Origin of the sequence: Burkholderia sp. Ac-20345, from assembly GCF_017104825.1 — a bacterium.
Taxonomy (GTDB): domain Bacteria; phylum Pseudomonadota; class Gammaproteobacteria; order Burkholderiales; family Burkholderiaceae; genus Burkholderia; species Burkholderia lata_B.
In genome coordinates, this window is sequence record NZ_JAAGPO010000004.1 from 1 (window position 1) to 55,686 (window position 55,686).

The window sequence follows — 55,686 nt, forward strand, 5'->3', positions numbered from 1 at the left end:
TCTGGATCTCGCCGAGCTGGCCGACCAGTACCTCGAATTCGGCCGCGACGCGCGCAAGGCGGCCGCCACCCGCACTTGGCTGGTCACGGCCTTCGTCGCCGCGGCCCGCAAACGGCAGGACTTCGCGACCGCGCGCCTCCTCGCGATTCGGCCCGCCGCGCTCGCGGCGACGCCGGCGGCCGACGCCCCGGCGCAGACCACGCCCTCGCTCGAGGACTTCGCCGCCGAGCACGATCCGGATGGCTTCTATACCGAGAAAGAGCTGCTCGATCTGTTCGCCGCCCGGCATGCCGGCACGGACGCCGACGCCGGCGCGACCTTGCGTCGACAGCAGCGCAACGCCCGCCTACGCGCGCGGCAGATGGCGGCGCTCGACGCGCTCGCGCGCCTAGTGGTCGAGGATCCGCGCCCCGAGCACCACGTGCTCGGCTGGTTCGATACCGCCGTCGCGCTACGTCTGGCCGACGTCGGCCTCGCCACCATCAGCCAGTTGGTCGAGACGATCAACGCGGTCGGCTACCGCTGGTACCGACGCGTGCCGCGCCTGGGCGAGATCGGCGCCCGTCGCATTACCTCGTGGCTGGCGCACTACGGGGACGTCGCCGGCCTGCAGCTGGGCGCAGGCGTGCAAACCCACCCGTCCGAATACACCCTGCCGGCGCCACGGCTCGCCGCAGCCGGCCCCGTCACCGCGATTGTGCCGCTCGAGCGCTTCTTGCTGCCGCCCGAGCTGGACGGCTCGCATGGCACGCACCGCAATCTCGTCAGCAACAACAGCCGCGCCAACAACGACCGCGAGGCGATTGATTTCTGGCTCGCCGACTACGAGAACCCGCATACGCGGCAGCGCTACCGCACCGAAGCCGAGCGGCTGCTGCTCTGGGCGATCTTCGTGAAGCGCAAGGCGCTGTCGAGCCTCGACACCGATGATGCGCGCGACTATATCAACGGCTTCCTGATCGATCCGCAGCCGGCCAGCCAATGGGTCATGACGGGCACCGCGCATCGCGGCGATCTGGACTGGCGGCCATTCCGCGGCCCCCTGTCGGTCAAGAGCCGGCAGGACGCGCTGTCCGCGCTGAAGAAATTCTTCAGCGAGCTGGTCGACGCGCAGTATCTGGATCACAACGCCTTCGCAAAAATCCGGGTGTTCACCGGTTCCACGCACGACGCCGCCGGCAACGAGCGGCGCGTGGCCGCGAAGTCTCGCCTGCAGATCGAGCATGGCTTGACCTCCGATGCCTGGCGCTTCGCGATGCGGGTGCTGGACACGATGCCGGACACGGCTGCCGCGACACGCACGCGCTTTGTGCTGGGGTTTGCGTACAGCACGGGGCTGCGGCGCGCCGAGCTTTGCGGCGCCTTCACGGACGACGTGCAGGAGCGCTACGCCGGGCCGGAACTGGGAACCATCCGCTTGCTGCGTGTGGTCGGCAAGCGCGCGAAGGAACGCTTCGTGCCACTGGTGCCGGCGGTGCTGGCGCTGATGGGCGACTATCTCGAATCGCGCGGCCTGCCGCGCGATCCCCTCGCCTGCCCGGCCGCAACCCCGCTGATCCCAGCGCTGCTGTCGAACGCCGAGATCGGTCAGATCCGGCGCGCGGCAAGGGCGAGCAAAACCGATCCGGCGTCCGAACTCGCGGCCCGCGCGCAGCAGACCGGGCCGATCCATTCGGTGCAGCTCTACAAGGCGATCAAGCAGTTTTTCGCGATGGCGACTTCAGCGGCGCTGCGCGAGGACTCACCGCACGCACGGGCCTTCAGCCTGGCCAGTCCGCACTGGCTGCGACACACATTTGTGTCGCACGCACTGGCCAATGGGATGAGTCTCGAGAGTGCGCGAAATTTTGCCGGTCACGATTCGCTCGACACCACATCGATCTACGCGACTGCGGAGCTTGGCCGCCAATACCGAGAGGCCGAGACCTTCCTTAGATTAGCTACAGCTTAGCGCGGCGCGGGTCCATCAAAGTCGATTGATGGCGAATCGCCCCAGAATCGGAAGTATCTGCGACGCCAATATTGCTGTTATGACCGCCAGTCTGAAGGTGTCCGACGAAACACCATCAACGATGGCGATGACGACCCACCTTCGACTTCTCCGAGATTAAGTCTGAGTTAACTCCGTGGGAGTTATCGAACTACCAGATGATCTACGACTTCCGTCCTTACAGGCCAACGATCTCCCAGATAATCTGGGACATTGCGACCGAGAGTGCACTGCGGCCATCTGCGGGTGCGTAGCGGAAAGTCAGTATATAAGGCAAAAAATCGAGACTTTGGATTCTCGCAATCCGCAAAACGACGAGGTATCAGTCGGCGCTCCACAATCCTTTCCGCTGGCGAGACGGTTCGTGATTGCCTCGGTCGCGCAAGCAGGTCGCAGTTTCAACGTAGAAACTGGATCTGCCAGCATTCGGCGTCACGCTCAGCATGCGAGCTTTGTCGGTTGACCCGGGGGCTGTAACTGTTTGGCCCGTTCAGTTTCCACGTAGAAACTGACCGCCCCCGAGAATCGGATAAGAATTCTCCGTGGAGCCTCACCGACGACATCGACCGCAGTTTCAACGTAGAAACTCGATCTGCGAGCATTCGGCGTCACGCTCAACATGCGAGCGTTGAAGATTGATCCGACGTCTGTAGTTGCTTGGCCCACTCAGTTTCAACATAGAAACTGAACGTCTCCCGAGCAACCGAAAAGGGCTCTCCGGTGCGCCTCGCCGAGGACACCGACCGCAAAAAGTTGCCTTCGAGCCCGCAGTACGCGGCCGCAGTTTCTACGTCGAAACTGCCCGCCGCGGCGCCAGGACGGAGGGCGAAAAACTACGCACGATTCAAGCGGTCGCACAAAAGACTGGCAAATGCCAGTTTTCGTTCGATTCACACCCCCTCCGCTGCACCGTTAAGCCGCCAAAGATGGTGCTGGCCGTGCCCCAAGTTTCTACGTAGAAACTGCTCCTGGGAAGCACGCGACGCTACAAGTTCTGGTTGAGTTGTCGCTCCCGCTCCCTTGAATTTCTCAAAAGTGTGTCGTTTTTCTTGATGTTTTTCGGGTGGCATCCTAATATTCCCGGCAGCCGCTTGGCGCGCAGTTTCTATGTAGAAACTGCTCCTGCCCGAGCATCAAGTGCATAAGGAGAACGCATGGCAGCGAAAATTATTGCCGTCTTCAACCAGAAAGGAGGGTCGGGGAAAACAACGACCTCGACGAATATCGCAGGCGCCTTCGGCATGCGAGGCTACCGGACCATGCTCGTCGACTTGGACGAGCAGGGCACCGCGACACTCTCAGTCGGCGCAGCCCCAGATGATCGACCGTACCCGGCGGCTATTTCGAACCTGGCGCTAAGTCCTCGGCCAGATCGGGAGATCGCAAAGTACGTGAACGATTATGATTTTATTGTCATTGACTGTCCGCCCGCCATTAAATCGGCTGCGCCCTCTGTTGCCCTCCTTATTTCCGATCTGGGACTGATTCCCATCGCAGCGTCGGGCGGCAATCTCTGGGCGGTTCAAGAGGCAAAAAAACTCGGTATGGAGGCCCAGATCCGCAACCCGGATCTCAAGCTTCGTTCATTCGCGAACATGAACCAGAACGTCACGATCGTGAAGCAGATCTTTGAAGCTGCAGCTGGAGACGATGAGCTTCCCATGCTGAAAACGAAGCTCGGCTTCCGCACCGCGTACAAGGAAGCAGAGGTATCCGGCGCTACCGTCCTTCAACTCCGCTCGGCCAAGGCCGCCCACAAAGAATTGAATGATCTTGTCGACGAAATTCTCGAAGTTCTCGAGGTGCGAGCATGAGTAAGAAAGACTTCTCTGCGGCGCTTAATGCCGGCGTAAAGCGCGACCAGACAATGCGAGAGACGGCGACACCGTCGAGGTTCGACCGCGTAGATGAAGCATTGAGCGGCCGAAGCAGCCTGTTGGATCAGCCCAAGGAGAATGTCGCTGCCCCGACAAGCTCGGCTGCAGAAGCGTATTTGGCAAGCCTGGAACAAGCAGGGAAGGTGCAGGCGCGGTACATAACGATGCCAATAAGCCATATCGACGACAACCCTCTCAACAGTCGCACGATCTACAAAGAAGAGCTCATCGCCGCGCGCGCAGCCTCAATGGCGCGAGATGGCCAACTTGTCCCCGTACTCGCCGGCCGCCATCCCGACTTCCCAGATCGCGCGATCTTGATCGACGGACAGTTCCGGAAACTCGGAGCACTCCGCAATCGTACCGAGACGCTGGATGTCAAACTGCTCGAAGGCCTAGATCCGATCGACTTCTATCGCCTTGCTCGAGCGGCAAACAACGAGCGCGAACAAGAAACCGTTCTGGACGTTGCACTCGGGTACAAGAAGCTTCTCGATCAAGGCCATGCAAAGTCCAACGACGAGCTGGCGGTCTTGGTGGAGGAGGGTAAGTCCAAGGTCAGCAAGATTCTCGCGCTGCTGGAGTTGCCGCAGTCCGTCTTGGACGTGATCGCTTCGCAGCCCAAACAATTCGGCCTTTCGACTAGTTATGAACTCACACTGTACCTAAAGGCCGCAGACGAGAAGCGCACCTTGGCATTTGCGGAGCGCATTCGTGATGAGGAGCTTCCCTTTCAAAAGGTGAAGGCTATCCGCGAGAGCCTCGAGAATGGCCGCGCACCCCGGAAGTCACTTTCGCGACAGTACAAGGTGTCAACTGACGACGGGGCTGAGATTGGTGCAATCAAGGAGTGGGGTGATGGGAAAGTCCGCGTCGACCTCGTCCTTGGATCGGCAGAAAAAGCTGAGGCTTACGTCGCTGCCTTCAAGAGACTCCTTGCAGACGATGGACACCAACTGAAGTAAGAGCCCAATACACCGGCGCCGGCCGCCCAGGAAATGGCACTTGGTGTCAACGCCGATTAGAAACTGACCCACCTTTCGGCGATTCGCCGAAGTAAATCTGACCCACCCGGGTCCTGTGTCACGCGGCTGCTTTCGCGCTTGCCCGCGTTCCTGTTTGTCCCGCTTTTCGCTTGTCCTTGAGCCGGTAGCTCTCGCCACTGATTTGCACGATATGGGCGTGATGCAAGAGCCGGTCGAGCATGGCGGCCGTGAGCGTCTGGTCGTCTGCAAACGCCGTGGCCCACTGTGTGAACGGGAGGTTGCTCGTCAACACGATGGAGCCGCGCTCGTAGCGTTTGGCGACGACATTGAAGAACAGGTTCGCCTCCTCGCGCCCGAACGGCAGATAGCCGATTTCGTCGATGACGAGAAGCCTTGGCCCGATGACCGCACGATTGAAGAACTCTCGCAATCGATTCTGCTGGCGCGCCGTCGCCAGTTGCATCATCAGGTCCGCTGCCGTGATGAATCGCGTCTTGATACCGGCCTGTGTTGCCCGATAGGCCAGTGCGCTCGCGAGGTGTGTCTTGCCAACCCCCGATGGGCCGAGCAACACAACGTTCTCGGCCCGCTCGATGAACGCCAGACTTCCCAGCTCCTGTATTTGCGCCCGTGGCACACCGCTGGCGAAGCCGAAGTCGTATTGCTCCAGTGTCTTGATTGCGGGCAGCGCGGCGAGCTTCGTGAGTGTTTGGCGCTTACGCTCCTCGCGCGCCCCGAGTTCTGCGTGTAGCAGTTGCTCCAGGAAGTCGGCCAGGCTCGCATCGGTCGTTGCAGTGTGCTGTGCGAGCGCTCCCCAGTCACTTGAGATGCGGTCGAGCTTGAGCTGTTTGCACAGGCTGGCAATTCGTTCGTGCTGGAGATTCATGCGGCGACCTCCAGCAGGGCGTCATACACCGCCAGAGGATGCTGGAGACTCTCGCGCGGCAGCACCCGGCGCAGCTTCGAGGGCGCAGGTCTTGGCATCGATGTCGGCGCGGGCAACGGCAGCAGTGCTGCCTGCTCGAGTGCCAGCCTCGCGGCGGGTCGCTCACGCGTGGTGGCGTGCACGCGCACGTTGGCGACTTCCGCAAGCCACCGGCCGATACGCGCATTGGCGGCTTCGACGTCCAGCTTCAGCCCCGACTGCTTGAGCGTGGCCGCGAGCGGTACCACGAAGCTCTCCTTCAGATAGCGGTTGAAGCGTTCGACCTTCCCCTTGGTCTTCGCCCGATAGGGCTGGCAGACCTTCGGCGTGAAGCCATAGGCTTCGGCCACAGCAAGCAACTGCGTGTTCCACCGATGCTCGCCTTCACCGAACGCATCGCGTTCGATAACTACGGACTTCGCGTTATCGAACAGCACCTGCTCGGGCGTGCCGCCGAAGTAGACAAACGCTTCACGCAGGCACTCGCACAACGTCGCGGCGTCCTCGCCGGCGGTGAAGCGCACGAAACTTGCCCGGCTGTATCCGAGCGTCGCGACCAGTGCCAGAAGCGGCGCGCGGCCACGGCGGATGACCGTGAAGTCGGCCTGCATCTGCTTGCCCGGCGGCGTCTCGAATCGCACCACCGGCTCGGGCTCAGCACGCTTGTACGGTGCCAGGAATGCCTTGAGCTGGCTGATACCGCCTTCGTAGCCGGCTTCCTGCAGTTCACGAAGCAGCACTGTCGCCGGAATCCAGTGCGGTCGTGCAGCGACGACACGCTCGAGCAGATAGTCCTTGAACGGGTCGAGCTTCGTCGGACGTGGCTCGCGTTGCTTGTAACGGGCCGCCTGCTCATCGCGCAGATAGCGACGCACCGTGTTGCGCGACAAGCCCGTTTGCCGCGCTATCTCACGCACCGCCGTTCCCCGTCTTGCCAATACCTTGATTTCCACTGCTTGCTCCTGAGTCAGCATCGGCGGCAAAAAGCCGCCATCCTCTCCCAGGTGGGTCAGGTTTACCTCGGCGGGTGGGTCAGTTTTACATCGGCGCTAACAACTTGGGCGGCGTTCACTCCACGATGGACTGTCATCCACGTCGCGCGAGGGATGTGCAGCGGAGCCTTTGCAATTCAGCCTCCGGCAGTCTCCGCAACACTTGTTTCCTCAAAGGGTACATCGCCGTCCAACGCCAGCCGGCTCTGCGGATTCTGGATAAACTGGAAATCGAGCGAATTCACAGCGCGACCGAGCTTCACCGGCGTCCACGAAATGACGAGATCTGCCTTTGCGTTCAGTTCGTTCACTGCGGTCTCAATTACGCGACGCTTGATGTCAGCAAAACGATATGTCGCAGGAATCTCGAGCACGTGCCGGAAGTCTTCCAACGTGATCAGGAGGCGCCCACGATCTCGCTCTCGCATCAGCAACTCTAGTAGCCGCCACGAATAGAGCGACTGCAGGCCCCGAGCGAACTCAAGTTGGTACGAGACAAAGCGGCGCTGCAACATGAAGATGTGCGGCGTCAGATCCGGGGAAAAGGAAACCTCTGCCCATCCTTCACGTTCGTGATAGACAGCTTTCCACACCCAGTTCAGGACGACTTTCTTCGGGCCATCCATATACGTCAACTGGCGCTTCTGAAGACTTGCGCAGCCTTCCTTCAACCCTTCATACGCTGCCGTCGCCTGCTTCTCGCCAGACCGTGGAGCAAGTGCCGCAAGGGCAGCAAACTCGTCTGCCCGCACACGAACGCTCACATAGCCGTTACCCTTGCCATGCAAATATGGCGACTTCTTGCTGTCTATGCATCGGAGCGCGGCCATCATTACCCGCTTCTCGTTAAGAGTCAGCCCTTGTTGAGCATTTACGAGAGCACGGCTCATGGCTACGGTACCCTTTACTCGGCCATCCCCGTCCAGAGGCGGCTCGTCCGACGGCTCGATCTGGAAAGGTTCAAGCGCAACAATCTCGACCTGGGCCGGCTCGAGCTGATTTTTTGCCTTTTTGTTCACAAAGGTGACCTTCAGCGGGAAGTGTCACAATTATAAGGTGACATCGCCAAGGTGCAAGTCACCGTTGTGGATAACGGTCGAATTTTGTCACTCCCAGCCCGGTCTGTGTCCACTTAGGGTCGGATTACGTCACACCGAGGTCGGTATACGTCACAGTTGTTTGACTGTGACCGCCCGCAAATCCTTGCCAGGTAAGCGTCTGCGGGCAGCGGCACAGCGTTTACAAAAGGTTTTACAAACGGTTTTATAAACTGTCTTACAAAGAGGCCTCATAGAAAGTTGCTCCCAAACAACAAAACCACCCCAAAACCCACCCGAGGTGCTCATCGCACCCTCTGAAATGTGACTTTTTCCGACCCAGATCGTCCGATTCGCCATGCGTAACGTCTTGTTGGATAGCAAAAGCATCGCCGGGACTCTCGAAAGGTGACGCTTTCCGACCTCGATGACCAAAAGAGGCTAAGTACTCACTCACTTTTCGCCGGAACAGCCATGAGGGCATGATCGTCAGCGCCGCTGGGTCGGAAAACGTCACCTTTAAGGCCAGCTTGAGCGACAGGCCGTGTGAGAGCTGGATCTGCTGTGCTTGAGGTGGGTGCGTCGGGTCGGAAAATGTCACCGATCCAGAATTCTGACGCGCCAAGAGCGATGTCGTCGCGAAAGTAAATTTCCCCAGGTCGGAATCTGTCACCCTTACGCTCGCGTCGTTGGGTCGGAATACGTCACCCTTTGCTCGTTAATGCAGGTCGAAAAATGTCACTTTTCTCGAGGCGTCCCGGGTCGGCAAATGTCACTTTTCACGCGATGAAGACACGGGTCGGAATTTGTCACGGTTTCTGGTACTGCAATGGGTCGGAATACGTCACCACAGGACAGCCGGATGTAGGTCGGAATTTGTCATAGATAGCCATCCTGCTTGGGTCGGAAAACGTCACCGTCAGAAAAACCCGGCGACGCATTCCGTTCTGGCGTCTTGGGTGTCTACATGCAGGTCGGATAATGTCACCGATCTGGCAACAGCACTCCAGGGTCGGAATTTGTCACCTGATTGGCTCGCATACCAATGAGCCTCGCGGAATGGTGCACCGCCGTCAGCATCTACGTGCTTAGCCGGATCGTCCAAGCAATGATGGAAGGAGAACGTTCACTAGGTCTTCCAATACGGAAAGATGAGGGATCACACGCTGAATATGAGGGGAGTCGATTCTGATGTGTCGGCCGCTTGCTCCTGGAGACAACCTCAGCGCAAGACGATCTTCGGCTCGGGAAACGCCGGTACACAGGATCGATCTCACGTTCGCTGAAGCGGTCGCGGTTGGCACCGACAACGCCCTTCGAACGACTACCTCGGCGCCAAGCTCGCGAATCAACTTCGTGACGATTTCCACTGTGCGAAAAGAGACACCGTCCGGGCCGCCAAACGCTGCGATCACTTCGACCGGGAGCAGAGATGCTTGGATTGAGCGTGTGACGATGGCCTTCGACACATCGAGGTCTGCGGCCAGCCTTGCTTGACTGGGCCACAGCTCGAGATCTAACTGTTGACGATAAAACTGCCCCAAAACTACAGGCGGAGAATCAACCCTGCGCAGATCGTCATGTCGCGTAATTGCAGTCAAACGGTCTTGAAGTGCGTGGGTGTTCTCAGCGGAAGGACTCTTGCATGAATCGGAAAATGTCATAGAAGGGGACGGTCATTGGCCATTGATTGTTGTCATTTCTGAAAAAAGCCACGCAACCGGTTGTGGGGGGGCGCCGGTATGCCGCGAACAACGATCGCACGCAAGCCATTGTTTTTGCGAAGCACTTGAGGTGATCCTCCTCGCGTGGCGGACATCGTGCTGCGTGCAACGCGTGCAACGATCAGCGTCCCGATTCTATCGTTGTGGGCGCAAATGCAAGACTGGAAAGCTCACCCATTCTGGGTAGCTTTCTCCTTACTCCCCTGCAACCGGTTGAGTGCTTGTGGTCGCCGCTTATGCTCTTCAGCCCATCGCGAAAAGGTCCCTGAAATGACGGCTCTTTTCCCAAGTGCCGTTGTGGCCTCGGCTGTTCCAATTGATCCGACTCAATTGGAACTCCGTGATGCGATTCCCCAGACTCTTTCCCCGTAGCAAGAAGCAGGTCGCGCTGTCGCCAGCGCCAGGCCACTACTCGAACGACGATCCGGAAACGATGATCTTCGATCAGGGGACGCGTCTGCGTGTCGAAGCCAATCATTGGAAGACTTTCTGCTTCATCCTCGCGTTCATCACGGGCGGTGCCGTCTATACGCGTAACCCGCCGCCGTCCGTCGTGAAGTCGTATGGCGTTTCATCTGACGCTGGCGGTAATCCGTTGGTCAAGCAACTGGCCGCGTACAACCCGGACGACCAAGCGAAGCGCGCCGCGATCAAACAGGACGTGGAGCACTGGTTCACGATCGAGCCGGTTCTCACCGACGACATTCGCACATCCCGACTCGCCAAGAACATCAACGCGGTGAAGGCCAAGATGGTCGGCAACGCGAAGAACCAGTTCGCGACGTGGATCAGCGACGACAAGCCATTTGACCTGATCACGTCCAATCCGAAGTTGGTCCGTGAGCCCAAGGTCACGAACGTGTCGCTGCTCGAGGATTCGACTGTCGTCGTTGAGTTCACGACGTCGACGCGGCAATCCCCCGCCGACAAACCGGTCGAGATCCGCTACGCACTCACGATGCGCTACCAGATCATTCCGCCGACGGCCGAAGACGTGCTCGGCACGAATCCGTACGGTCTCTACTACCCGTACTTCACTCTCCAGAAGACCGGCGCATGAAACGACCACGTTCCCTCCTGACCTGGAGTGCGCTCGCGTTGATCGCGGCGTCGGCCCACGCATTCGCGGCGAGGAGCGCGACCAGTCCTATCACGCCGGTCCCGAACTTTGATGTCGGGAGCATCATCGGCGACGCGATGAGCCCGGTGAACCCGTATAACTCGGGCGCTGACCCGATCACCATGCCCGGCGACGCGCGCATGGCCGTGTTTTCGTACAGCCGAGACCAGATTTTCCGCGTGATGACGGCGCCGCTGAAGCTCACGACGATTGAGCTCGAGCGCGGCGAGAGTCTGATCAGCGAACCCGCGATGGGTGACTCCGTGCAGTGGGTCATCGACACCGACGGGGCAAACCATGTCTACGTGAAGCCCACCAAGCCGGGGCTCGTCAACACGATGCACTTGAGCACGAACAAGCGTGAGTACGAGCTCACGCTCGTCTCGTCGCCCCTGGGCGGCTTGTTCTATCAGAACGTGCGCTTCAACTATCCGAATTCGCTGATGGCGAAGGTCCGCACGCGCGGAAACGCGGCGACCGACGACCACGATGGGGACCATGCCGGCCAATCGGACTCTGGGCCGATCGGCGTGCCGCCCGACAAGCTGAACTTCGAGTATTCCGTGTCCGGCACGAGTTCGCTCAAGCCTGAGACGGTCTTCGACGACGGTACGTTCATCTGGATCCGGATGCCGCCGCGCACGCCGTTTGCCGTGCCGACGATCAAGGACGGCGGTGACATCGTTAGCCCGAACTTTATTCGCCGCGGCCCGTACATCGTCATCCAGCGACTGGCGGACGAAGTGAAGCTCACGCGGCCGGGCGAGGAAGTGACGATTACCCGCGGCCGGCGCGGCCTGTTCGGATTCTGAGGACGGTATGGCAATGCAGACCGACCCGTCCAGCGCGCAAGAAAAGACCTTGCTTAAGGGCAAGGTGCCGCGCAACGTCATGATCGCGATCGGAGCGATTGGCGCGATCGCAATTGGCTCCCTCGGCTATTACACGCAGACCGTCGAATCCAACAAGGCAGAAGCGGAGGCGCTGAACGCAAAACGCCAACGTGCGGCCGATGCGATCGACAAGAGCAATGCCGACAAGGCAGATGTCGACAAAATCATCGAGCAGCAACAGGCCGAGGCCCGTCGCCGCGCGGCGGAAGCGGCTGCGGCTGCAAGCGCCGCGGCGGCAACCAATGTGAAAAAGCCGACGCTGTCGGCTGATGCCGTGATGCCGAGTGCCGGCACGGCGCAGCTCAAAGCTTCAAACGACGAAGACACCATCTATGTCTCGCCGATTTTCCGTCCGGGCGTGAAGGTCAAAGACGCCCAGCCGCAGCAGGGCGAATTGCCGCCCGGTGTGATCACGCCGCAGCAGATGCTGCTTCAACAGGCGGCCGCTCGAGACGCTGCGATGAAAGAAGCGGCGGCGCAGGCAGCATTGGCCACGCGAGGCGGCCAGGCCACGGGTGCTACGACTACTCAACAACGCGACAACGCGTTCATGCGAGACGTCGCGCAGCTGAACGACGGCGACAAGGATTTTGCGCGGGCCGGCTTTGTCGGCCAGTCGCACGGCTGCACGCTGTCGCCGCCCGCGAAGATCCCCGTTCTCTCGAACGAGGCACTCAACTCGGATCGTCCCGGCACCGCGTCGCTGACCGTCGAGACCGACGTGTATGCGAACAACGGCGATGGCCGCTGCCTGGTGATTCCGTGGGGTACCACGATCGTTGCGCCCTATAGCTCGGACATTCAGCCAGGCCAGGAGTCGATTCTCGTGGCCGGCGCGGAAATGCGCTTGCCGAACGGCAAGCACGTCCCGCTGTATGGCGCGCAGGGCGCGGACGGCGATGGGGCGGCCGGCTTCAGTGGTCACGTGAACAACCACTTCTGGAAGATCTATTCGACCTCGTTCATGACGGCCATTCTGGTCCGTGCATTCAGCAGTAGCGATCAAACCACCACGTCCGGCCCGCTTGGCGTCACCCAAGCAGGGAGCACGGCAGGGCAGATCGCGGCGCAAACCGCGCAGTCGGTGCTCGAGCGCTACAAGAACATCCCGCCGACCATCACGTCGTCGCCGGGCGAGCGCCACTTCATGCTCAAAATTAATCGGGACATGGTGCTCGAACAGTATCGGGGGCCGCGATGATGGTGCGTATGGCTTTCGTCGCCGCGATCGCATTGGCGAGCGCATACGCGCAGTCGGCCGTGATCTCGCAGGTGATCAGCCCGGTGAGCGTCGTTATTCAAGACGGATCGACGCGCCAGGTCGCTTCGCTGCCCGGCAAGCCAGTCTATTACTGCGGTCTTGATGCGTTCATCGAATGGGCGTCGCCGCTGATCGGTCAGACGGTGCGCAGCTCGCCGGATACGGGCATCACCGTATCGATCGACGGACGCGATGTCGCGCTGGACGATCTGTTCATCGATCGCGGCTGGCTGCAGCCGCTCGTGCTGGATGACGGCGCGCAGGCGGCGCTTGCAGAGCGCCGGGGCGGATGGGCTTGTTCGCGTGCGGTCGTGCCGTTCGAGCTGCTGCACACCAACGTCGATCCGAAGATCCTCGCTGGCATCGCGCTGAACGAATCGAACTACCGTGGTCGCGCGTGGCCGTGGACGCTGAACGTTGCGGGTCAGGGTTACTTCTTCAAGTCGCGCGAGGAAGCGTACAAGGCGATCGAGTTATTGCTCGCGCACGATCGCTGCAATTTCGACGTCGGCCTCATGCAGGTGAACTGGTGCTACCACGGCAAGCGCTTCGCGTCGGCGTGGGATGCGCTCGCACCCGCTGCGAACGTCGCGGTCGCGGAGGCGATCCTCACCGAGAACTTCGCTCGGACCGACTCGGTCGCGAAGGCTATCGCCTATTACCACAGTGCCAATCCCAATCCCGGTCGCTCGTACCTCGCACGGTTCGTTCGGCACCTTTCCATGATCGAGGCAGGCCTGTGAAGCACACGACCAAGTTACTCGCGTGCGCCGCGTCGGCGATCGTGTGTGTTGCCGCGTCGGCGGCGAACACGGATCCGTTCGATTTTGACTACGACATTCTCGGCGGTATCTCCGAACGGCCGGCGCTGATCTTCAACGACGGCGCAAAGACCTATATCCAGCCGCGTGCGGGTCAGGTCATCGTCGCCGAGGGCGGCCACACCGAAGGTCCGTATGTTGTCGTCGAAGGCACGCCGGCGTCGATCGCGTACAAAGTTGGTACCCATTCGGCAACGGCACGCTGGAAGAAGGCGAATACGTTCATCGGTGGCACGGGCGCACTGGCTGCGATGAAGGACGATCAACCGGCAGGGTTCGATGGCTTCACGAACCGGTTGGTGCTGATCGGCACGCGCTCGGCGCTCGCGCCCGTTCGTGCGTTGCACGCTTCGATGCCGGTCGGCAACGTCGTTAAGGCCCTCGTTCCGCAGGGCTGGACGGGTTCGGCGCAAAAGGACGTCGACCTGTCGACGTCGGAGCTATTCGGGACGCGCGATGGCGAGAACTGGATGCAGGCGCTCGATCGCTTGATGACGCAAGCCGGGCTGTACGCGGACGTCGATTTCGGCGCGCAGCACGTGCGCCTGCATCGCGACGCACCGAAATCGGCGGCATTGAACTACGCGTCGTCGAACCGAGATGCCGATGAGGCCGGGTTGAACAGCGTCGTCGCGCGTGTCACGGCTGAACCGCCACCGGTTTCGCGGTTGGCTGAACGCTTCGGTGCGCAGGCGATCCGGGACGGCGACGACACGCACATGCAGATCCGCTTCACGTCGAAGCCGGCCAAGACCGTCACATTCGCGACGCCGGACGGGAAGGTCTTGCGAACGAGCTGGGATGAGGTCAAGGGTGTCCTGACGATCGATCGGGCGGAGCGCTTCGTGGTCGCTGACGCGACTAACCGGGTCGAGGTCACGCGTGATCCGAAGACCGTGTACGACTTCGACCAGCCGAACCCGGCGAAGCTCGAAGCCGTATTCGATCGGGAGGGCCGCACGTACTTCAAGTTCGCGGAATCGGTCGTCCGGGTCGGCGTGACGGATGCGCGCAACCTGGGCATCGGCGAACAGAAGGGCCGGTACTTCATGTTCGAGGGCACGTCCGATCAGTTCGCGGTCACCGCAGACGGCAACACGATTCACGTCAAGCGTCGCAAGGAGGTCGTCTACCGGGAAATGCCGGACGCCGCCCTGCAGGCGAGCGGAGGGCCGACTTCATGACGCGCTTCGTAGCGATCGTCGTCGCCTTGTTGGCATTCACTGCACTGCCGAGTCGGGCGGATTGTCTCGACGACGCGGCGGCATTCCACCGTGTGAATCCGCAGCTGCTGCGTGTGATCGCGCAGCACGAGTCTGGGATGCGCCCGAACGCCGTGAACAGGAACACGAATGGCAGCGAGGACATCGGCCTCATGCAGATCAACACCTCGTGGCTGCCCACGCTGGCGCGCTACGGCATCCGCCGCGAGCACCTCTTCAACGGCTGCGTGAGCGCCTACGTCGGCGCGTGGATTCTCGCGTCGAACGTGCGCCGCTTCGGGCCGAACTGGAAGGCGGTCGGCGCCTACAACGCGGTGACGCCATCCAAGCAGCTCGTCTACGCCAGCGCGATCTATCGCCGCTTTATGCAACAGGGCCGGTAACCATGCAGAAGACACATTCGAATCAGGCGCGAGTTCGCGCGATCGTTGCTGCGGCGCTGGCCGTGTTGAACCTCGCGGCGCACGCTGCAACCGACCCCGCCACGAAATCCATCGACGCCGACGGGTGGCAGGTGCTTGCGTCGGCGCCGAAAGCGCCGCCGATGGCCGCCGAAAACCAGAAGCAGGTGCAGTCCCTGCCGGCTCCCGCGAGCTCGAGCGCGGCCGCGTCGTCGATCGACGTCGCCGCTGTCGTGCTGCCGGGCGCTGGTGCACCGGCCGCGAGCGGCTCGCTGACATTTTCGGTGACGCCGGCGGACGTGAATCTGCGCGACGCGCTCGACCGCTGGCTGCAGCAGCAGGGCTGGCAACTGGCGTGGAAGATCGACGACGACCTCCCGCTGGAATTCAACGCCTCCTTTTCCGGCGACTTCACCTCGGTGCTGCAGCAGGTGATGAAGGCGACGAACCACATGCGCACGCCGACGCGCGCGTGCCGCCACTCGAACAACGTCATCCGCGTGATCGCACGCGCGGGCAATTGCCAGGATTGAGAACCATGCGTGTTCACCTTTTGAAATCCGCCGTCGCGATCGCGGCCGCGCTGATGGCCGCCGGCTGCGCCGTGACGCAGCAGGACGTCAACGACAGCTACGACGCCGCCAACCGCACGATTTCCGACGCACTTGGCAAGGGGCCGGCACCGATGGCGCTCGTGGAGGACGTGCCGACCGCATTCCTCGGTGACCGATTGGTTCCGCTCGCCTATGAGGCAACGCTGCCTGCCGTGTTCCGCGATAAGTCTGTCACGCTTCCCGCAAACCTTGGCATCAAGCAGATCGCCACGCTGATTTCGACAGCGACGGGCTACCCCGTGCACCTGAGCCCGGACGTGTTCGTGCCGCGCGACTCGCTGGTGCCCGGCCAAGCCGAGTCGAAGGGGCAGAACAGTGCCGCGCGAACCGAAGAGCCGATTTATCGGCAGGCGTTCTCGGGGAAGGTCGGGATGTACATGAAGAACATGACGACCGACCTGGGCCTCGACTGGTCGTTTGACGGCAGCTCGATCAACGTGAACCGGTTTGTCACGCGCATGTACCAGATTGCGGCGATCCCCGGCAAGGTGTCGATCAAGTCGACGATGAGCAAGGGCATGGACACGTCGACCGGCAATCAGTCGGGCAGCGGCGGCGGCGGCGGCTCCGGCGGCAATACTGGTTCGTTTTCGGCGCAGACGTCGACTGGCCGTGAAGGCGACTTCGATCAGATCGCCGCGATCACTGCGGAAATCGACAAGCTCAAATCGCCAATGGGCCGTGTGAGCGTGAATCCGCAGAGCCGCCTCGTGATGGTGTACGACACCAAGGAAGCGGCGGACAACATCGGCAAGCTGCTCAAGCACGAGAACGCGATCTCGACGCGTCAGGTGGCCATCACGGTCCGTACCATCCAGATCGCGCTGAATAGGGGTAGCCAGGCGGGCGCGAACGCCGACGTCGTGTTCAACGCGATGCACGCCGGTCTTGCGCGCTACGCGATCAGTTTCACGTCGCCGACTTCGCTCGCCTCGGGCGGGGGCGCGGTAGGTGTGTCGGTGCTGCGCCCCGATGCACCGTTCTCGGGCACCAATGCTGTCGTGAACGCGCTGAACCAGTACGGTCGCACGGTGCAGGACAACACGATGACCAAAATGACGCTCAACGGGCTTCCGGTATCCGTGGCGTCGTTCAAGAGCGACGACTACCTGCGATCGACCACGCCGTCGTCCGGCTCGTTGACCGCGACCTCTGGCGGTGTACCGGGCTTGACGCCGGGCACGATCACAACGGGCGATTTCGTGAACGTCCTTCCGGCCGTCAACGACCACAACCAGATCGTCCTTGCGTACTGGGCGGACAGCTCGAAGCTGAATGGCCCGTTCACCAGTGCGGGTGCTGGGTCGGGCCAAACTCAGCAGCAAATCCAGCTCGCACACACGGTCGGCACGAAGGACGACCAAACCATTGCGCTGTCTGATGGGCAGACGATCGTGCTGTATGGCGCGATCACCGATCAGGCAGACAGCACGACGAATGCAGGTATCGCTGGAATCACGGGTAGCTGGAACAAGGCAAAGTCATTCCAGGTCATCATGCTGAAGGCGACGGTCGTCCCGTCGATGTGATGACGATGATGCACATCACGGAACCATTACCGACTGACAAGCGCTCGCGCCTCGTCTTCGGAATCGACTGGCGGGCCTACCCGGTGAAGGGTGGGAAGTCCGAGCGCCGACGCTATGCCGATGCGTTCGGTGCAACGCACTACGTCGAGTTCAAGGTTGGCACCGAACAGATCGGCGGCTTCGCGATGCCGGACCTGTCGGAGATGAAGGGCGCACACCTGTACTCGGGCGCGGCGCGTATCGCGCTGCACGACCGCATCAAGAGCCGAACGGCGGCGTTGGTACTCCTGCAGGACGGTCTGCGCGTCTACACGGTGCTCGTCGTGCGTGGTGCGGTGCGCAGCGACGAAGTGCTGACGCCTGAAGCGGCACAGTCGCGTCGCCTTGAGATCGAGCAGGAATGCCTCAAAGGCAACCTGTCGCTTGTGACGCTTGGCACGGGCGATCGGATCGGCGACGTCGACGAGCCGTTCCAGGCGAGCGAGCTGCTGGTAAACCGCAAGGTGGGGCGCCTTGCGAAGCTGCCGGTATCCGTGCCGACCATCATCCCGGTCGCAGCAATCATCGTAGGTGCGGTTGTTGGCGTCCCGAAATTGATGGACCTGCTTTCGCCTCCAGCGCCACCACCTCGCGCACCAACGTTCGCCGAACAGTATGCGACGGCCGTGCAGGAAACTTTCGCAAAGCCGCAACCGCGCGCATCGGCGCTTGCGCCGGCGTTGCTGGCGGCCGTGGGTGCATCGGAGACGGTCATCAAGGGATGGCTGTTCCAGGAAGCGAACTGTCCATCCTCGGGTTATTGCACGATCGCGTTCCGCCGCAATGGCGGGACCTTTTCAGACTTCGAGCAGGCGGCTACCGCGGGCATGCGTCCGGTGGCATTCGCACGTGACGGTCTGACGCTCACATCGCGCGGCGCGGCGGTGCCTACCGTGGCGTCATTGGTCCAGAGCGAGTCAAGCAAATGGCCGACCGCACAAGCATTCGTCGAACAGTTGCAAACACCGCCACAACGGATGTCGGCCCAGCCGTACGAGCTGCGTGCGTACGGGTACACCGTCTCGCTGGGTGAGGCTCGCCCGCTCATTGCGGCCTCCGGCGCTGGCGCTCGCGTGGGCCGGCTGATCAAACAGGGCGAGTGGAAGATTGAAGGCTTCCGATGGCAGTCCGCGCTGCTGGCAAAGCTGCCACCCAACATGGCGCTCGAATCGCTAAAGGTCGAACTACGCCTCAAAGAGGGCGTGGGTCCGACGACCAGTAGCGATACGGGTGACTCGCCTTACGGCGTCCACTTCACCGCGCAGGGCAAATACTATGTCTTTGATTAAGCATGCACTCGTCGCGGCGGGCCTAGGCATGGCCGTGTCCGCTCATGCCGATCCGGTTGGCGCTCGACTCTCGATCGACGATATCGACCAGCTGGCGCGCGCCAGCGTTGTCCGCAGCCTGGGCGGAAACGCACCGGGTGCTGGCCTGTTGCCGCCGGGTGCGATGACGCAACCGCAACCGGGCATTGCTGCTAGCGCCATTGCTGCCAACGTCGCATCGAAGCCCATCGAAAAACCGCTTCGATCGGCCCGCGCGCAAGCGGAGCCTGTTTCGTTTCTCGGCGCATTTAACGATGAAGCGGGTGCACATGTCCTGTACTCGTATCGCGATGCGATCTATCCCGCACGCGTCGGTGCGAAGTTGCTCAACGGCTGGAGCGTGAAGGGTGTCGACGGCTACGCAGTCACGGTCGCCGAGGGCAAACGGACGTGGAAGGAGCCGATTCGCGGCGTCGCACCGATCCAGATGTCGCCGGCTACGGCTGCAATCCGCTCACTGGTAGATTTGAGCTCGCCATTACCTGCCGGCGCACCGCTGCCGGGCGTTCCCCTCGGAGGTGCTCAATGAGCCTCTTTGCGGATATGGATTCGCCGGAGCCGACCAAGCGGAGCTTCTTTGGCCGCCTCAAGGCGTGGAAGCCTGGATTCGTCGACAGTTCGTCCGCCACGACGCCAATCGTCGGACGCGAACCGACCGACGCAGGTGAATCCTCGCACATGGTGGAGCCACGCGAGCCGCGCTTCAAGACCACAAACAAGCCCGTCAATCCGCGACAGGCCAATCACGGCCAAGCGATGACGATGGGCATGGTGCTGCGCCGAGCGCAGGAGGAAGTTGAAGACGTCGCGGTCTTCGATGACAACGTTGGAGTGCTTCCTGCGGAAGACGTGCCGGTCGCGACGCGAGTTGCAACGCGTGAGGAAGCGCCCGGCTATGTCGAGCCGGACATTGCGGTGGTGGACATTGCGCGGACTGAGTCAGAAGTCGTGCCTGATGCGCACGTAGGGGCGCGTGCCGAACCCATCGACGTTCAGTCGGAAGTCCTTGAGAAAGCAGAGCACGTCTCTGCCGCGAGCGAGCCGGCAGACGAACCGGCAACCCGACCGGAGTCCGGATATGACGAGCCGCCGACAGTTCGGCGTATCGGAATGGATCTCGCCGAGGCACCGGATCTCGCGATCGAGACCGGGCGGCCGCGCCTTGTGTCGGCCGAATCGCTGACGTTCAAGCGGGTATTGTGCCAGCGTGACCCGAATGCAGCGCTCGCGGTGAGCGAGGCGGCACGGCGCGAGTTCATCGCGGTTGAGCTGCAGGCGGGCATCTCGATTGTGGTCGCGACGCAGCGGTTCCATGACGGCCAGCTCTATGCAACCTATCTGAAGGATCTCGGCCGTGCCGACATCTCGATTCACGAGGAAATGGTCGCGGAAGAGGACGTGATAGCCGCGCTCTACAGCAAAGAGAAGCAGCGCGCATCCAACTTCATACCGGAGGCGTCTCGTGCGATCGGTGCCTTTCGCGACGTCATCGAAGCCGCGACGGCATACGGCGCGGGCGATGTGCACTGGGAATACCGGGACTTCGCCGAAGACGTCGAGCTGCGCTTGCGGGTGGACGGCGACCTGTACTCGTATCGGAAGATGCCGAAGGCACTGGTGCGCCGTGCGTTGTCGGCGGCGTATCAGGATCTGGTCCAGCGCAACACTAATTCTGGCGAAACGTTTCAGCCCTCTGCGCCGCAGTCGGCGATGATCCCGCTCGTCGCACATATGGATATCGTCAATATCCGCTGGCAGAGTGCGCCGCTCGTCGGCGGGTTCGATGTCGCGCTCCGGCTGCTCGATGGCAACTTCAAGCACGTGAATGTGCTGCTGCCGCACGAGATGGGGCTGGAGAAAAGTCAGCTTGAGATCCTCGACAGCCTCGGCAGGGTGACCGGCGGTGCGACGTTCCTGACCGGAGAGACGGGGTCCGCGAAGACGACGTTGCTGCGCGCAATGTCGTATCTGGTGCCCAATCGAGATCGCATCAAGCAGTTCGCGGTCAACGAACCGTCCGAAGTGCCTGCACCGTGGCTATCCGACATTTCGATTCAACGGCGGCCGGGCGAGACCGAGGAGGATGCGAATCGGAAGATCGTAGAAGTGATCCGCACGTTGATGCGGATGGACCCCGATGATCTGACGATCGGGGAAGTGCGGGACTCTGTGCTCGCGGGACTCGTCGCGGAGCTGGCGCTGACCGGACACCCGGTCCGCGCGACCCTGCACGGCAACAGCATTATTGGTGCGGCGATGCGACTGGTGGGCGGCCGCCTGAAGCTGCCGATGGACGAGGTGGCGTCGGGAAGCTTCCTGAACGCGGTCGGCAACCAGAAGCTGATCCCGAAGCTCTGCCCGCATTGCAAGCGGCCGGCGCACGACGTGCTGACACCGCAGCAGATTGCGACGCTCGAGCGAAAGTTTGGTCTCGACCCGTCGAGCATGGCATGTCGGGACGAGGACGGCTGTGAGCATTGCCGACGCCCGGGGTTGTTCACTCGCTCGGGGAAAGTGGCTGCCGGCATCAAGGGGCAGACGCTCGCGATGGAGCTGTATCGCCCGACGCCAGAGTTCCTGGAGCGTGTCGCACTGCGTGACTGGCGCGGCGCCGAGCAAGTGTGGCGGACCGGCCGAAAAACGGACTTCGCGGACGCTGACATGACGGGCAAGACGGTCTACGAGCACGCGTTGTACAAGGCGTCGCAAGGTCTGATCGATCCTCGCTTCATCGATGAGTCGATCTGCGCGTTCGATACATATCGCGTCTTTCCCGATTCGGATGGGGTGCTTCCGTCGTGATCAAGGCCCTCATCTATTGGATCTTCATGGCGCTTCCAGCCAAGGAGCGCTTGCGTGTAGCGACCTGGCGATTCCGCGCGATGCGCGAGATGTTCTATCGCGAAACGCGACTCGACGTGGCGAAGAAGGGGTTGCGGAACAGCGAAACACTGCTCGAACGGTTGACCACCCTCGAACAGCGTCACCGCTCTCGCAAGAACCTGTCGTGGCCGGCGTTCCAGAAGATTGCTCAGCGCATGCGTGCCGGCGATGATTTCGCAACCGCGATGAAACCGTTAGTCCCGAGCGACGAGTTCGTGCTGCTCGAGTTGGCAGGCCAATCGCCGCGCGACGACGCAGCGATTCGCGGTCTCGAGCTAGCGGAGATGGCGGCGCACGCCAAGGGCGTGTTGTCCGCGACAACATCGATGCAGATCGCTTATCCCGCGTTCTTGATCGTCTACTTGTACGCGTTCTGTGTGCTGTTTGGTTCCGAGATCCTGCCCGCAACATTGGATGTTCAACCGCTCGAGAAGTGGTCGGCGTTCGGCCAAGTCATCTACGCGTTCGACACGTTTTGCGCGGACTACTGGTGGCTGACAAGCGCCGTTGTCGCGGGCTTGGTGGTCGGCTATTTCCATACGCTCAAGCGTTGGACTGGAGAGCAGCGGAACAAGGTCGATGCGATGCCGTTGATGTGGCGCAATCGACGTGACCTTCGTGCCGCGCTCTTGATCGTATCGCTGGCCGGCCTGTTTGACTCGGGCCTGACACTGCGTGCGGCGCTAGACAGGCTCACGAAGTCGGCGGACCCGTGGATGCGTTGGCACCTGCGCCGGATGAGTACGCGGTTGACTGCGAATCCCGACAAGCCGATGCAGGCGCTCGACACCGGGATCTTCTCCGAAGCCACGATCGACATCATGACGGACGCGGCCGGCCGTGATCAGTTCGTCGAGTCCATCAAGGAGCTCGGCCAGCACTCGCTGTTCCGTGTGGTCGACGCTGTAAAGCGGAACGCAAAGATCACCCATTACGTGCTGTTAGGCGCAGCGGTTCTGCTGTTTCTCGTATTCGGCCTCGGTTCGTACTTCGCAACAGGTGCGGTCGCGTTCGACGGTGCGTCCACTTCCCTCAACCAAAAATTCTAGGAGCAAGCGACATGAACAAGACCAACAAAATGAACGGAGTCAAACGGCCGCACATCGGGAAGGGGCGCCGCAAACAGAAGGGCGAGCTGTCGCTTGTCGAAGCAGCGGGCGTGATGGCCGCGGCCGCGCTCATCGCGCTCGTCGTGTATATGGGCCGCGGTTACGTGATGGACCGGATCCACGCGATGCAATTCAAGAGTGAGGCGCAGTACTTCGTCAGCGGTATTCAGGACGCAACTGCCAGCGAGATCGATTTCTCGGGCGTCACGATGTTGTCGCTGACGCAAAACCGGGCATTCGACACGGCGGGTCGTCGTCTGAACAAGACGTCCGGCGCGTTGACGGGGATTTTCGGCGGCGCAGTGACGGCGGCGCCGGCGACCGTGACGGCGACAAACGATGCAGTCGCGGTGACGTACCCGATTCCGGCCACCGTGTGCGCGCTTTCGGCCGATTCAATTTCCGAGGCATACACGCAGGTGAAGGTGAACAACACCACGATCTCGGGCCCTGCGACAACATTCAACTCCGGCACAGCGGCGACGGCGTGCGCGTCGGCCGGTGCGACTGCGAGCGTCGTCCTGTACGCGACCAAAGGCAACTAAGGAACGGCGATGCTCAGCATCATTGAAGCCGTGATCGTGCTCGTCGCTACAGCGCTTATGACGTTACAAGGGATCCAGCACGACGTCGAAAAGCGCCGGCAAGACGTGCTGAGCGTCGAGGGGAAGAATCAGGCGGTGATCAATGCCGCGCTGTCGAAATGGGTAACGGACAAGTACGCCTCGTTGGTTGGGCAGATGGTCGGGTCGAAAGCGACGGCCATCACCCCGCCAACGGTCGCTGATTTGAGGGCCGGGGGATATCTGAAGGCCGACTATGCGACCGGACCGATCTGGGGCGGTAGCTACATGGTCCAGATGAGCGTCGGCCCGGACAACTGTTCGACCGGATCGGGGTCGTGCCAGGTGAGCTACGTCTTCTATTCGTCGCGCCCCGTGACCCGACTCGGTCAACCGGACGTCTCAGGTGCGGGCGTCGTGGCGCAAGCGGCCGGTAACGACTTCGGGTTCTCGACCAGCCAGAACCCGGCGACGATCAAAGGACTGAATGGAGCGTGGCAGGCGGTCAATCCGGTGCCCGGTGCGCCGGCAGCCATTGTGATGGCAACAAACGGCCCATCGTCGGACGGGAACTCGGTGTTTATTCGGCGCGATGGCTCACTGAAATGGACGGGGAGTCAGGACGTCAACGGAGTCGATCTGCACAACGTGGGCAACATCGATGCGACGGGCACGATCGCCGCGCCGACGCTGGCGGCGTCGAACGTGGCCGTGAGCAACGCGATTCGGACGCCTGGAACGCTGAATGTCCAAAACGCGGCGGGGACAGCGCCTGCACCGATCAACACCGGCGCGGCGACCGTCAACGGCAACGCGACCATCACCGGAACGGCGACCATCGGTAATGTGGCGTGGCCGCGTACCGCGTGTGCCGGGACGGCGCTCGCCTCTGCGGCTGACGGCTCGGGGATGGTCCTTTCTTGTCAGCGCGATCCGATCAGCGGCTCGCGCGTATGGCTGCCGATTGGCGGGTCGTGGCAACAATACGCGCGTTTTGTCGTCGCCCACGGCTCCTTTGTGCCCGCGCCAAGTTGTAACGCTGGCGGCACACCCGAGATTCTGCTCGCGCCTCAGGGTGTCTACATCGATCCGACGGCCGCCCTGAACTTCACTCCCAGCGGCGCAGGCCCCTGGACGATCGCCATTACGGACGGGAGCGGTAATCCCATCGGGGTCAACGCTATCGCCACAACGTACTGTGCCTACTAGGAGTGGAACTTGAGAATATTGAGTAAGGTCGTGGTGCTCGCGACGGCGGCGTGGGCGAATCTGGTTTTCGCCGGGCCGGCGCGCTGCTCCTATGGGAATCAGGACTCGACCTGCGTCAACCCCATCCGGTCAGCGCCGATCGCGCAGCCGCAATGTTCGACGGGCGCCGGATGGACGACCGTGTCGGCGTCGGTCTGGCAGGGTTCGCAGTGGTCCGCGCCGCAATGCAACTATCAGGCGCCGCCGACGTGTCCGAGCGGCTATGACCAGCAATCGGCGCCCGTTTGGAACGGTTCAAGTTGGGTGGGCATCGTCTGCGCTCCGCAGGCTCCGCAAGTGACCCAGGCTGATCAGCAGCAGGCTTGCGCCAATGCAGCGGCAGCCTATGGAAAGTTCATCAATCCAGTGTCCGCGTTTCGCGGCCCCCAATCCGAGACAACGAATCAAGTTTCCAACGACATCAACACGCAACCGGCTCCGATGATTTGCCAGGCCCCAGGTACTGGCTTTGGCAGTGCAGCTTACGGATACTGGCCGCCGACCAACGGACCATACGACGCATACAAAATTGGATTCAGTACCTACACCGATCCTAATAGCGGTAAGGTTTTTGGCGGGAGCGTTTTGTTGATGGCGTGCATGCTAAACCGGGGATCGGCACAAGTTGTTGGATTCATATTGTCTCAATCTCAAAACGCCACAGGAGGGCCCTGCGGTGGTGGCCGTTAAGTTGATGAGAAAGGCTAGCGCCGGACCGCGGACGCAAAAGAGGTGGATCACATAGCGTCTCGCTTTTCGAGACGCTGGACGTAGCGATCAACTGGAAAGAAAAAACCCCACGTCGAAAACGTGGGGCTCTTATTGAATTCAACGACGGTGAGTTAGTTGGTTAACTTCCCGTCGTGAACGAGCCGGTTCGGCTGAACGGAGTGCCGTTAATGGTCCCCGAGAGCGATACCGAATACTTGGTGTTCGCAGCCAGCGGCGTCGCAGAATAAGCGCGCGCTTCAAAAGCTTGAATCAGCTTGTTCGTGTCATTCGTCGAATTGAGCACTTGCAGGTTGATGACACTACCTGACGTGTCGATCAGGGTTCCGGACGTCAGGACAACCGTGTCCCCTGGATTTGCTGATACGGCCACAGTCGGTCCCAAAGTACCGTTCGTGTTCGGCGGGGTGGGGGTTTCGCCGACGACCTTATACGGAACCCCGGTTGCGCCATCGCAAGGGAACATCAGCGGAACGCTACCGTTCATCGATTTCAGATTCGCGACCGTGATGACGCCGTGTGCTTCGGGGAAGCCGTTGACCGTCGTTTCGTTCCAGCCAGCGCCGATCTGCGTAACCGGCCACACGAAAGCCCCAACGTGATATACGCCACTGGACCATGCGGTGGCGATGTTCGTCCCGTAGGCCGTTTCGCTCAACGTGGCGTTCGTCCAGTACCCCGCGCTTTCGCCTCCCATGAAGACCGTGCTTGCCGGATAGCCGGCGTGCGTCGCGCGATCTGCATATCCGGCGCCAGTAAAGCCCGGATTGGTCGCAACTTCACTGTCAGTAATCGTGCCACCGTTCTTGCCGATGTAGTCAGCGTGCGCTTGCGACGCGGTATCAAGAAGCGTGTTTTCCGTCAGCGCGGGGAAGCCACATGTCTGGCGCTGTTGGTTGATCGTGTCGAAGATAGCCCGCTGCGCGCTGCCCGCAGCGTATTGCGCCGGGGAGACATTGCCGCTCGACGCTGTCGGGGGCGGCGTGGGGCTACCGGACGACGAGCCAGCCCCCGGCGCACTGCCGCCGCTATCACCACCGCCGCATGCGGCGAGCGTCAGCAATGTTGCGATCGAAACAGCCGAGAGGCCCATGGTCGTGATTTTCGTCATTGCCTTGTGTTCCTTCTTGTTGTTGGGCATGCCCCTCGCACACCCTTGATTCCATCCTACCGAGCCGGCGCCGAAGTCAAGTTCGCGCTGCCGACGGCCCAATTTTTTCGAAACGGCTCGGGCCAGCGAAAAACCGCCAATTCTAATTTACGGTTCGATTACATCAGACTTAAGGGCGAATCCGAAAAAAACCGCCTGTCGGCGGGTTATCAAGATCGTATTCATCTAGCCCTTCGGCGTTTCCAGTGGAATATCCGCAACGCGACAAAGGCAACGCCTAACAGCACCGTCGACTTGTACGGGATTGCCGTAGAGACGGCTGGAACGACCTGCGCACCCACGTACATGCACGTGAGCGCGACCAGCACCTTTCCGACCCATGGCTTGACGAGGAGGCCAAGCCACGCGGGCGGTTGGCTGCCAACCCAGTCTGGATAGGCATCGTTGATCTGCTCGAGCTCGAACGACTCCATCTGCGTTTCGCGGCGTGCTTGGTAGAAGCGTTCGTATCGCTCAAATCGGCCGTCACCACGACCGTTGAGCCAGGCGGCATTGCTATCGGCGACCAGGTAGGCGAAGTCGTCCATCGCTGGCCTAGTGGATGTAGAGCGCTGCCCAGGGCAGTGCGGCTCGGACGTCGATGATGACGCGCCCATCGGCCTCGGAGTAGTACTGCTCGGTCTCGGCGTCGTACCACGCGAACTGCGGCCGACGATCGCCGTTGATCACGATCAGGCTCGCGGGCAAATCGGGGAGGGCGGCCGAGCCCGGACGGTCGTTAGTGTGCTTCATTGCGTACCCTTGCTTTGCCGCCACGTCGCTTTGCACCGAGCTGGCCGGTGCAGGCCGGGCAGTCGAAGCTATGGTGCATTTCGATTTTCGTGTCGTTGTTGCTGACGATGTACTCGGTCCGGCAGGTCCGGCACGGTGCGATCGTGAGCCGGTTGTCTGCTGCCATTGCCCGAGTCAGGTTGCAGCCCCGGTCAACCGAGATTACATGCTGGCCGCCGAAGATCTGCTGATAGACGTCGTTCGTTGCGATCAGGGCTTGCGGCGCGTTGGCGCCGGCCGCGAGCGCCGCGCGATAGAGCCACGTGAAGATCGTTCCGTGGAGGCGATTGGTCGGTGTTTCAACGAACCAGTTCAGCGAGTTCGGCGTGTTGCCGCACGGCGAGCTGGTGCCGTGCATCTCGACATACTTTTGGCGCATCGCGTTCTGATTCAGACGAAACAGGCTGGCGGCGGTCGATGCGCGGCAGCCATACGCCATCAGGGCGTGAGCGTACGTCTCATTCTTGTCGCGCGGCAGTCGCAGTTCGCTCCATCCGGCCTTGCCGGGCGCGCTATTCATCCGAATTGGCGAGGTGGCCATGATCTGGTGGGCAACCATCTCGTCGGTCAGATCGCTGGCGGTGAACTGATACCAGAACGTCGGTGAGTTGAAGCGCCAACGGAAGAGTGGCAGACCGTTCATTCGGCCGAGCGCAATTCGCAGCTTATAGGGCGGTACAGACGCAAGGTAGGCGGCCACCTCGGTTGTGATCCCGAGCAATGGGGCAGCGAGCACGCTGAGATGAATGACGCTCGTAACCAGATCGAGGAAGACCCGGTTGTGATGCTCGACGGAGAACTTGGCGAGTGCATCCAGCGGCGGAAGCTTGCGAAACAGCTGATCGACCGCGACGGTTGTGGGCGTGTCGTCGACGAAGCAGCGCCAGTCTTCGACCGACTCGAGGGTCGGGGCGACCATCAGAAAGGGTGTGCGCAGAAGGTTGCGCAACGATCCCTCGTTGTGTTTGACATGGTCAATCTCTTTGCGCTCGACGGCCAAGATCTCGTTGAAATCCCCGTCCATCTCAAGCAGCCATTTCATCTGGCCGACGAGGTCAAAGTTTGCAACCTGAATGTGCTCGGTCAGCCAGGTTGGTACGTACAGTCGCCCGATCGAACGGTAGGTCTCGCGCGAGTTTTTCTTTTCCATTTTCTATCTCTCTTCTACTGCACAACAATGTAACGTGGCCCGTTTAAATCAGGCCTTTGCGGCCGCCGTCACCTCACCATGGAATTTGCCGATCAGGTCGCTGAATGCCTGAAACAGTGGTTTGAACCGGGTCGGATTTCCGTCAGCGGTCGCGAGTAGCTGGGCGCTGTGGTAGTCCTGCACGAACGAGCTGAAGGTGTCGATCAGCCCGCGGATCTTCTTCTCGAGCACTTCGCCCGCTTCTATCGCCGCGCGGTGTTCCTGGGCACGCGCCTCAAGCTCCGAAAGTTGCGCTTGGGCCTCTTTAAGCTGAGCGTCGGTGGCCTCGAATTCGGCGAGCTTCTTCGTCATCGCGTCTTGCAGGTTCGCGTAGGAATCCGGCAAGGTCGGCACCGGAACCTCGGTCTTGATCGGGTTGGCCTTGAGCCTGACGATCTCGGCGGTGAGCTGCTCGACCTCGCGTTCCGTGTTCGCGAGCGTCTGCTGAAGCGTGGCGACCTGTTTGCCGGACGAGGCGAGTGACACTTGCGTCTCTTGCGCCTTCACTTTCTCGCGGGATTGTTCCTGCTTGACGTTCGTGAGCTCGGAGGAAAGGCGGTCGATTTCGTTTTGTGCGTCGTCCAGCTTCCCCACGGTGGCGGTCAATTGCGACGTCGCCTCTTCAATGCTGTTGTCCTTGCCGGCGATCTGATCCCGCAGCGATGCGATGAGGCGTCTGACTTCGCTCTTGGTCAGGTTGGGATCCTCGCGCCTGGCATCGATCACCTTCTCGACAACTTCGTCGCTGATGTGATTGTGGACGAGCAGCGACATGTCACTGTACGTCAGCATTTCCACGGCGCCGATGTTGTTCGAGAACTTGTTGTAGCAGCGAATGTAGAGGCTGACGGACGACTTCGATTTCTGGAAAACCTTGGTAAGGAATGAATAGACGAGCTCGGCGCCGCGGTTTTTCACCTTCTGGTTGTCGCCTTGGGTGCTCACAAAATGGCCGATGACGGACGCGTGAATGTGGGCAAAGTTGCCGCCGATCCGCATGTGCTCCTGCAGGATCTTGCGAGTCGAGTGGGCGACCTCCTCGCTTTCCTGAATGATCATTCTAATCAGACCGTCCGGCAGGCCGGCGAACGTCTCGCGGGCGGCCGTGCTGAGTTCGAGCTGGTCCGGAATATGCGCGAACGTCGCCTGCAGTTCGAGTTCGCTATCGGTCGGCGACGGATCGTCGGGGACGGTCGGATTGAAGTTGTCGTCGTCTTCAGGGTTTTTTGGCGGTTTCTTGGACAAAACGCTCTCCAGTAGAGGGGGGCCTTCCCTGGCACGGGCTAGGCAGCATGTCGGATCGAGCAGGGCCGTCCGACGCAAGCGAGACTTGGGGTTGCACCAGCTTACGCGGCGCTCTTCAGCGTCAAGGGTCGAAAGCTGCACGAAACAATGTGTCTTTCGAGGAAATGGCGCTCGCCGACAATCTGAAACTAAAAGTTACAAATTGTTAGAAAATGTAAGACGGTGGTCATATGTTTACGGATGAATTTCCGGCAACTTTATGGCGATGTGCGGACAGAGCGATTCCGGTCGGGTCGTCGACACTCAGACGACGCACGACTTCCCACGCGGCCGAGACGTTGATGTTCGGATTCCTGGACTTCACGTGGCGGTCTCGTTGGGTCCGCAACCAGTAGCCAAGGTCGCGCAGGGTGACCAGGCCGAGGGGGAGGTCGGGGGAAAGGGTGCAAGCGTCATGAGAGAAAACGCCGAGGCCCTGCACGTTCCACGTCGCCGGCAGCGTGCCACGCAGAAAGGCGAGCTTCGCGCGGTTCTGGCTGATCGGCGAACGACGTTCCTCCAGCCTCCCGCCGGGCAGGTGGCACACGAGGAGATCGGCAGTCCGGCCGGGCAGGATCGACCCGGCCCAGTTCTTCGTCTCGAGGACGAAGATGCCGAACGGTGTGACGACGAGGTGATCGACCTCGGCAGTCGGAAACTCGGTGCCCGGCGCATGAAGCAACAGCAGCGCGGTCGGGTGCACATAGAAGTCGTTGCCGCAGAGCTGGGACAGGATGCGCCGCAGTTCGTCGAGAACGCGTGCCTCGCCCGCATCGCCCGATGCCTGGCTCCGAGTCACCGGCGGCGTGGACCGGCCAGGCGGGTGAGATTTCGCGTACTGCTTGTACAGTGCCCAGGCACCGCAGAGAAGAAAGATGGTCCAGACCATTTGGATGCGCCTCGTTTGTTGGAGTGACGCGTCCAGTTTGTCAGCGATTTTTCGAAGTCAAGTTCCGGAGAAAGCTATACGATTTTCTGGAGCATTCTCGGTTTAGCCCCACAACCGGTTGCGTTGCGATGGCGCCGCCAAAGCTGCACGCGATTGGCGAGCATTCCGCGCGGCCGGTGCTTCTGCGCGGCTTACCCTACCTCTATCACGCGTTCCTGACGCATCGACCTTCCTGAGCCAACCGGCTCTGCCATTTCGCGGCTCGCCCGCGCCTTCCCAGCAATCGGCCCTGAGCTATTTCGTGCGATGACCACGTGGTCGCGGACGAAAGCGCTTCGCGCCGATTTCCTTGCTCGTTCCGAGCATCGAAACCACCGGGCGTTGTCCGGACATCCCCTTGTTCAATTTTCTCTGGAGAGAAACATGTTGAAGTCCCTGTTCAGCGGCGCGTTCAAATCGCCCGGCAAGTTCCTCGCTCTGTGCTTGGTGCTCTATATCGCCGCGCACTCGATCTTCGTTACGCTGGCCGTGGTCATTGCCGCATTCCACCACTTCAAGAGCGGCGCGAAGAGTGGTCCGCGTTCGTCCGAACGTGAAAATGCAGACCGTCACAATGTCGACGACGCTCAGCAGCATGCAAAGCGCGATCACGCCGTAGCGACACGCTCCGACGTGCAAGCACCGCCGGCTCCGCAACGGCAGTACGCGAAATCGGCAGTTGTCATCCCCATGAAGGCGCGGTCAGGTTCGATCGGCGCCCAGTCTCTGAAGACGGGCACGAAGTAAGTTGCCCCAATCCGACCGTGCGAAGCAATTCGCGCGGTCGCCCCATCTCCCACCGGGAACCACGTTCCCGGCAAGGGGAATGAGGTGCCCGGTCGATATCCGGAGCACGCTCATGGAACCGCATGTGGCTGGTTGGCAGCTCGACATGTTCGGCACTGCATCGCCGATTCTCATCACCCCACCTAAACCCGATCCGTTGCCGAATCCCGATGTCTGGGAGCCGCACGTGCGGGAAAAGCTCGCCGAGGCGGTGGTCTTCTTTGCCCTCGACAGCCGACATAGCGACAACGTCCCCGAGGCGTTGATCGACTGCGCCGAAATGCTGCATCAACGGCTGTGCAATCGTCAGGTCGACAAGGCCGACTATTACGCGACGCTGGGCTGGATCATGGAGCTTTGGACGGGAGCAATTCCGTACCGGGTCGTCTGTGCGCTTGGCCGGGTAAGGCCACGCGCCATGCAGGACGCGATTCGCGACATTCCGCTGCTCAACTATGACTTCAATCGACTCAATCGCTGGTGCAGCGGTCAGCTGTCGCTGGAGGCGCAATGGGTGGCGTAGCGATGTTCTTCACGCGCATGCTGGCGCAAGCATTTCCGGGTGGCCCTCGGGCTTCCACGGGACCTCAACCGCCGGCGTCTGGCAGTGGTGAACGCACGGTCGGCACGGGCGCGTCCAACGAAACGTTCGTCACGATCGATGGGATTGCCCACCTGTTCGTCGACGAAGGCGACGGCGTGGTCGAGTTCGTGCCGGCCTTCGACGATGCACCGGGCGACACGATGTTCGGCACGAAGATCCTGCCGGCGTTGGCGCCGCATTGGGCGTTGGCGCACGAATACACGACTCCGTTAAAGGATGCGATCGCAACCGCGATCCGTCGCGAAAGCGTACCGGCGTCTCCCGCAATGGCCGCTACTTCAACCACTGCAGCCACGGACCGTCGGGCGCCGCAGCCGTCGGATGCGCAGCAATCGGCATCTGACCATGAAGACGACCAACATCGCGCATCGCCAACATACCAATCTAGTCGGATCCGGAGTCAGCGTGGTGGCCGTGACGACTCGTCGCGTTCTTCCGCTGTTGAAGGCCGGATTACGTGTTGGGGCGAAGAAACCTTCCCCGATCGTCGGCCTGGCAAATCTCGCTCCTATCGTTCGTTCGCACTTCGTCTCGAGACGAGGGGCGGGGAACAGGTGTTGCAGGGCGAGGGCCTGAAAGAAGCGATCAACGAGTGTGGTTGTCGCGTCGGAGACATCGTCTCTGTGAAGCGCCTGCGCAAGATCAAGGTGCCGGCGTTCCGCAAGGAAGACGGTTCACCCATTTACAAAGACGGCCAGCAAGTCATGTGGGACAAGTGGCTGTGGTCGATTACCAAATGAAGGAGTTTTAGATGGCATCCGTCAACAAAGTGATCATCGTCGGCAACCTCGGTGCCGACCCGGAAGTGCGCTATTTGCCGAGTGGCGACGCGGTTGCAAACGTGCGTGTCGCGACGACCGACCGCTACAAGGACAAGGCCACCGGCGATTTCAAGGAAATGACCGAGTGGCATCGCATCTCGTTCTTCGGCCGGTTGGCCGAGATCGTGAGCGAGTACGTGAAGAAGGGCAGCTCGATCTACGTCGAAGGCCGGATCCGCACGCGCAAATGGCAAGGCCAGGACGGGCAGGACCGTTACTCGACCGAGATCGTCGCGGACCAGATGCAGATGCTCGGCGGTCGCAACAACGGCGGTCGTGGTGAAAGCGGTGGTCATGGTGGCGATGGAGACTTCGAACAGGGTACGCGCCGTCAGGCGGGTGCTCCTACATCGCGGCCTTCGCCCAGCCAACCGCCGGGAAATGCCTCGACGCGTCCGCAGCATTCGGCGCCCCCGCCTGACCAGACGCGCTCGTATGGTGGCGGCGGCGGTTTCGACGAAATGGATGACGACATTCCGTTCGAATCGTGGTACCCGCGCAAAGCGTGGGCTGCGCTCTGATCCCGGAAAAGCTCACCATCCTGTTTCGCTCTCCCGTTTTTTCTCACCTTTAGCGTGCGACGTGCCTTCGGGCACGTCACACGCCGTCTTTCTTCCCTTCCGCATTTCTCTGTCCATCTGACGTTGCTGAACCAAGCCGACGCGCTCTCGCGGGGCTTCGTTGAGCAAGCGTTTCTGCGCCTGTCTCAGGCATCGAAAAACCCGCAGTCCAACTGGAGAGATCCGTGAACGTGAAGTGCTTGTGCCTTTCGTCCCGTTCGGGGCTCTCTGTGTCGCGTCGATTCGACGCGACGTTGGAGACCACTGCGGCCGGAAGGTTTGGTGATCCATCTGTGCCGGCCATCCGCGTGATGGCGGCACGCATTTCCGCCGTCTGGCGAATGGAGGACGAATCATGCGTGAGCTGAAAAAACTGGTTCTCTCGAACCTGGACTGGCCGAACATTTTTCCGCTGTACATCGACAGCCGTTTTCTGAGTGGGAAAGGGCGGTGGTGGACGTGTCCGCTTTGCGATGGGGAAGAAACCTTCCGGATCTATCCGGCTGAAAGAGACCCCAACGGTGGTTGGCATTGCGCCCGCTGCCTGGAGGGTGGTACGGGCGTGAAGCTGATCCACCAGGTGACCGGCAAGCCGTATCGCGAGATCTACTACGAGCTCGAGACCGGCAACTACAACGGCGGGATTCCCGCTGCCGTGGTGCACAAGGCGAAGCCTGTCCAGGTCCGGCCTGAGAAGAGCGACGAGCAGAAGCGTCGCGAAATGCAGGCTGCATGGGATGGTGCCGCTCCGGTGACTGCGGATTCGCCCGTCTGGACTTATCTGTCAGCGCGGATTCCCGGGCTGCGGCCCGAGTGGATCGGGCGCGACGTGCGCTGCCACCCTGGCATGGAGTACGTCGACGCCTTCGGCAAGAGGCAGGGCAAGTTTCCTGTGATGCTCCAGCGCGCGCGATCGCAGGCAGGTAAGCCGCAGCGTGTCCATCGCACCTACCTCACGGTCGGTGGTGAGAAGGTTCCCTTCCTCACGAAGAACGGCAAGGCGCGAGCGAAGCTGGAGATGAGCGCGCCAGCCGGGAGTTTCGGTTCGTCGGTGCTGCTCAACACGACGCGCTCTCGCACGCTCGCTCTGGTGGAAGGCGCCGAAACCGGTCTTGCGGTTGTCGCCCGATATGAGAATCGCATCGAGGTCCGCTGCCTGCTTAACTGCGGCGGCCTGGAGCATGCCGATATCAACTGGGACGACTACGACCACGTGATCATCTATGCCGATCACGACAAGGTCGACCAGCGGCGCGGTTTCCGACCGGGCGAGCATCACGCACAGGTCCTTGCCGATCGCATCCGCGCGCACGGCAAGCGCGTTTCGATCGTGAAGTCGGTGGTCGAGGGCGTGGACTTTTGTGACGTGTGGAAGCTGCAGTACCAGCGGCGGGCGCAACAGCGTGACCTTGTGCGAGCCAGGCAACTGGCGCGTGAAGAGACGCGGAAGCGAAACCTGACGCGAATCCGCAGTAGCGGGATGTGCGCAGCAATGTGACTTTGACGCCGGCGTTCGCCGGCATTCTTTTTCTTACCCGGTGGGGATACGTCCCCTCCGGGCCGTATTGCGCCGGGCCACATCACGAGGTGAAAGATGGGCTCGTTTCGATTGGTGCTGGATGAGTTTGAAGTGGTCGAGGTACCGCCTACGGCGGCACCTGAGGGGGCGGCGGACGTCTCGGAAGGTCCGCGCTTCGACGTGATCGACCGGCTGCTAAAGGGTGACGACCGCTATATCCTGCGGGATGAAGCATTCCAACCGGCGGTTGACTTCTGTATGGCTTGGCTCGACGAAAAGGCGAAGAGCCGAAAGCACTAAATTTGACGGCAAGCGGCTTCCCTTCAGGGAAGCCGCTTTTTTTTTGTTCAATCGCTCACGATGATCAGGACGAGCAACAGGATCATCTTGAAGATCCGCCACCCGCCACTTGCCCACATCGTTCCGATTGCTCCTACGAGGAGAAACGGGCTGGCGATGTCACCCGCGCCTTTCGTCTTCATGAAGGCGCCGGTCACAAAGAGCAGCGAGTACGCCAACATGAGAACGAGGCGGCGCAGGACAAACGGGAGGGCGCGGAAGCCGCGGGCGATCGCGGATAGCGCTCCGGTGACGGTGTTCATTCGCCGTCCTTGGTGTTGGCCATGTGGGCGTGCCATGCGGCGACGCCGTACTCGGTGGCGATGCCGACTGCCGCAACAGCGAGCCAAAAGAACGGGGACGCCAGCTTGTGGACCAACTCCCCGTTTCGGATCCAGTCGATCAGTTCCAGCATGGTTTTCTCCTTATGTTCCGGTGCGTGACGTGGGACACGTCTCGAACACCGACCTCGTACTGCCATTTTCTCAGGTCTGTACAAAAAGCAAGCCACGAAAAACGAACCGATGGACTGTCACGCCCATGCGCCGAGCTGATCGTGAAGCGACGGGTCAAATCCTGCGCCGTCAAAGCTTCCATCACCAACGTGGAGCACCTGAAACTCGTCGTTATCGCGGGCGGCCGTGGTGCGCGTCGGCGCAGTCTGGGGTAACTCGGACGTGACGAGCGGCGCGGCCGCCGCAGGCGATGCGGCGAGCACGTGCCCGGTCAACTCCTGACGAAGCGCCGATTCGGCCAACGCCTTGAGGACCGCAGCCCGGCGACGGGCCGATGGACACGCGCGCAACCGCTCGAACAGCAGCGGCGACACGAGCTCGTTGATCGTGATGGTCATCTCGATCTTGTCGCTCATGTCGGCTCCTTATCGGCGTTCGCGGGCGACGCTCGATTCCCCGACCAGCAGGAATCCCCGGACGTTCGCGAGGCACGGGGCGTCGATCACCTCGATGACTACGCGCGGGAACGCGTGACGTATGACGGACGCATAGAGTGCCGCGCCACCGCCGGACAGGATGATCGACCTGACGTTTGCTAGCCGGCCGACGTTGTTCTGCATTTCCTTCACGACGCCCGAGATCAACGGTTGCGCTTTCTCGAGATAGGGCGCGAGGTCGATGTCGTTGCCGTAGAAGAAGAACGGAGTCTGCTCGCGCAGCGCTTTGTCGATCCGCTCGATGTCCTCCACCGCATCACCCTGGTCGCGTGCGATTAGCTGCGCGATGCGCTGATAGATCTGCGATGCGCCTCCCGGCATGCCGCCGCTGCGCTTGTCGTCCATCGCGAAGCCGGTCGCGTAGACCCAGTCGGTCGTGAAGTAACCGACGTCGACGACGAGATGTTCGACGTCGCGGCCAAACCCGCCCTTCCGGTTGCTGGATGCGAGGACGAGCGAGCCGAGCGGCTGCGGGATCACCATCACCTTGTCGATCTTCACGCGCCCGGCGCCGAAATCCAGCGTGCCGGTGAAACGCGCCATCAACTCGGCCGCGTACTTCTTCAGGTTGTGAACGGGAAGGCCGAGCACCAGGCGTTCGATGTGCGTCACGCCGGCGAAGTGAATCGCACCGAAGAGCAGCGCGGCATAGTTGTTCGTGAGAATGTAGTCGTCCGCCAGTGCGCGGCCGGTGTTGCCGTATGCGGCCGTCAACGAAACGTCCGGGCCGACCTCGTACTCGACCTGATCGATCACGATGGTGGACACCTTGCGCGCGGTCAGTACGCTGTCGCCATAGCCGGCGATCGAGCGGCTGGCCGCGAGCGGCGCGAGGGAAGGGAACATGCCGGAGGCGACGGCGTTGTTCGCGGCGCGGTGCGCGTACTTCGTGTTGCCGTAGCCGACGTCGATAGCAAAGACAGCAGTTTTCAAGGGTGACTCCTTTGGTCGATAGTTTGAGATGGCAGGTGCAACGTCGAACCTGGAGTCGGACTTCGGCACGGCCGCAATTCGAAAGTCCGAGATAAAGTCGGACATTGAGAGCGAGCCGATTTCGAAGTCGGACATAAAGTGGGAGATTGCGGTGGCGAGCCCTCGAATCTCCCGGATAAAGTCCGAGATTGCGTGATTCAGTCTATCGAGCGCGCTGCGAAGTCAAGTTTTGGAAAGCGGCGCACTTCCCGCCAGCTTTCGCGCGGTCACGCGTGACAAATCGGCCTATTCTTGGCATCACCTACCGCGTCGTCGACGCATCGAACCCGAGCGCCAGGCGCTCACACTCCCCCTTCCGGCCCGTTCTGGGCCTCCAATGCAGTGCAATGTCCGGGCCGCACTTTGACGCGGCCTTTTTCTGAAGCAAATCAAGTACACAGTGGTCCACCTTGAGGACCCCTGGACAGTGCGATATCCATACGATTGGCGGCGGTTTGCCGCAATGGGACGCAATGAGGACATGTGGACACCGGACACCGGACAGTCCACGCGGCCTCGATTGCGTCTGCTCACGCCCTTTCAGCGAACGAGCTGGGTGCGTTCAGGAAGCCCGATACACCGCGGCCGACATGAACGTGCTTGGGGGCGGGGGAAATCTTGCGAACCGGAAAGACCGGTGTCGCGATTCCCTGATTGGAAGAACGAACGGTAGGCGCAGCCGTAACCCAAATGCGCAACAGGAATTACCCGGCACTTAGCCCGGCGTCGGCGACCGCGAGGATCGTCGGCGCCGAGACGCGCAAGCGTCAGGCTGGCAGGGTAGCCACGAAGCTGAACTGAGCGGAGTCAATCCGCGCAGCGCGTCCGACAAGCGGGCGCGAAATGATCGGCGACGGCTTGCGCGAAGCGCGGACTGCGTCGGTCATGGCAGCAGGATGGACAGTCGGATTGCATGCTCTTCCCATGCAGCGGGCTGATCGGATGGAATCGCTAAAGGACAGGAAGCAGCAGGACCGCGCCGGCGGATACCGGCGGGGCCGTTCGCGCGGGAGCGTGGGCGGTCGAGGGGTGATCCAGCGCGGCGCCAGGTAGGGGTGCACATGCGATGGATATCGGAGTCGTTGATGGGACGGCACAAGCGCTCGTGGACGGTAGGGTCCGGCCAACGCAGGGGAAGGTTTTCGCGGAGCGCTGATGCCCGATCCGCATTGTCGAGTGGACGTGGCGCGTGCTGCCGTCGCTACATGGCACAGCGCGTCATCGATTCTTGACGATGCCCCCTGCCGTCGTACGATGGTTCGTGAACTGGTGTCGGCGCTCGCACTGCATATCGCGGGCGAAGACTACGCGGAGCGCGAGATCGAGGCGGACGTCACGGAACCGTGCGGCGAGCCCTGCATGATCGGTTAACGCAATGAACGGTGGGTGGTTCCCGCCGGGTATGAGCGGCGTCGGCCGCAAGGAGTAGGTGTATGGCTGCGATCCTCAACGTTCGGGCTGTTGTGGGCCGCTATCAACTGTCGCCCGAATTCCGCGATGCCTTGCGGGTGCTGTTCGATCAGCACGTCGCGCAGATTCACAGCACCACGCGGATTAGCAATCGTCCGCTGTCGATCAAGACGCAGGAGTACCGGGCGACGGCGATCTGCAAGGCATTCGTCGAGCTGCGAGAGGGTGGGTTTGCTCTACAAACGCCATGGTCGTTGAAGAACAAGCACGTCGAGTACCTCGTCGCTCGATGGGTGAAGGATGGGCAGTCGGGCGGCACGATCGAGAACAAGCTCACGTACCTGCGGGCGCTCGCGCAGTGGTTGGGAAAGGCGAATCTCGTCGGCACGCTTGGCGACTACGTCGATCGACGCGAGGCGGGCCTCGAGCGAAGCTATGTGGCGACCGAGGACAAGTCGTGGGTGGGGAACGGCGTGGACGCCACGGCCAAGATCGAAGAGATCGCGCAGACGTGCCCATATACGGCGGTACAGCTCAAGCTGCAGGCAGCGTTCGGATTGCGCGTCGAGGAGAGCTTCATGCTGCGGCCGGTGGAAGCGGTGCGCGATCCGCACAACCTCGCGGTAACGCGCGGAACGAAGGGTGGTCGACCGCGGGAGGTGCCGATTGAGCGGAAGATCGCGATCCTGGAGGAGGCTGCACGCTTGAGTAACGGTGTCACGGGATCCACGATCCCGGCGGGCCGCTCGCTGAAGCAGTGGCGCGACTGGTACTACTACGTGCTCGGCAAGCACGGTGTGACCAAGAACGGGATCGGGGTGACGAGCCACGGGCTGCGCCACGAGTATCTGCAGACGCTCTATGAGGATGTCGCCGAAGTGCCGGCGCCGATCAAGGGCTCGTCAGCGCGGCCCGATCCTGCCGCACATGAGGATGCCAAGCGGCGGGTGGTCGAGGCTGCCGGTCATAGTCGAACGTCGAAGGCGAACGCCTATCTGTCGACCTTCACCCGGCAGGGCGAAGTGACGAAGGTGCTACCCACCGTCGATGAGGCGACGGCTGCGCTCGAGGCGGCAAATGGAAACAAGAGCCACGCCGCGGCCGCACTGGGCATTTCGCGCCAGGCGTTGTACCGGATTCTTGGCACCCGCGAGAGAGAAGCGGTTTGATCGAAGGCAGTGGTGCCGGCGATTCGTGTTGATCCCGGGCCAACGCACTGGCGGCCGGAATGCACCTGAATTTAGGCGGTGATACGGGGATTGCGATGGGCCGTGGCTCGATAAACTGAGTGTGTCTCTCAGGTTCTGGCACGGCCCTCGGAAATCGCTAGAACCATCGTTTAGCCGGCGCAAGCCGGCTTTTTTTCGTCTAGCGCTGGCGTTGTCGGACACCACGCACCAGTAGGTCGAGTAGCGGCCTGATCCGTGATGCGATTGTCGGATGCGCATGGAGGAATCGCGCGATCGGTGGCGACACCTGGTAGTACGCTCGGATCGCCCATCTGCCCGGCTTCGTGGTCCGCAGCACGCGGTCCCGGAACCGGCGGAGTGAGAGAACTTCCGGCGCATCGTAATCCCCATAGACGGCTGATGCGATGAAGCACATCCCGAACCGCTTGAATGTGGCCGCGCAATACGGACAGACGGAGCGCTCAGGACGTCCACGATGCGTAATGATGCGCGGCACCATCTTCTTCTTGCATGCGATGCATTCGACGCGGTCATCGCGGTGTTGATGGGCGGTCGCGCGAGCCTGTCGTTGGACGATCCGCACTTTGGCGGCACGTGGGCCGCGGTTGTTCGAAGTGGCGTCGAACTCGACGACATCCCCTTCGCGCGGAGCATCTGCGCCGATGACGTCACTGACGTGGAAGAAGTAGTCCGTGGCTGCTTCCCCGTGGATAAAGCCGTGGCCCTTATCCTTCGAGAACCACTTGATGGTTCCTCGCATAGTTTTAGCTTTCTAGTTGGTTGGTCGAATTCGCAATCATATCCGGCGGGATACGCCACGCCGCAGTTGCCGCCGCGCTACCTTGCTACCACCTGTCCCGGTCGGGCATTGCGTCGACCGCGATCGCGATCCGGTCTTCGAACAGAAAATCGCGATGCTCGCACGGAGAATGAATCTTCGGAAACTGGACATAGTCCTGTCCGTCGACTTCGATCCACCTCGCCAACTGGACGAGCTTTCGATATCGTCCAGCGTCCTCGAGCACGGGCGAGATTGGCCAGGTATCGAAAGTGACGACGGTTGCGTCGACGATGCGCTGGGCTAGCATTTTGAAGATCGGGCCGATCTCAGCCCAATTGCCTTCTACCCGCGACAGCATGTCGAGTACCAACTGCGTGTCGCATGCGCCGAGCTCTCTCTCGACCAGGCCACATAGATCTTCTTTCGCTACTGGAGGACGGCTCATGCGGCGATTCCATACTTCGCCGCACCTATCTTTCGCCGCCGTCTCATCGTCGGCAATGACTTCCCACTGGGTCGACATGCCGCAATCGGTGCAATAGAGGCACACCACGGACTCCGTTTGGGGGGCGTCGGGCGGGCGGGGTAGTACATCACCGATGCGCGGGGGACCGCCGAATCTGCCGAATTGGCTGAAGTCGAATCGGCGATTCTCGTCACATTCAATAAGTCGCTGGGATCGGCCGACGGTCGGCCGGCCGCCACAATGCTCACACGGATAGAGCTGTTCGATCATCTGTCGGAATGGATATTGTTTTCACGTCGCCGGCATTATTGCTGTTTTTGCACGCCGGCAATACCGAGAAAAGCGCTGATATTCCTTCCGGTAGTTGTTCGCGCTAGCTGGATTACGTGTTCGATGCGTGTTTCTCGGCGACGTGAATAAGGGACAGCAGCGCATGAGTCGACGTCCCAGACTCGTGGGTGTCGCCGGTGTTTGTCACGACGATGTGATTCGAATCGGTAGAAAGTACTCGTCGCGCGGACGGGTGATTGTCGACGACCCAAAAATGCCACATACGTGCGTAATGCCACCATGTGCTGGCCCGTTCCAACTCGTCCCACGACGCCTGGAACTCGAGGATCGCACCGAAGCTCGTGAAGACCGCGCATCGCATGCCAGGAGCATCGGTGACTGCGACGGCGAGTTGGCGGCCGCGTGAGATGGAGTCCGCCTGGCGGCATGCCATGGAGAGGGTGGGGAAACGCGGGCCCCACTGGTCTGTGCGGGAGACCGCGCGTTGGAGGAACAGCGCCTTGCCGTGCATTGGAAGCATCCTGTTGAGAAGTTGACTCCATCTTGCCGGGCGCACGGCGAAGTCAAGTTCCGGCAGTTCAACGCGCTACAGGCGGAAGTCGTACGTTGGCCAGATCGGTCTTGTCGATGTCCCACTCGACGGCGTGTATCCCGCGCGCGACGCGAAGGCGTTGCTTCTCTCGCTTGCGCGCTTCGTACTCGGTCAGGCCGTTCATGCCGTAGACCTCGATATGGGTGGGCGTCGGCGTGTCGGTGAGGATGAAGTCGGGCAGCATCTCGGCTCCGTCTTCGAGCCGGATCGGCTTGTCGAAGCTGCGCTCTTCGGCGATGAGCCGATTCGCCATCGCGACCTCGTGGATCGAATCGCAGGTGATGTAGGTGGCGGAACAAAGCATCGCGGCTAGATCGACCACGACGTGATGGCCCTTGGGCGTGCGCTCGATCAGGAGAATCGCGACCACGCGGGCGGTGTGGTCGCCGAACGCGCGTAGCGCGTGGCTGTACCGCTTCTCTGCGAGCGCGATCAAACTGGTGTTGCAGTAGTACGGCTTCTTGCTCTGGCGCAGGGTGATCGATCTGCCGTAAGGGGTGGTGCCGATGTGTGCGAGCTCGCCGACGACGAGGCCTCGATGGTTCGTGCCGTCGCGCTGGCCGACACGACCGAGGAACGCGTCAAATTCGGCATTGATCGCAACGCGATCTGCCTCCTGGAAACGACGCATGACGTGCAGAACCTGCTCGGCAGGCTCGCCATTGATCACGGCGTCACCGAGCTCGGCGAGGACACGCGCGTTGCAGACGCCCCAGTTCCGCGCCCGCTCTGCGCCAGACCAGCGATTGAGGCCGGCGACCTGCCAGAGCGCCTGCAGGAAGCCGAGGAGTGGGGCTGCGCGGCGTGAGGTTGTCGGTGCGCCAGGTTGCCGGGTGCCCTTGGATGCGGAGCCGACCGTGCGCTGCGTGAGGGCGACGTCGAGCTTCGCGCGCAAGCCTGCGGCGGTCGCGACGATTCCGGGCAGGGTTTTGCCAGCCTCGCTTCCGCCTTCGTTCGGTGCCTTGTGGAACGAACACGATTGGCGGTCGTGCAGCGGTCCTTCGTCCGGCCAGCCGGCGAGGTGCAGCAAGCTGCCGTATCGGCGGATCTGGAGGCGGAGAGGGCGCGCGGCACCCAGGCAAAGGCACTGCGCGTAACCCGGATTGATCTTCGCGCGCTCGAGCTGGTGTACGAAAGCAGCCGGATGCTCTTGGACATCATCAAGCGGCACGGTAAGGCCGGAGAAGAAGACGTTGTTCATCGGGTTTCCTCGTTGGTGCCGGGCGTCGTCATTGCGATCTTGGCCCCGCCCTTGTATTCGCGTCCGGTTGCCTTTTCGGTGAGGAACCACTCGCCGCTCGATAGGCGAGTCACGTGGCAAAAGGGATAGCGCTGCTCCATAGCGGATTTTTCGTCTTCGTCGCGTCGCATTCTCCCGCCTTCGCGCCGGCGTAGCAGGCGGGAGCACGTCCAGCAGATCGCGAGGAAGACCGCGATTGCACAGCCGGTGATCACCTTGTTGTCGGGGCTGAGCCTTGCGAAGATCGCCGCAAGGGTGAGGATCATCAGTGGAATGGGAATGAATAGGTTCATGGTCGGGGCGTTGAGCAGTCGTAGCTATCACTGGCAGCGCTGCTGTCCGAGGACGTCATTCTGAGGCTAGATCCATTCATTGATTGGTGGGTGTTCGAGTGGTGGCGGCACGTACTCCGTGCCGGTGTCCTTATCGATCAGGAGCCACTGGCCCTTGGAGAGCCGTTTGACGTGGCAGTGCGGATGGCGTAGCTGCATGATCCGAGCCGCGCGGCCGCGCTCGTACCGTTGCATGGTCATAATCACGACTCGGGCGGTCCCGGCGGCTGCGACCAGTAGCGCGGCAACTGCCGCGATGGCGATGTATTGCCACGCGGTGGTGCCGCCAAGCTGGGCGAACAGTTCGCCGGCGACGGTGCCGGGTACTGTTAGAGTCTGGAGGAACACTTTCGAGATGTGGTTGTGCGGTTGGTTTGAGGTGGACGACGGATGCGCTCACCTCAACCATGCAGCTGACGGTCAGGCGAGATCACCGAGAAAGCGCACCTGTTTTCTGGAGCTTTCCGCCAAACCCCACTCAACCGGTTGCGTGCATCCGCGACCTGCTTAAAAAATGAGCATCGCCCGACGACGACCGCTGGCCTTGGGATCGGGCGACTTATCCACAAGCTTGTGCAGCGAAATTGTGAGTATCTCGGCGGCCGGCCCAATTGCGCAAAAGCGTGCATGAATCCGGGCGCATTGCGCGCCAAGTCCATCCGCCCTTCGCTTTACCATCCGATCGACCTACCGCGTCTACGACGCATCGACTCACGGCCGCGCGCGGCCCACTTACTTCACCCCCAACGGGATCACTCCCGTCGGGCGTGCTCTCCCGTCCCCAATCTGGAGAGCACCATGTCCGTATCGATCATCCGCACGCTCGAGGTCGCGCCATGAGCCGCAAGAGCGCGGAAAGGAAGTTTGTTCGCGCGGCCGATCCGCACCAGGCCGAGCTCGTGAAGCTGATGAAGCAGTTTGGCTACGCACATCAGACGAACACGGTATTTGCCGATTTCGTCGAGATGGCCGCGATCGCGCTGAGCAACAGTGTCGACAAGCCGCAGTTCGATTCACGTGAAAAGCGCTACCTGGATATCGTCGGGAAATACAAGCCTGATGAGGTCCAACTGTTTGCTCGGATGTTCGCGGAGCTGACACTGTCATTCGAACATCGGCTTGGCGTCGACGACGACCTCCCCCCGGGCGCGTTACCTAGTCCCGGGAACCTGACGGACGTGCTTGGTGAGACGTACATGATGCTGGGCATCGGCAACGACAGTGCCGGTCAGTTCTTCACGCCGTACAGCGTCTCGCGCTTGATGGCCGGCATCACGATCGGCGGTCGAAGCGACGTCATCGAGCGGGACGGGTTCATGCGAATGCAAGAACCTGCATGTGGTGCTGGCGGCATGGTGATCGCGACGGCAGATGCATTGCTTTCGATTGGTCAGAACTACCAGCAGACCATGCATGCAACCTGCATCGACATCGACGCGCGCTGCGTCCATATGACGTACCTGCAGCTGTCGATGATGCACATCCCGGCGGTTATCGTGCATGGGAATGCGCTCACGATGGAAGTGTGGGGCATGTGGTATACGCCGGCGCACATTCTCGGCGGTTGGCGAGCGAAGCTCCGTCAGCGCAGTCAAGCGGACGCAATGCGTGAAGTGCTGGCGCTGGGCCGTAGCGCCGTCGGCCCGGACGCTGGTGCAGAGCCGGATCCGATCGGCGATGTGGAGTTCGACACCGATGTCGCCGTGGCGCCGGTCGTCGAGGTGCCGGCGGGTGGCGTCGAGGCTTCGGACGGTAACCTCTGCGATCTATTTGACGAAGCGGTCGAGCAATCGAAGGGCAGCATCTTCGAGGTTGTTGACCAGCTGGCCCTCTTCTAGAACGCGCGGTAGCGTGACATCCCTTTCTCCCACGGCCCGATCGTTTGATCGGGCCATTTTTTGTTCGGTCAACGATGTACCGTGGCACGCAATCGGCGAAAGCTAGCTGGTTTCTTCGGGCTTTTCGCTGAGCCCCCGGAAATTCAGGCGGTATCTTTTCCTCTTCTACCGCGTCTCTGACGCATCGACTCAGCCGGTGCCGCCGGCATTCTTTTCCAACCCCATCGGGAACCACTCCCGATCGGGGGCAGGTTCCCTCTCCGGAGAACCTGAAATGCAACATGCACACCTGCAGCAACCTACCGTTAAGCTGCGTCAGATCAAGCTCGGTCGAAACCCCCGAGTCTACTTCGACGATGCTGAGATGGAGGAGATGAGGGCATCAGTCCGTGAGCGCGGCGTCGATACCCCCGTCATCATTCGACCGCTTGACGACGAGTATTTCGAGCTGATCGCCGGCGGTCGTCGCTTCAAAGCCGCGATGGAAACTCGCGGTGAAGACTACGACATGCCTGTCACCGTGAAGATCGTCGATGATGCGGAAGCGGAAGAAATCGCCCTCATCGAAAATATCCAACGGGCGAACCTCTCCCCTGGCGAAGAAGCCGTTGACGCTGCAAGACTACTCGGCCGCTGTAAGGGCGATCGGGAGGAAGCGGCGAAACGGCTCGGCTGGAGCGTTTATACCCTCAACAGTCGCCTGGCTCTGCTCAATTGCAGCAACGAGGTCCTCAATGCGCTGAACACGCGACAGATCTCTCTGGGGCACGCCGAGTTGCTGGCCGCTCTGTCCAAGGAGAACCAGGACCGCGTCCTTCCCGTCATCGTCTCGGAGAAGAAGGCCGTCGCGGATGTGCGCAAACTTGTGGAAAGCGCAGCATGCTCATTGAGTGTCGCGATCTTCGACAAGACCGACTGCGCGGCCTGCCAGCACAACTCTGCGATGCAGGGGGAGATGTTCGGCGAATCGATCGCGACGGGGAACTGTACCAACCGGCTCTGCTACAACGGCAAGACCGAAAAGCAGCTCGAGGCGACAGCCGAGGGTCTGCGCGACGAGTTTCCGATCGTCCGAATCGTGCGTGCCGGCGACAACCACACGCGTGTCCAACTCGCGGTCGACGGGCCGAATGGCGTGGGTGAGGCGCAGGCGAAGGCTTGCCACGGCTGCCAGAACTACGGCGTCGCTGTCAGCGGCCTGCCCGACTCAATCGGAAAGATCTACCGCGGACAGTGTTTCGACACCGTGTGCAATATGCGGAAGGTTGCGGATCGCATCACGGCCGAGAAGGCAGCGGCCAACGCTGCGACCCCGGGCGCCAAGGGTTCGCCCGTTTCGAGTAAAGCAGCAGGCAAGGGTGCATCGAATTCCGATGCCTCTGCGCCGGCGCCGGTAACCGTAGTCGCAGAATCCGACAGGGTGAAGCAGTACCGCGAGGCGCTCTGGCGCAAGGCGCTGCGGCGCGAGGCCGCGAAGGACGCCGAGCTCGCCCGGCAGTACCTGATCGCGATCGTCCTCGCAGGCTATGCACGGCAGATCAAGGATGAAACCTTCCGGGCTGTATTCGAGAAGGTGACCGATGAGAAAGTGCCGGCCGGTGACTTTGGTAAGGCGCTCTCGTTGGCTGCGACCGCGAACGATGAGCAGCGGAACACGCTGATCACCGGCATGTTCGTTGCTGCCGTCGAAGGTCTCGATGTCACGTATCTCAAGCAACTCTGCAAGCACCACAACCTCGACCTGACGCAGCACTGGAAACTCGATAAAGATTTTCTGGAACTGGTCACAAAGGCCGAGATGATGGTGATCGCGGACGAGTTGGGATTGCGCGTTGCGATGGGCGACAACTTCAAAAAGGTGTTCTCGAAGTCGAAGGCGGACGTCATCACCGCGTTGCTCGCCGTCGAAGGGTTCACCTACGAGGGCAAGCTCCTGAAGGTTCTCAAATACTAAGTAGCGGCCGACCATAGGCCGATTCGCATCGACATATTGCGCCGCTTCGAGCGGCGCTTATTTTTTCTGGAGATTCATATGTTTCAAGAACTGGAGCCGTTGATTCGTTCGGCCGAAAAGCTGGTGTTGTCGCTGACGATGGATGGCGACCGCATCGTTGTGTTCATGACGCCGGCCGGCGGCAAGGACGCGACGCTGCGGCAGCCTCTGATCCTCAAGGCGACCGCGGCCGAGCTCGATGAAGGGTTCGTCGAGGCGATCGAGGGGTATACGGCCGCGCACCAGTCGTTGGGAGAACAGGTGGCCGCGACCACGGCGATCCTCGAGGCTCATCAGCAGACGCAGGTCTCGAAGGCGCAGAAGGCGCTGTCGAAGGTGTCTCAGCCGGCTGCCGCAGATGCGGAATCCGATTCCGAAATGGATGACGACGATGCCAAGGCTGCACGCCCCGCTACGCCGTCGGACTCCAAAGCGTCCGTCGACGATAAGCCGGCCGGCACCGACCTGTCATCGTTGCTTCTGTGAGGTGAATCATGTCTATCAGCATTGCAGCATTGGTACGCGAGTTCACCTACAACGGCATGGCGCTCTTGGATCCTGGCCCGGCGTTCTCGCCGGACCAGGTTCGTGACCTGTACACCGCCCAGTATCCGGAGCTGACGACCGCAGCGGTCGACGGTCCCGACATGAAGGGTGAGGTGGCGCACTTCAAATTCGTCCGCGCAGCGGGTGCCAAGGGCGCCCATGCGTAAGCACGATCTGCTCAAAGCCCTGTCCGGTCCGGATGGTGGCTTCAACCAACAGGAACCGGCCGAAAGGCCGGTTTTTTTATATGACGAGGAAATGCGCAAATGTTCTTCGATCCTGCACTCCCTGGTTCAATCATCGCAGCTGGCTCGGCCGCGACCTGGCAACCGCCACGCGCTGCCGCTGCCGGACGTCGACCTGCCGCTGATCTTCTGACGCTTCCGTCCTTCTCGACGGAGGTGCCAGGGGCGGTGCGGTTGAAGTGGCGTGAAGACGTGCACCTCTCGGATCTGGTCCTGAAGCATTTCCAGTACGGGCCGTTGCGCGCAGGTGACGTTCATGATCCGGCCGACGCCGGCGACGCGTTCCAGCAGGCGTTTCATGCGTGGACGCAACGCCAGTATGGGCGTCTTTCCCGGCTCCGATTCACGCCGCATCTGTTCGACGCGCATGCGGTTCGTGATGTTCTCGATGGCCTCGGTAACGGGAACAACGATGAGGACCCGACGCCGCTGTTCTTCGGGTTCGGCCTTGAAGATGAGTGGGTGTACTCGTTGGAGGGGACGATCGAGACACTGCGGTCGGCCCACCCGTTGCTCTTCCGGACAGTGATGGCCGCGTTGTACCGCTCATCGGCTCGGACGATGTTCATCCGTCTGCCAGACTGGTTCCTGTACGAATTTTCGTGCTGGTACTGGGACGGCGAACCGAGCATTTCAGACAAGGATGCGGACGAAGCGCTGAAGGAACGCTTCGAGGACGACCTAGAAACCCGTTCTGCGTATCTGCCGTCGGTTGTGCGGCCGCAGCTGTGCCCCGGCGATGCCGACCCGGGTGTGTTTAGCGGCGGAAAATGGCGTGAGCGACGCACCTTGACGGACCCGGACCTGCTTCGGCTTCGCGCTCGCAGCAGGGGCATGCCTCGGCGCGTCTGCACCGAGGTGCTCAAGCTCCGCGCGCTGATGCGCCATAGCCGAACGCGGGATCTGTTTCATGTGAGCTACACCGCAAATCCGGTTTACGCGCTTTGCTCGGTGATCGTCGAGGACAACCGGTTTGTCGGCGACCTTCTCGATTGTCATTTCGACAATGAAGGCCAATCCGGCGATGCGACCACCTACAGCGGATTTTCCCGTCTGGCGTCGACTCCGAAGGCTATCCGCCGCCAGTACGCCGACCTGGCACTGGCGTTTCGCATTCTCACTCACCTTGACCGGCTTCTAGCGCTGGTGAGTCATCCCACTTAAAGGAGATTGTTATGTCTGGTATCGCGGCCGGTCGAACCGGCTCTGATGTAGCGTTGTCGCAAGCGTTGTTGCTCTATACGGGCAAGGACGGTGCGCATTTTGCGACAGCCCACGCTGTCATCACTGACCGCCAAAGCGGTCGACCTGTCATTGGCGCCGGTCGGCCGCTCGACCGGAAGGTGCTTGTTCAAACGCTTCAGCAGCTCGCAGAGCACGTCGCACCGCGGGCGGAGTTTTTGCCAGCGACGATGCTCGGGGTCTCGCCTGAAGCAGTCACGTGGTGGTGTCCGCCAGCGATACGCCGGGTGTTCTTCGAATGCGAGAACCTTGGTAAGCGAAGCGCCTTGGTGCCACATCCAGGGCTGGTGTTCCAGGCCTCGAATCAGGGCTTTCGTGTGTTCGCGGTGGCATGCAGCGGTCGCCCCGTTCGCGAGACGCCGTTGTTTGAACCGCCGTACTTCAACACCTGGGACATGGGCCGGATCTGCATCGGCAGCGCGCAGGTTCCGAAGCGTGTGGATGTGGCGTCGATCGATGGCTGGGAAGCCGGGTTCTTCGATTCGGCCTTCACGCATCCGAACGCCGGCGGCAAACGGATCGAGTACAAGGACGGCGAGTACGCGTTCTGGCGGGACATGCTCGACGGCAAGTTCGGCGAGACGTTTCCGCTCGACGCGCTGGTGCCGATGAAGTGGACGCTCGAGCAGCTGGTCAACGGTCAGGTCGGGAGGGGCGCATGAATCCGCTCGATACCGTTCTCCAGCAGTCCTTCCCGTCGGTGATGGTTCCGTCGCGGGAGGCCGTTGTCCCGATGACACGTTCGGGTGAGCGCCTGCTCGTCGCATCGGATGGCGTCTATCTCGAAGTCCTGCGTCCCTGGGTGCGCGTGGTGCGTCGCATCGCGAAGTACGCAGTCTCGACAGCTGTCCCGTACGGGAAGGTCGAAGAGACGACGGCGCTCTTGTGCGGGCAGATTCCGGCCGCGCTCGTCGCTGAGTTTCATGCGGTGGCCCGGGCGGCGTTGCCAAACGAGGTCGGCGCGTGGATTGTCTGGAACAGCGTGACCTGTTCGTTCCGCATCGTTGCGTTGCCTTCGCTGTCGCACGGGCCGGGGCATCTGGTCTATGAGCGGCCGCAACTGGCAGACGGTGAATGGCTGGTGGTCGATTGCCATTCCCATGGCACGGGCTCGGCGTTCTTCTCGCGCACGGATAACCAGGATGACCGGCATGACGTGAAGTTTGCGCTTGTGCTTGGTCATTGCGGTCGTACGCCCTCCGTCGCGCTGCGGCTGTGCGCGAAGGGGATTTTCGAGAAGTTCGAGCGCGCGCCCGAATCGTGGGCTTCGGCATTGGCGATGGAGGTGGTGTGATGAGCGGGGCGATCACTCATAGTATTCCGGCCGACATGATCCGCCGGCCGTGGCGCGTCGTGGTGGTTGGAGCCGGCGGGACCGGGAGCGCATTTCTTCCCAGTCTCGCGCGGCTGCATCACGCCATGATCGAACTCGGCCACCCGGGCGGGATCGAGTGCACGGTGTACGACGACGACACCGTCAGCGAGACGAATGTCGGCCGACAGGGGTTCTATCCCAATGACGTCGGGCATTACAAGGCGCTGCTACTCGTGAATCGGCTCAACAACCTGATGGGAACCAACTGGGTTGCGGAGCCGCGGCGTGTCGATTCATCGGTGCGTATTGTGGCCGATATCGTGGTGGGTTGCGTCGACTCACGCCGCGCGCGGCACGCCATCGTGCAGGCAGCGAAGCGGGGGAGTTGTCGTTACTACCTCGACTGCGGCAATGAGACGGATCGGGGTCAGGTCATTCTCGGGGAGTTCGGCAAGGCCCGGCGCGACCGGTTGCCCCACGTGGGCGATCTGTTCCCGGAACTACTGAACGCCAAGAATGACAGGGGCGACGACACACCGTCCTGCTCAATGGCCGATGCCCTGCGCAAGCAGTCCCTGGTCATCAATCAGGCGATTTCGGTACAGGCGTTCAATCTGCTCTGGACGCTCTACCGGACTGGATCTCTGTCGTACTCGGCGGTGTTCGTCAACCTCGCAACTGGGAGAACGAACCCGATCGCGATCGATCCGGTTATGTGGGCCCGCTTCGGGTATGACGCTCCACCTCTGAAGCCAAAAGCGCGCAAGCGCAAGAAGCCGGCTGCCGCGTAGTTGTGCTGCTTCTCTTCGAGGCAGCAGCTTTCTTTCACCCAACGGGTAGGAGCCCGTTGGGCACTACCCGAGTTCAAGGAGCATTTCTTATGGCGCGCTCGGGTATCCAGGTCGTACGAGACGCCGATTTGCCGCGTGCGGTGATTCGTTTCAAGCGTGCAGTACAGTTTCCGCGGTTCGGTATGGCGGAAGGCGAGCGGTGGGGGTTCGTGGTCTACGGTAAGACGGCGGATCGAATCGCTGCCATCAAGGCGGGAGACAGGTTCGATTTCGCAGGTGGTCAGTGTCTAGCCATTGACGTCGAGATCATCTACGAAGGACCTGCCAATCTCGACTTCAGTCGTGCCGCGGGATACATCTAGACCGACCGCATTTTTCGACGGCAGCGCCTCCCGAGCAATCGGGCAGGCGCTTTTTTTCGTCCCGAGGAAAGCGGGGCGGTTTTCCCGACGATTCCGGCGCGCGGCGCCGGCGCACCGTCCTACACTGAACCTGTTTCTCGCGCGTTTGCGCATCGACCTACACGCTCTGGCAATGCCGGTGCACCCATTTTCTATCAACCCGTTCGGGAGTCCATCCCGACGGGATCAGGCTCTCGGTCAAATCTGGAGCCACCCATGAACACCTACCAACTCATCGCTCACGGCCAGACAAGTGGCTGGGACGCTGCACGCAATGACGTAAACACGCGCAACGAATACCAGATGCTGCCGATTGAAGTCGCGGCGCAGGCTGGGAACGTTGACGAGTTTCGCGACATCATGAACGCGCCTGAATTCGATCCGATCGGCGCCCGTCCGCGGTTCTTTGCGGAGGTTGGCCGTCGTTCTTACGACGAAGAAGCGCGTTATACGGCCTTGCAATCGGCCCTCGACGAATATCGGGTCCGGTTTCACTGAAGTACATGGTGTGCCCTTGTGCACCTGTGTGATCACCATGTGATGTAGGGGACGACTTCCACATCGTCCCCGTCTTCCTTTCCCGTCAGGGCAACGCTCCTGACGGACGGTTGCCCGCCTTTCGTTGAGGCAATCATCATGTTCAAGCGTCTCGTCTCTGTCCTGCTTCTCGCGTCCTTGACCGCGTGTGCTTCGTACGACTTCGGGTCCCCCGATGTCTACCAACGCTCCGACGTTCAGCGAGCGGGAGCAATCGAGGCAGCCACGGTCGTCAGCGTGCGCGGTATCACGATCAGCAGCGAGTCGGATCGATCCGGTCTGGCGTCGCTGTTGAGCGCGGGTGTCAGCGCGTTTCTCGGGTCCCGCACGATCGGCGGCGGTAACGGCCGGTACATCGCCGGTGCGCTTGCTGGCGCTGGCGCGGCCTACGTTTCTCAACGTCTGTCTGAATCGCTCGCACGTCACACCGGCTTCGAAGTCGTTGTGCGCACGGTGTCCGGTCGAACGTTGGTGGTCGTTCAATCCGACGAGCAACGCTTCGCCCCGGGTGATCGCGTGATGCTCGTCAGCAGTTCTTCCGGCATGCGCATCACGCGCTGAGCCGTCCATTCGCCGGCTGCTGTCGGCTTCTTCCTGCATAGCGAGGTTCCCGTACGGGGCCTCGCTTTTTTTATTCCGAGGGCAAGATGTTCAAGGTACCGAAAGTTCTGTATGCGGATCGACGCGCGGGTGGTGTGGCATCCGACGCTGCGCTTACCCACCACGCGACCCGCATGCTGCATCGGGTCGCGCGTGATCTGCGGTTGCGCGCGGGTGAGCACGAGGTAGTGACCGAGCCAGCGAAGGCCGGCCGAGGCTGCCGCGTCGCCCTGCGCACCAATCGAATGATGCTCGAGGTCGCTGATTCGGCGTCTCGTCAGCATGTCGCTGTGTCGTTCCGCTCGCGACGTGGTCGGCGCGACCTGTCGGGCGGCGGCGACAACGCCGTGCCGCTCGCGCAGCTCGACACGGACGAAGGCTACCAGGCATTGCTCGGTGGGCTGCGGCTCGTGGACGGGCTCGACAGCGACCACCGCTAGGAGGCGCGATGGAATTCGTTGATGTTCGGGTCGAATTTCCTTCGGGCCTGTCGGTAGTCGATCGCGGATCTTACGATTCCGATCAGCAGATCGTTTTCATTTCCATTCCGATGCGTGAGCTGCTGGTCGCGGTCAAGGAAATGGAGCCGCCCCCGGCGGTCACGGCGACCTGGGATGGGTTTGAGGCAACGCTGATACAGGCGACGGCTGATAGCTTCGACGTGGTGTCGGTAACCGAGCCTGCGGCGAAGCCGCGCTCGAGACTGGGCACCCGGCTGGTCAGGGCGTCCTGGTCGAAGGACCAGCGGCAGCAGTTCGGGCGGTTCTGTCATACGTTGACGGTCTCATCGATCGTTGGTGTTGTCGGATACGTCCACGCCATCTCGGAGTTCTCGATCTGGGCAGCGATGAACGTCGCCGCCCTGGTCGTAATCGGTGTGCTAACCTACATTGTCGGCATGGATTCCATGAACGGAGAATAGATATGTACTTTGGTCCTGTTGCACTGCTTTTGACGCTGGTGTTCTGCGGCTACGGCATGGTCGCATGCGAACGCGGTCGCAAGGCGGAGCGCGACCAACGTCGTTCTCTGCGTCACCACTCACACTAAATCGAATTGTCGGTCGCCCATCCGGGCGGTCGCTTTCCAATCAAGGGCTGCACCTCACGGTGTGGCCCTTTTTATTTTGGGGTTTCCATGTCTGAAGTACTGGATTTGCCGGTTGAATTGGCCAATGTGCCGTTCGATCCGGTCGGCAAAACGGTGGGCGAGGTCGCCGCCGATGTCGAGCGAGCGTTACACAACGCGGGCCTCGCACCCGAATGGGTGGTGCCCGCCAACCAATACGCGAATGCATCCGAGGAACTCTGCGGGCTTCGTGCATCGTCGAGGTGGCCGAAAGCACTTTATCGGGCCGGGTATATCAGCGTTTCGGTCCGGCGGATCGATTGGGAGGCCGGTGTGCAAGTCGACTTCATCCTAGCGGTGGACGGGCACCGGCGCATCCAACCGTTGATACGCATCGGAGCGCGTTCCCGATCGCACGCTTGGGCGATAGCCGCCACCGTATCGCGGCTGTTCGACCTCGACTGACGCATCACACTCTCTTTCTCCCAATCCGGGGCAACTGCCCGGATTGGGTGGTTGCCCCTTTTTGCAAGGACAACCACTGATGTACACGATCCACACTCCCAACGAAGCGATCCACGTTGACACCTTGGCGCACGTTTTCCATGTGTTTTTTCACGATGCATCGCTGTCCGCGTACGACACGGCGGAAATCGCGTTGACGCGCGGTGATACCGCGCTCCCGATCCTGCGCTACAACGGGATTTTGACGCTCCGCCAGGCCGGCACCGCCCACTCGATCTTTACGGCGCTCTTTTCCGAGCTTCGTGACCGCTGGTTCACCAAGGGCGGGAAACCGCTGCAGCCGTGGCAGATCACTCGCAAGCGGTGGGAGATCTTCCAGTTCGTGTTCGAGTTGGCGACGAAGCCGGCATGGATGCTTCCCGGTGAGCAGCTGGAGGCGGAGGTTGAGGCGGTGCACGGAGTCGGCGGTCAATTTCGTCTGTCGGCTGTTTGTGACAGCGTCGCGGAATCTCTGTTCGGGTTCACCTCGCAGGGGCCACGACTCCCGCTTTCCGGCGGGGTCAACGGCCGGCACGAAGTTCACGTCGCCTATGCGTTGTTTCAGGATCGGCCGATTCCTGACTCGGTGCTGGCGGACTACCGCGGCGACGCAAAGCATTTCAAGTACGACCTGCAGTGGTTCCCGGTCCTCCTGGATGTTCCGTCGCTCCGCAATTCGCTTCCGTACGACGTCATGCAGTCAGCGGTGGCGATCTTCCGTCACGAGAAGCGAGCGATCGACGCGGAGCTCGGCGCGCGCATTGTCGCGGCACTGAAGTCGGCACCAGCCGACATCACCCACGTCGATGTGGACGACTGTCTGTTTGCCGCGGGCCTTGTGGACAAGCTGGATCTTCCGGAGCATTACCAACGCCCGGTGGATGTCGGCACCGCGATGTCTCCCGTTGCCGAGCGGATGCGCGACCTGATCGGGGACGCAGTCCTGACGAAAACGCTGGACAAGCTCGAGGCCGACCGGCTGCAAGGGCGGATTTCGAAGCGCCAATACACCTTGCAGGCGGATTCGGCGAAGCTGAGTCGCGGACGAGTGACGTTCGAATGGCCGAACCAGTTTGCGGCCGCCGTCGAAGTTCGCGACGTCGACACCCTGCTGAC

General features: G+C 61.4%; 61 protein-coding genes (1 of these 61 only partly in view). 41 read left to right on the forward strand and 20 right to left on the reverse strand.

Annotated elements, in window-relative coordinates; all coding sequences use genetic code 11:
- The 3 genes from G3O06_RS03075 to G3O06_RS03085 form a co-directional block, all read left to right on the forward strand.
- A partial coding sequence (locus G3O06_RS03075) for a phage integrase family protein (RefSeq protein WP_277403685.1) occupies window positions 1-1,951 on the forward strand: 1,951 nt, incomplete at its 5' end.
- A 1,193-nt stretch (window positions 1,952-3,144) separates the two neighbouring features.
- Window positions 3,145-3,804 carry an AAA family ATPase gene (locus G3O06_RS03080; RefSeq protein ID WP_176091356.1) on the forward strand — a complete coding sequence of 220 codons (660 nt, stop codon included), beginning with the start codon at window positions 3,145-3,147 and terminating at the stop codon, window positions 3,802-3,804.
- Window positions 3,801-4,832, forward strand: coding sequence for a ParB/RepB/Spo0J family partition protein (locus G3O06_RS03085; RefSeq protein WP_205814932.1), 1,032 nt, complete (start codon window positions 3,801-3,803; stop codon window positions 4,830-4,832). The genes G3O06_RS03080 and G3O06_RS03085 overlap by 4 nt, the downstream gene beginning before the upstream one ends.
- Before the next feature lie 118 nt (window positions 4,833-4,950).
- Here the strand turns inward: G3O06_RS03085 and istB are convergent, their stop codons facing one another.
- The 4 genes from istB to G3O06_RS03105 all read right to left on the reverse strand — a co-directional run bounded on the left by istB (window position 4,951) and on the right by G3O06_RS03105 (window position 8,480).
- Window positions 4,951-5,739 (reverse strand): IS21-like element ISRso19 family helper ATPase IstB, encoded by a 789-nt coding sequence (gene istB / locus G3O06_RS03090; protein WP_205814933.1) that lies wholly within the window; start codon window positions 5,737-5,739, stop codon window positions 4,951-4,953.
- On the reverse strand, window positions 5,736-6,752 hold the full coding sequence (gene istA, locus G3O06_RS03095; RefSeq protein ID WP_205815078.1) for an IS21 family transposase: 1,017 nt from the start codon (window positions 6,750-6,752) through the stop codon (window positions 5,736-5,738). The genes istB and istA overlap by 4 nt, the downstream gene beginning before the upstream one ends.
- 155 nt (window positions 6,753-6,907) lie before the next feature.
- The gene (locus G3O06_RS03100; RefSeq protein ID WP_205814934.1) at window positions 6,908-7,789 is read right to left on the reverse strand and encodes a replication initiation protein; all 882 of its coding nucleotides are present in this window, start codon (window positions 7,787-7,789) and stop codon (window positions 6,908-6,910) included.
- Window positions 7,790-8,045: 256 nt separating this feature from the next.
- Window positions 8,046-8,480, reverse strand: coding sequence for a hypothetical protein (locus G3O06_RS03105; RefSeq protein WP_205814935.1), 435 nt, complete (start codon window positions 8,478-8,480; stop codon window positions 8,046-8,048).
- A 1,394-nt stretch (window positions 8,481-9,874) separates the two neighbouring features.
- On the opposite strand from G3O06_RS03105, the gene G3O06_RS03110 reads away from it, so the two are divergent.
- The 15 genes from G3O06_RS03110 to G3O06_RS03180 are packed head-to-tail and all read left to right on the forward strand — an operon-like array spanning window position 9,875 to window position 25,253.
- Window positions 9,875-10,591 (forward strand): type IV secretion system protein, encoded by a 717-nt coding sequence (locus tag G3O06_RS03110; protein ID WP_205814936.1) that lies wholly within the window; start codon window positions 9,875-9,877, stop codon window positions 10,589-10,591.
- A complete protein-coding gene (locus G3O06_RS03115; RefSeq protein WP_205814937.1) occupies window positions 10,588-11,463 on the forward strand; it encodes a TrbG/VirB9 family P-type conjugative transfer protein in 876 nt (291 codons plus the stop codon). Before G3O06_RS03110 ends, G3O06_RS03115 begins: the two co-directional genes overlap by 4 nt.
- Window positions 11,464-11,470: 7 nt before the next feature.
- Complete coding sequence (locus tag G3O06_RS03120; protein WP_205814938.1) at window positions 11,471-12,745, forward strand: TrbI/VirB10 family protein; 1,275 nt, start codon at window positions 11,471-11,473, stop codon at window positions 12,743-12,745.
- Window positions 12,742-13,548: a transglycosylase SLT domain-containing protein gene (locus G3O06_RS03125; RefSeq protein ID WP_205814939.1), complete on the forward strand. Its 807-nt coding sequence runs from the start codon at window positions 12,742-12,744 to the stop codon at window positions 13,546-13,548. The genes G3O06_RS03120 and G3O06_RS03125 overlap by 4 nt, the downstream gene beginning before the upstream one ends.
- Window positions 13,545-14,810 carry a TrbG/VirB9 family P-type conjugative transfer protein gene (locus G3O06_RS03130; protein WP_205814940.1) on the forward strand — a complete coding sequence of 422 codons (1,266 nt, stop codon included), beginning with the start codon at window positions 13,545-13,547 and terminating at the stop codon, window positions 14,808-14,810. Before G3O06_RS03125 ends, G3O06_RS03130 begins: the two co-directional genes overlap by 4 nt.
- Window positions 14,807-15,232: a lytic transglycosylase domain-containing protein gene (locus G3O06_RS03135; RefSeq protein WP_205814941.1), complete on the forward strand. Its 426-nt coding sequence runs from the start codon at window positions 14,807-14,809 to the stop codon at window positions 15,230-15,232. The genes G3O06_RS03130 and G3O06_RS03135 overlap by 4 nt, the downstream gene beginning before the upstream one ends.
- Window positions 15,233-15,234: 2 nt before the next feature.
- Entirely contained in the window at window positions 15,235-15,783 is a 549-nt protein-coding gene (locus G3O06_RS03140) for a toxin co-regulated pilus biosynthesis Q family protein (protein WP_205814942.1), read from the forward strand.
- Window positions 15,784-15,788: 5 nt separating this feature from the next.
- Entirely contained in the window at window positions 15,789-17,393 is a 1,605-nt protein-coding gene (locus G3O06_RS03145) for a type II secretory pathway protein (protein WP_205814943.1), read from the forward strand.
- Between the two features lie 5 nt (window positions 17,394-17,398).
- Window positions 17,399-18,721 carry a type 4b pilus protein PilO2 gene (locus G3O06_RS03150; RefSeq protein WP_205814944.1) on the forward strand — a complete coding sequence of 441 codons (1,323 nt, stop codon included), beginning with the start codon at window positions 17,399-17,401 and terminating at the stop codon, window positions 18,719-18,721.
- Complete coding sequence (locus G3O06_RS03155) at window positions 18,708-19,289, forward strand: hypothetical protein (RefSeq protein WP_205814945.1); 582 nt, start codon at window positions 18,708-18,710, stop codon at window positions 19,287-19,289. Before G3O06_RS03150 ends, G3O06_RS03155 begins: the two co-directional genes overlap by 14 nt.
- Window positions 19,286-21,562: an ATPase, T2SS/T4P/T4SS family gene (locus tag G3O06_RS03160; RefSeq protein WP_205814946.1), complete on the forward strand. Its 2,277-nt coding sequence runs from the start codon at window positions 19,286-19,288 to the stop codon at window positions 21,560-21,562. The genes G3O06_RS03155 and G3O06_RS03160 overlap by 4 nt, the downstream gene beginning before the upstream one ends.
- Window positions 21,559-22,692: a type II secretion system protein gene (locus tag G3O06_RS03165; protein ID WP_205814947.1), complete on the forward strand. Its 1,134-nt coding sequence runs from the start codon at window positions 21,559-21,561 to the stop codon at window positions 22,690-22,692. Before G3O06_RS03160 ends, G3O06_RS03165 begins: the two co-directional genes overlap by 4 nt.
- 11 nt (window positions 22,693-22,703) lie before the next feature.
- Window positions 22,704-23,297, forward strand: coding sequence for a type 4 pilus major pilin (locus G3O06_RS03170; protein WP_205814948.1), 594 nt, complete (start codon window positions 22,704-22,706; stop codon window positions 23,295-23,297).
- Between the two features lie 9 nt (window positions 23,298-23,306).
- Window positions 23,307-24,524, forward strand: coding sequence for a hypothetical protein (locus G3O06_RS03175; RefSeq protein WP_205814949.1), 1,218 nt, complete (start codon window positions 23,307-23,309; stop codon window positions 24,522-24,524).
- 30 nt (window positions 24,525-24,554) lie between these two features.
- The gene (locus G3O06_RS03180; RefSeq protein ID WP_205814950.1) at window positions 24,555-25,253 is read left to right on the forward strand and encodes a hypothetical protein; all 699 of its coding nucleotides are present in this window, start codon (window positions 24,555-24,557) and stop codon (window positions 25,251-25,253) included.
- Between the two features lie 160 nt (window positions 25,254-25,413).
- Here G3O06_RS03180 and G3O06_RS03185 read toward each other — a convergent pair whose 3' ends face one another.
- From G3O06_RS03185 to G3O06_RS03210, 6 genes are all read right to left on the reverse strand, one after another.
- Window positions 25,414-26,433: a CAP domain-containing protein gene (locus tag G3O06_RS03185; RefSeq protein ID WP_241019487.1), complete on the reverse strand. Its 1,020-nt coding sequence runs from the start codon at window positions 26,431-26,433 to the stop codon at window positions 25,414-25,416.
- A 191-nt stretch (window positions 26,434-26,624) separates the two neighbouring features.
- Window positions 26,625-26,990 (reverse strand): hypothetical protein, encoded by a 366-nt coding sequence (locus G3O06_RS03190; protein ID WP_205814951.1) that lies wholly within the window; start codon window positions 26,988-26,990, stop codon window positions 26,625-26,627.
- 7 nt (window positions 26,991-26,997) lie between these two features.
- The gene (locus G3O06_RS03195) at window positions 26,998-27,195 is read right to left on the reverse strand and encodes a hypothetical protein (protein WP_205814952.1); all 198 of its coding nucleotides are present in this window, start codon (window positions 27,193-27,195) and stop codon (window positions 26,998-27,000) included.
- The gene (locus G3O06_RS03200) at window positions 27,182-28,384 is read right to left on the reverse strand and encodes a FlhC family transcriptional regulator (RefSeq protein WP_205814953.1); all 1,203 of its coding nucleotides are present in this window, start codon (window positions 28,382-28,384) and stop codon (window positions 27,182-27,184) included. The genes G3O06_RS03195 and G3O06_RS03200 overlap by 14 nt, the downstream gene beginning before the upstream one ends.
- A gap of 48 nt (window positions 28,385-28,432) precedes the next feature.
- On the reverse strand, window positions 28,433-29,668 hold the full coding sequence (locus tag G3O06_RS03205; RefSeq protein WP_205814954.1) for a hypothetical protein: 1,236 nt from the start codon (window positions 29,666-29,668) through the stop codon (window positions 28,433-28,435).
- Between the two features lie 226 nt (window positions 29,669-29,894).
- Window positions 29,895-30,596, reverse strand: a complete 702-nt coding sequence (locus G3O06_RS03210; RefSeq protein ID WP_205814955.1) for a nuclease-related domain-containing protein — start codon at window positions 30,594-30,596, stop codon at window positions 29,895-29,897.
- Window positions 30,597-31,019: 423 nt separating this feature from the next.
- Between G3O06_RS03210 and G3O06_RS03215 the strand changes: the two genes are divergently transcribed.
- From G3O06_RS03215 to G3O06_RS03240, 6 genes are all read left to right on the forward strand, one after another.
- Window positions 31,020-31,382 (forward strand): hypothetical protein, encoded by a 363-nt coding sequence (locus G3O06_RS03215; protein WP_205814956.1) that lies wholly within the window; start codon window positions 31,020-31,022, stop codon window positions 31,380-31,382.
- A 112-nt stretch (window positions 31,383-31,494) separates the two neighbouring features.
- Entirely contained in the window at window positions 31,495-31,944 is a 450-nt protein-coding gene (locus tag G3O06_RS03220; RefSeq protein ID WP_205814957.1) for a hypothetical protein, read from the forward strand.
- Complete coding sequence (locus G3O06_RS03225) at window positions 31,932-32,765, forward strand: hypothetical protein (protein ID WP_205814958.1); 834 nt, start codon at window positions 31,932-31,934, stop codon at window positions 32,763-32,765. Before G3O06_RS03220 ends, G3O06_RS03225 begins: the two co-directional genes overlap by 13 nt.
- 11 nt (window positions 32,766-32,776) lie before the next feature.
- A complete protein-coding gene (locus G3O06_RS03230; RefSeq protein ID WP_205814959.1) occupies window positions 32,777-33,367 on the forward strand; it encodes a single-stranded DNA-binding protein in 591 nt (196 codons plus the stop codon).
- Window positions 33,368-33,761: 394 nt separating this feature from the next.
- A complete protein-coding gene (locus G3O06_RS03235; RefSeq protein WP_205814960.1) occupies window positions 33,762-34,904 on the forward strand; it encodes a toprim domain-containing protein in 1,143 nt (380 codons plus the stop codon).
- A 96-nt stretch (window positions 34,905-35,000) separates the two neighbouring features.
- Window positions 35,001-35,225 carry a hypothetical protein gene (locus G3O06_RS03240; protein ID WP_205814961.1) on the forward strand — a complete coding sequence of 75 codons (225 nt, stop codon included), beginning with the start codon at window positions 35,001-35,003 and terminating at the stop codon, window positions 35,223-35,225.
- A 47-nt stretch (window positions 35,226-35,272) separates the two neighbouring features.
- Here the strand turns inward: G3O06_RS03240 and G3O06_RS03245 are convergent, their stop codons facing one another.
- From G3O06_RS03245 to G3O06_RS03260, 4 genes are all read right to left on the reverse strand, one after another.
- Window positions 35,273-35,527 (reverse strand): hypothetical protein, encoded by a 255-nt coding sequence (locus tag G3O06_RS03245; protein WP_205814962.1) that lies wholly within the window; start codon window positions 35,525-35,527, stop codon window positions 35,273-35,275.
- Window positions 35,524-35,679 (reverse strand): hypothetical protein, encoded by a 156-nt coding sequence (locus G3O06_RS03250; RefSeq protein WP_205814963.1) that lies wholly within the window; start codon window positions 35,677-35,679, stop codon window positions 35,524-35,526. Before G3O06_RS03250 ends, G3O06_RS03245 begins: the two co-directional genes overlap by 4 nt.
- Window positions 35,680-35,796: 117 nt before the next feature.
- On the reverse strand, window positions 35,797-36,135 hold the full coding sequence (locus G3O06_RS03255; RefSeq protein ID WP_205814964.1) for a hypothetical protein: 339 nt from the start codon (window positions 36,133-36,135) through the stop codon (window positions 35,797-35,799).
- A gap of 9 nt (window positions 36,136-36,144) precedes the next feature.
- The gene (locus tag G3O06_RS03260; RefSeq protein WP_205814965.1) at window positions 36,145-37,149 is read right to left on the reverse strand and encodes a PRTRC system protein D; all 1,005 of its coding nucleotides are present in this window, start codon (window positions 37,147-37,149) and stop codon (window positions 36,145-36,147) included.
- A 1,194-nt stretch (window positions 37,150-38,343) separates the two neighbouring features.
- Between G3O06_RS03260 and G3O06_RS03265 the strand changes: the two genes are divergently transcribed.
- Window positions 38,344-38,559 carry a hypothetical protein gene (locus G3O06_RS03265; protein ID WP_205814966.1) on the forward strand — a complete coding sequence of 72 codons (216 nt, stop codon included), beginning with the start codon at window positions 38,344-38,346 and terminating at the stop codon, window positions 38,557-38,559.
- A 62-nt stretch (window positions 38,560-38,621) separates the two neighbouring features.
- Window positions 38,622-39,767 carry an integrase domain-containing protein gene (locus tag G3O06_RS03270; protein WP_205814967.1) on the forward strand — a complete coding sequence of 382 codons (1,146 nt, stop codon included), beginning with the start codon at window positions 38,622-38,624 and terminating at the stop codon, window positions 39,765-39,767.
- A gap of 199 nt (window positions 39,768-39,966) precedes the next feature.
- Here the strand turns inward: G3O06_RS03270 and G3O06_RS03275 are convergent, their stop codons facing one another.
- The 6 genes from G3O06_RS03275 to G3O06_RS03300 all read right to left on the reverse strand — a co-directional run bounded on the left by G3O06_RS03275 (window position 39,967) and on the right by G3O06_RS03300 (window position 43,838).
- Complete coding sequence (locus G3O06_RS03275; RefSeq protein ID WP_205814968.1) at window positions 39,967-40,548, reverse strand: cold shock domain-containing protein; 582 nt, start codon at window positions 40,546-40,548, stop codon at window positions 39,967-39,969.
- 85 nt (window positions 40,549-40,633) lie between these two features.
- Complete coding sequence (locus tag G3O06_RS03280; RefSeq protein WP_205814969.1) at window positions 40,634-41,305, reverse strand: Lar family restriction alleviation protein; 672 nt, start codon at window positions 41,303-41,305, stop codon at window positions 40,634-40,636.
- 112 nt (window positions 41,306-41,417) lie between these two features.
- A complete protein-coding gene (locus G3O06_RS03285) occupies window positions 41,418-41,837 on the reverse strand; it encodes a hypothetical protein (protein WP_205814970.1) in 420 nt (139 codons plus the stop codon).
- 67 nt (window positions 41,838-41,904) lie between these two features.
- Entirely contained in the window at window positions 41,905-43,119 is a 1,215-nt protein-coding gene (locus G3O06_RS03290; RefSeq protein ID WP_205814971.1) for a DUF1173 family protein, read from the reverse strand.
- Window positions 43,116-43,451: a hypothetical protein gene (locus G3O06_RS03295; protein ID WP_205815085.1), complete on the reverse strand. Its 336-nt coding sequence runs from the start codon at window positions 43,449-43,451 to the stop codon at window positions 43,116-43,118. Before G3O06_RS03295 ends, G3O06_RS03290 begins: the two co-directional genes overlap by 4 nt.
- 66 nt (window positions 43,452-43,517) lie before the next feature.
- Window positions 43,518-43,838 (reverse strand): hypothetical protein, encoded by a 321-nt coding sequence (locus G3O06_RS03300; RefSeq protein WP_205815086.1) that lies wholly within the window; start codon window positions 43,836-43,838, stop codon window positions 43,518-43,520.
- A 488-nt stretch (window positions 43,839-44,326) separates the two neighbouring features.
- Between G3O06_RS03300 and G3O06_RS03305 the strand changes: the two genes are divergently transcribed.
- From G3O06_RS03305 to G3O06_RS03375, 15 genes are all read left to right on the forward strand, one after another.
- Complete coding sequence (locus G3O06_RS03305; RefSeq protein WP_205814972.1) at window positions 44,327-45,328, forward strand: N-6 DNA methylase; 1,002 nt, start codon at window positions 44,327-44,329, stop codon at window positions 45,326-45,328.
- A 274-nt stretch (window positions 45,329-45,602) separates the two neighbouring features.
- On the forward strand, window positions 45,603-47,282 hold the full coding sequence (locus G3O06_RS03310) for a PRTRC system ParB family protein (protein ID WP_205814973.1): 1,680 nt from the start codon (window positions 45,603-45,605) through the stop codon (window positions 47,280-47,282).
- Between the two features lie 78 nt (window positions 47,283-47,360).
- Window positions 47,361-47,807: a PRTRC system protein E gene (locus tag G3O06_RS03315; protein ID WP_205814974.1), complete on the forward strand. Its 447-nt coding sequence runs from the start codon at window positions 47,361-47,363 to the stop codon at window positions 47,805-47,807.
- A gap of 8 nt (window positions 47,808-47,815) precedes the next feature.
- Entirely contained in the window at window positions 47,816-48,034 is a 219-nt protein-coding gene (locus tag G3O06_RS03320; protein WP_205814975.1) for a PRTRC system protein C, read from the forward strand.
- Between the two features lie 99 nt (window positions 48,035-48,133).
- Complete coding sequence (locus G3O06_RS03325; RefSeq protein ID WP_205814976.1) at window positions 48,134-49,276, forward strand: PRTRC system protein F; 1,143 nt, start codon at window positions 48,134-48,136, stop codon at window positions 49,274-49,276.
- 11 nt (window positions 49,277-49,287) lie between these two features.
- Window positions 49,288-50,016: a PRTRC system protein B gene (locus G3O06_RS03330; protein ID WP_205814977.1), complete on the forward strand. Its 729-nt coding sequence runs from the start codon at window positions 49,288-49,290 to the stop codon at window positions 50,014-50,016.
- The gene (locus tag G3O06_RS03335; RefSeq protein WP_205814978.1) at window positions 50,013-50,648 is read left to right on the forward strand and encodes a PRTRC system protein A; all 636 of its coding nucleotides are present in this window, start codon (window positions 50,013-50,015) and stop codon (window positions 50,646-50,648) included. Before G3O06_RS03330 ends, G3O06_RS03335 begins: the two co-directional genes overlap by 4 nt.
- Window positions 50,648-51,460: a PRTRC system ThiF family protein gene (locus G3O06_RS03340; protein WP_205814979.1), complete on the forward strand. Its 813-nt coding sequence runs from the start codon at window positions 50,648-50,650 to the stop codon at window positions 51,458-51,460. The genes G3O06_RS03335 and G3O06_RS03340 overlap by 1 nt, the downstream gene beginning before the upstream one ends.
- A gap of 89 nt (window positions 51,461-51,549) precedes the next feature.
- Complete coding sequence (locus G3O06_RS03345) at window positions 51,550-51,822, forward strand: hypothetical protein (RefSeq protein ID WP_205814980.1); 273 nt, start codon at window positions 51,550-51,552, stop codon at window positions 51,820-51,822.
- Between the two features lie 255 nt (window positions 51,823-52,077).
- Complete coding sequence (locus tag G3O06_RS03350) at window positions 52,078-52,359, forward strand: hypothetical protein (protein WP_205814981.1); 282 nt, start codon at window positions 52,078-52,080, stop codon at window positions 52,357-52,359.
- A gap of 138 nt (window positions 52,360-52,497) precedes the next feature.
- Window positions 52,498-52,959, forward strand: coding sequence for a hypothetical protein (locus G3O06_RS03355; protein ID WP_205814982.1), 462 nt, complete (start codon window positions 52,498-52,500; stop codon window positions 52,957-52,959).
- An 86-nt stretch (window positions 52,960-53,045) separates the two neighbouring features.
- A complete protein-coding gene (locus tag G3O06_RS03360) occupies window positions 53,046-53,438 on the forward strand; it encodes a hypothetical protein (protein WP_205814983.1) in 393 nt (130 codons plus the stop codon).
- Between the two features lie 8 nt (window positions 53,439-53,446).
- A complete protein-coding gene (locus G3O06_RS03365; RefSeq protein ID WP_205814984.1) occupies window positions 53,447-53,920 on the forward strand; it encodes a hypothetical protein in 474 nt (157 codons plus the stop codon).
- Between the two features lie 215 nt (window positions 53,921-54,135).
- A complete protein-coding gene (locus G3O06_RS03370) occupies window positions 54,136-54,531 on the forward strand; it encodes a hypothetical protein (RefSeq protein ID WP_205814985.1) in 396 nt (131 codons plus the stop codon).
- A 79-nt stretch (window positions 54,532-54,610) separates the two neighbouring features.
- A protein-coding gene (locus G3O06_RS03375; protein WP_205814986.1) for a hypothetical protein crosses the window boundary here: on the forward strand, window positions 54,611-55,686 show its 5' portion. The gene runs 445 nt beyond the window's last position; only the first 1,076 of its 1,521 coding nucleotides appear in the window; it begins with the start codon at window positions 54,611-54,613; its stop codon lies off the right edge, out of view.

Excerpts from the sequence above, each read along its gene's own strand:
- G3O06_RS03080 (WP_176091356.1), top strand. The coding sequence starts at position 3,145 with ATGGCAGCGAAAATTATTGCCGTCTTCAACCAGAAAGGAGGGTCGGGG.
- G3O06_RS03085 (WP_205814932.1), top strand. The coding sequence starts at position 3,801 with ATGAGTAAGAAAGACTTCTCTGCGGCGCTTAATGCCGGCGTAAAGCGC.
- istB (WP_205814933.1), bottom strand. The coding sequence starts at position 5,739 with ATGAATCTCCAGCACGAACGAATTGCCAGCCTGTGCAAACAGCTCAAG.
- istA (WP_205815078.1), bottom strand. The coding sequence starts at position 6,752 with ATGCTGACTCAGGAGCAAGCAGTGGAAATCAAGGTATTGGCAAGACGG.
- G3O06_RS03110 (WP_205814936.1), top strand. The coding sequence starts at position 9,875 with ATGCGATTCCCCAGACTCTTTCCCCGTAGCAAGAAGCAGGTCGCGCTG.
- G3O06_RS03115 (WP_205814937.1), top strand. The coding sequence starts at position 10,588 with ATGAAACGACCACGTTCCCTCCTGACCTGGAGTGCGCTCGCGTTGATC.
- G3O06_RS03120 (WP_205814938.1), top strand. The coding sequence starts at position 11,471 with ATGGCAATGCAGACCGACCCGTCCAGCGCGCAAGAAAAGACCTTGCTT.
- G3O06_RS03125 (WP_205814939.1), top strand. The coding sequence starts at position 12,742 with ATGATGGTGCGTATGGCTTTCGTCGCCGCGATCGCATTGGCGAGCGCA.
- G3O06_RS03135 (WP_205814941.1), top strand. The coding sequence starts at position 14,807 with ATGACGCGCTTCGTAGCGATCGTCGTCGCCTTGTTGGCATTCACTGCA.
- G3O06_RS03140 (WP_205814942.1), top strand. The coding sequence starts at position 15,235 with ATGCAGAAGACACATTCGAATCAGGCGCGAGTTCGCGCGATCGTTGCT.
- G3O06_RS03145 (WP_205814943.1), top strand. The coding sequence starts at position 15,789 with ATGCGTGTTCACCTTTTGAAATCCGCCGTCGCGATCGCGGCCGCGCTG.
- G3O06_RS03150 (WP_205814944.1), top strand. The coding sequence starts at position 17,399 with ATGATGCACATCACGGAACCATTACCGACTGACAAGCGCTCGCGCCTC.
- G3O06_RS03155 (WP_205814945.1), top strand. The coding sequence starts at position 18,708 with ATGTCTTTGATTAAGCATGCACTCGTCGCGGCGGGCCTAGGCATGGCC.
- G3O06_RS03160 (WP_205814946.1), top strand. The coding sequence starts at position 19,286 with ATGAGCCTCTTTGCGGATATGGATTCGCCGGAGCCGACCAAGCGGAGC.
- G3O06_RS03170 (WP_205814948.1), top strand. The coding sequence starts at position 22,704 with ATGAACAAGACCAACAAAATGAACGGAGTCAAACGGCCGCACATCGGG.
- G3O06_RS03175 (WP_205814949.1), top strand. The coding sequence starts at position 23,307 with ATGCTCAGCATCATTGAAGCCGTGATCGTGCTCGTCGCTACAGCGCTT.
- G3O06_RS03185 (WP_241019487.1), bottom strand. The coding sequence starts at position 26,433 with ATGCCCAACAACAAGAAGGAACACAAGGCAATGACGAAAATCACGACC.
- G3O06_RS03190 (WP_205814951.1), bottom strand. The coding sequence starts at position 26,990 with ATGGACGACTTCGCCTACCTGGTCGCCGATAGCAATGCCGCCTGGCTC.
- G3O06_RS03195 (WP_205814952.1), bottom strand. The coding sequence starts at position 27,195 with ATGAAGCACACTAACGACCGTCCGGGCTCGGCCGCCCTCCCCGATTTG.
- G3O06_RS03200 (WP_205814953.1), bottom strand. The coding sequence starts at position 28,384 with ATGGAAAAGAAAAACTCGCGCGAGACCTACCGTTCGATCGGGCGACTG.
- G3O06_RS03210 (WP_205814955.1), bottom strand. The coding sequence starts at position 30,596 with ATGGTCTGGACCATCTTTCTTCTCTGCGGTGCCTGGGCACTGTACAAG.
- G3O06_RS03215 (WP_205814956.1), top strand. The coding sequence starts at position 31,020 with ATGTTGAAGTCCCTGTTCAGCGGCGCGTTCAAATCGCCCGGCAAGTTC.
- G3O06_RS03220 (WP_205814957.1), top strand. The coding sequence starts at position 31,495 with ATGGAACCGCATGTGGCTGGTTGGCAGCTCGACATGTTCGGCACTGCA.
- G3O06_RS03225 (WP_205814958.1), top strand. The coding sequence starts at position 31,932 with ATGGGTGGCGTAGCGATGTTCTTCACGCGCATGCTGGCGCAAGCATTT.
- G3O06_RS03230 (WP_205814959.1), top strand. The coding sequence starts at position 32,777 with ATGGCATCCGTCAACAAAGTGATCATCGTCGGCAACCTCGGTGCCGAC.
- G3O06_RS03235 (WP_205814960.1), top strand. The coding sequence starts at position 33,762 with ATGCGTGAGCTGAAAAAACTGGTTCTCTCGAACCTGGACTGGCCGAAC.
- G3O06_RS03240 (WP_205814961.1), top strand. The coding sequence starts at position 35,001 with ATGGGCTCGTTTCGATTGGTGCTGGATGAGTTTGAAGTGGTCGAGGTA.
- G3O06_RS03245 (WP_205814962.1), bottom strand. The coding sequence starts at position 35,527 with ATGAACACCGTCACCGGAGCGCTATCCGCGATCGCCCGCGGCTTCCGC.
- G3O06_RS03250 (WP_205814963.1), bottom strand. The coding sequence starts at position 35,679 with ATGCTGGAACTGATCGACTGGATCCGAAACGGGGAGTTGGTCCACAAG.
- G3O06_RS03255 (WP_205814964.1), bottom strand. The coding sequence starts at position 36,135 with ATGAGCGACAAGATCGAGATGACCATCACGATCAACGAGCTCGTGTCG.
- G3O06_RS03265 (WP_205814966.1), top strand. The coding sequence starts at position 38,344 with ATGCCCGATCCGCATTGTCGAGTGGACGTGGCGCGTGCTGCCGTCGCT.
- G3O06_RS03270 (WP_205814967.1), top strand. The coding sequence starts at position 38,622 with ATGGCTGCGATCCTCAACGTTCGGGCTGTTGTGGGCCGCTATCAACTG.
- G3O06_RS03275 (WP_205814968.1), bottom strand. The coding sequence starts at position 40,548 with ATGCGAGGAACCATCAAGTGGTTCTCGAAGGATAAGGGCCACGGCTTT.
- G3O06_RS03280 (WP_205814969.1), bottom strand. The coding sequence starts at position 41,305 with ATGATCGAACAGCTCTATCCGTGTGAGCATTGTGGCGGCCGGCCGACC.
- G3O06_RS03285 (WP_205814970.1), bottom strand. The coding sequence starts at position 41,837 with ATGCACGGCAAGGCGCTGTTCCTCCAACGCGCGGTCTCCCGCACAGAC.
- G3O06_RS03290 (WP_205814971.1), bottom strand. The coding sequence starts at position 43,119 with ATGAACAACGTCTTCTTCTCCGGCCTTACCGTGCCGCTTGATGATGTC.
- G3O06_RS03295 (WP_205815085.1), bottom strand. The coding sequence starts at position 43,451 with ATGAACCTATTCATTCCCATTCCACTGATGATCCTCACCCTTGCGGCG.
- G3O06_RS03305 (WP_205814972.1), top strand. The coding sequence starts at position 44,327 with ATGAGCCGCAAGAGCGCGGAAAGGAAGTTTGTTCGCGCGGCCGATCCG.
- G3O06_RS03310 (WP_205814973.1), top strand. The coding sequence starts at position 45,603 with ATGCAACATGCACACCTGCAGCAACCTACCGTTAAGCTGCGTCAGATC.
- G3O06_RS03315 (WP_205814974.1), top strand. The coding sequence starts at position 47,361 with ATGTTTCAAGAACTGGAGCCGTTGATTCGTTCGGCCGAAAAGCTGGTG.
- G3O06_RS03320 (WP_205814975.1), top strand. The coding sequence starts at position 47,816 with ATGTCTATCAGCATTGCAGCATTGGTACGCGAGTTCACCTACAACGGC.
- G3O06_RS03325 (WP_205814976.1), top strand. The coding sequence starts at position 48,134 with ATGTTCTTCGATCCTGCACTCCCTGGTTCAATCATCGCAGCTGGCTCG.
- G3O06_RS03330 (WP_205814977.1), top strand. The coding sequence starts at position 49,288 with ATGTCTGGTATCGCGGCCGGTCGAACCGGCTCTGATGTAGCGTTGTCG.
- G3O06_RS03335 (WP_205814978.1), top strand. The coding sequence starts at position 50,013 with ATGAATCCGCTCGATACCGTTCTCCAGCAGTCCTTCCCGTCGGTGATG.
- G3O06_RS03340 (WP_205814979.1), top strand. The coding sequence starts at position 50,648 with ATGAGCGGGGCGATCACTCATAGTATTCCGGCCGACATGATCCGCCGG.
- G3O06_RS03345 (WP_205814980.1), top strand. The coding sequence starts at position 51,550 with ATGGCGCGCTCGGGTATCCAGGTCGTACGAGACGCCGATTTGCCGCGT.
- G3O06_RS03350 (WP_205814981.1), top strand. The coding sequence starts at position 52,078 with ATGAACACCTACCAACTCATCGCTCACGGCCAGACAAGTGGCTGGGAC.
- G3O06_RS03355 (WP_205814982.1), top strand. The coding sequence starts at position 52,498 with ATGTTCAAGCGTCTCGTCTCTGTCCTGCTTCTCGCGTCCTTGACCGCG.
- G3O06_RS03360 (WP_205814983.1), top strand. The coding sequence starts at position 53,046 with ATGTTCAAGGTACCGAAAGTTCTGTATGCGGATCGACGCGCGGGTGGT.
- G3O06_RS03365 (WP_205814984.1), top strand. The coding sequence starts at position 53,447 with ATGGAATTCGTTGATGTTCGGGTCGAATTTCCTTCGGGCCTGTCGGTA.
- G3O06_RS03370 (WP_205814985.1), top strand. The coding sequence starts at position 54,136 with ATGTCTGAAGTACTGGATTTGCCGGTTGAATTGGCCAATGTGCCGTTC.